The sequence below is a fragment of the Streptomyces sp. NPDC090798 genome (genome assembly GCF_044768965.1).
Taxonomy (GTDB): domain Bacteria; phylum Actinomycetota; class Actinomycetes; order Streptomycetales; family Streptomycetaceae; genus Streptomyces.
This window is the reverse complement of the sequence record NZ_JBIVXA010000003.1, coordinates 56,752-113,373: the sequence shown is the minus strand read 5'-3', so window position 1 is coordinate 113,373 and position 56,622 is coordinate 56,752. Positions and strand designations below refer to the sequence as shown.

General features: G+C 71.1%; 50 protein-coding genes (2 of these 50 cut by a window edge). 24 read left to right on the top strand and 26 right to left on the bottom strand.

The annotated features are described in order from the left end of the window. Positions 1–254, bottom strand: the 5' end (the start) of a protein-coding gene (locus ACIQTP_RS08065) for a nuclear transport factor 2 family protein (protein ID WP_403397471.1). Its footprint begins 394 nt before the window's first position; the window shows 254 of its 648 coding nt (coding positions 1–254); its start codon is at positions 252–254; its stop codon lies off the left edge, out of view. Between the two features lie 201 nt (positions 255–455). Here ACIQTP_RS08065 and hmgA point away from each other — a divergent pair, with 201 nt between their 5' ends. From hmgA to ACIQTP_RS08050, 3 genes are read left to right on the top strand one after another with little or no spacing between them, the layout of a single operon-like run. Next, entirely contained in the window at positions 456–1,796 is a 1,341-nt protein-coding gene (gene hmgA / locus ACIQTP_RS08060) for a homogentisate 1,2-dioxygenase (protein ID WP_403397469.1), read from the top strand. A gap of 28 nt (positions 1,797–1,824) precedes the next feature. Further along, positions 1,825–2,574 carry a GntR family transcriptional regulator gene (locus ACIQTP_RS08055; RefSeq protein WP_402044009.1) on the top strand — a complete coding sequence of 250 codons (750 nt, stop codon included), beginning with the start codon at positions 1,825–1,827 and terminating at the stop codon, positions 2,572–2,574. 41 nt (positions 2,575–2,615) lie between these two features. Continuing rightward, positions 2,616–3,806, top strand: coding sequence for a type ISP restriction/modification enzyme (locus ACIQTP_RS08050; protein ID WP_403398127.1), 1,191 nt, complete (start codon positions 2,616–2,618; stop codon positions 3,804–3,806). Here ACIQTP_RS08050 and ACIQTP_RS08045 read toward each other — a convergent pair. Continuing rightward, on the bottom strand, positions 3,803–4,531 hold the full coding sequence (locus ACIQTP_RS08045; protein WP_403397467.1) for a TetR/AcrR family transcriptional regulator: 729 nt from the start codon (positions 4,529–4,531) through the stop codon (positions 3,803–3,805). The genes ACIQTP_RS08050 and ACIQTP_RS08045 overlap by 4 nt on opposite strands. Positions 4,532–4,595: 64 nt before the next feature. Here ACIQTP_RS08045 and ACIQTP_RS08040 point away from each other — a divergent pair, with 64 nt between their 5' ends. Beyond that, a complete protein-coding gene (locus ACIQTP_RS08040; RefSeq protein WP_403397465.1) occupies positions 4,596–5,564 on the top strand; it encodes an ATP-binding cassette domain-containing protein in 969 nt (322 codons plus the stop codon). Next, positions 5,561–6,343: an ABC transporter permease gene (locus tag ACIQTP_RS08035; protein WP_403397463.1), complete on the top strand. Its 783-nt coding sequence runs from the start codon at positions 5,561–5,563 to the stop codon at positions 6,341–6,343. The genes ACIQTP_RS08040 and ACIQTP_RS08035 overlap by 4 nt, the downstream gene beginning before the upstream one ends. A 237-nt stretch (positions 6,344–6,580) precedes the next feature. Here ACIQTP_RS08035 and ACIQTP_RS08030 read toward each other — a convergent pair whose 3' ends face one another. The 3 genes from ACIQTP_RS08030 to ACIQTP_RS08020 form a co-directional block, all read right to left on the bottom strand. Further along, positions 6,581–6,850, bottom strand: coding sequence for a hypothetical protein (locus ACIQTP_RS08030; protein ID WP_054231078.1), 270 nt, complete (start codon positions 6,848–6,850; stop codon positions 6,581–6,583). Positions 6,851–6,965: 115 nt separating this feature from the next. Further along, complete coding sequence (locus tag ACIQTP_RS08025) at positions 6,966–7,790, bottom strand: anti-sigma factor domain-containing protein (RefSeq protein ID WP_403397461.1); 825 nt, start codon at positions 7,788–7,790, stop codon at positions 6,966–6,968. Positions 7,791–7,974: 184 nt separating this feature from the next. Next, the gene (locus ACIQTP_RS08020; protein ID WP_168490255.1) at positions 7,975–8,517 is read right to left on the bottom strand and encodes a sigma-70 family RNA polymerase sigma factor; all 543 of its coding nucleotides are present in this window, start codon (positions 8,515–8,517) and stop codon (positions 7,975–7,977) included. Between the two features lie 276 nt (positions 8,518–8,793). Here ACIQTP_RS08020 and ACIQTP_RS08015 point away from each other — a divergent pair, with 276 nt between their 5' ends. The 4 genes from ACIQTP_RS08015 (at position 8,794) to ACIQTP_RS08000 (ending at position 15,542) form a co-directional block, all read left to right on the top strand. Beyond that, entirely contained in the window at positions 8,794–10,317 is a 1,524-nt protein-coding gene (locus ACIQTP_RS08015) for a DUF4331 domain-containing protein (RefSeq protein WP_402044024.1), read from the top strand. A gap of 138 nt (positions 10,318–10,455) precedes the next feature. Continuing rightward, complete coding sequence (locus ACIQTP_RS08010; protein ID WP_403397458.1) at positions 10,456–12,054, top strand: tetratricopeptide repeat protein; 1,599 nt, start codon at positions 10,456–10,458, stop codon at positions 12,052–12,054. Further along, the gene (locus tag ACIQTP_RS08005; RefSeq protein ID WP_403397456.1) at positions 12,051–13,811 is read left to right on the top strand and encodes a sulfite exporter TauE/SafE family protein; all 1,761 of its coding nucleotides are present in this window, start codon (positions 12,051–12,053) and stop codon (positions 13,809–13,811) included. The genes ACIQTP_RS08010 and ACIQTP_RS08005 overlap by 4 nt, the downstream gene beginning before the upstream one ends. 84 nt (positions 13,812–13,895) lie before the next feature. Next, on the top strand, positions 13,896–15,542 hold the full coding sequence (locus tag ACIQTP_RS08000) for a serine/threonine-protein kinase (protein ID WP_403397454.1): 1,647 nt from the start codon (positions 13,896–13,898) through the stop codon (positions 15,540–15,542). A gap of 7 nt (positions 15,543–15,549) precedes the next feature. On the opposite strand, the gene ACIQTP_RS07995 is transcribed toward ACIQTP_RS08000, so the two are convergent. Continuing rightward, on the bottom strand, positions 15,550–16,356 hold the full coding sequence (locus ACIQTP_RS07995) for an SGNH/GDSL hydrolase family protein (RefSeq protein ID WP_402044036.1): 807 nt from the start codon (positions 16,354–16,356) through the stop codon (positions 15,550–15,552). 399 nt (positions 16,357–16,755) lie between these two features. Here ACIQTP_RS07995 and ACIQTP_RS07990 point away from each other — a divergent pair, with 399 nt between their 5' ends. The 5 genes from ACIQTP_RS07990 (at position 16,756) to ACIQTP_RS07970 (ending at position 24,128) form a co-directional block, all read left to right on the top strand. After that, positions 16,756–17,184 carry a hypothetical protein gene (locus tag ACIQTP_RS07990; RefSeq protein WP_403398125.1) on the top strand — a complete coding sequence of 143 codons (429 nt, stop codon included), beginning with the start codon at positions 16,756–16,758 and terminating at the stop codon, positions 17,182–17,184. 412 nt (positions 17,185–17,596) lie between these two features. Further along, positions 17,597–18,415 (top strand): glycosyltransferase family 2 protein, encoded by an 819-nt coding sequence (locus ACIQTP_RS07985; RefSeq protein ID WP_402044042.1) that lies wholly within the window; start codon positions 17,597–17,599, stop codon positions 18,413–18,415. Then, complete coding sequence (locus tag ACIQTP_RS07980) at positions 18,412–19,428, top strand: glycosyltransferase family 2 protein (protein ID WP_403397452.1); 1,017 nt, start codon at positions 18,412–18,414, stop codon at positions 19,426–19,428. The genes ACIQTP_RS07985 and ACIQTP_RS07980 overlap by 4 nt, the downstream gene beginning before the upstream one ends. A 43-nt stretch (positions 19,429–19,471) precedes the next feature. Continuing rightward, complete coding sequence (locus ACIQTP_RS07975; protein WP_403397450.1) at positions 19,472–20,272, top strand: polysaccharide deacetylase family protein; 801 nt, start codon at positions 19,472–19,474, stop codon at positions 20,270–20,272. Beyond that, positions 20,265–24,128: a lipopolysaccharide biosynthesis protein gene (locus ACIQTP_RS07970; RefSeq protein WP_403397447.1), complete on the top strand. Its 3,864-nt coding sequence runs from the start codon at positions 20,265–20,267 to the stop codon at positions 24,126–24,128. Before ACIQTP_RS07975 ends, ACIQTP_RS07970 begins: the two co-directional genes overlap by 8 nt. Before the next feature lie 50 nt (positions 24,129–24,178). Here ACIQTP_RS07970 and ACIQTP_RS07965 read toward each other — a convergent pair whose 3' ends face one another. After that, positions 24,179–25,600, bottom strand: a complete 1,422-nt coding sequence (locus ACIQTP_RS07965) for a xylan 1,4-beta-xylosidase (protein WP_403397445.1) — start codon at positions 25,598–25,600, stop codon at positions 24,179–24,181. Positions 25,601–25,758: 158 nt separating this feature from the next. Here ACIQTP_RS07965 and ACIQTP_RS07960 point away from each other — a divergent pair, with 158 nt between their 5' ends. Together ACIQTP_RS07960 and ACIQTP_RS07955 are read left to right on the top strand one after the other, a co-directional pair. After that, a complete protein-coding gene (locus ACIQTP_RS07960) occupies positions 25,759–26,853 on the top strand; it encodes a DUF5925 domain-containing protein (RefSeq protein WP_168490266.1) in 1,095 nt (364 codons plus the stop codon). A gap of 35 nt (positions 26,854–26,888) precedes the next feature. Beyond that, a complete protein-coding gene (locus tag ACIQTP_RS07955) occupies positions 26,889–27,653 on the top strand; it encodes a DUF72 domain-containing protein (RefSeq protein WP_403397443.1) in 765 nt (254 codons plus the stop codon). Here the strand turns inward: ACIQTP_RS07955 and ACIQTP_RS07950 are convergent. Continuing rightward, entirely contained in the window at positions 27,650–28,018 is a 369-nt protein-coding gene (locus tag ACIQTP_RS07950) for a GntR family transcriptional regulator (protein WP_403397441.1), read from the bottom strand. The two genes, ACIQTP_RS07955 and ACIQTP_RS07950, sit on opposite strands and share 4 nt — an antisense overlap. A gap of 71 nt (positions 28,019–28,089) precedes the next feature. On the opposite strand from ACIQTP_RS07950, the gene ACIQTP_RS07945 reads away from it, so the two are divergent. Together ACIQTP_RS07945 and ACIQTP_RS07940 are read left to right on the top strand one after the other, a co-directional pair. Then, positions 28,090–29,019, top strand: a complete 930-nt coding sequence (locus ACIQTP_RS07945) for a GNAT family N-acetyltransferase (protein WP_403397439.1) — start codon at positions 28,090–28,092, stop codon at positions 29,017–29,019. Further along, positions 29,000–29,500, top strand: coding sequence for a DUF402 domain-containing protein (locus ACIQTP_RS07940; protein ID WP_403397437.1), 501 nt, complete (start codon positions 29,000–29,002; stop codon positions 29,498–29,500). Before ACIQTP_RS07945 ends, ACIQTP_RS07940 begins: the two co-directional genes overlap by 20 nt. 75 nt (positions 29,501–29,575) lie before the next feature. Here ACIQTP_RS07940 and ACIQTP_RS07935 read toward each other — a convergent pair whose 3' ends face one another. Next, the gene (locus ACIQTP_RS07935; RefSeq protein WP_403397434.1) at positions 29,576–30,214 is read right to left on the bottom strand and encodes a class I SAM-dependent methyltransferase; all 639 of its coding nucleotides are present in this window, start codon (positions 30,212–30,214) and stop codon (positions 29,576–29,578) included. Positions 30,215–30,411: 197 nt separating this feature from the next. Between ACIQTP_RS07935 and ACIQTP_RS07930 the strand changes: the two genes are divergently transcribed. Next, complete coding sequence (locus ACIQTP_RS07930; protein ID WP_402044068.1) at positions 30,412–30,546, top strand: hypothetical protein; 135 nt, start codon at positions 30,412–30,414, stop codon at positions 30,544–30,546. Between the two features lie 52 nt (positions 30,547–30,598). Here ACIQTP_RS07930 and ACIQTP_RS07925 read toward each other — a convergent pair whose 3' ends face one another. Beyond that, a complete protein-coding gene (locus ACIQTP_RS07925; protein WP_403397432.1) occupies positions 30,599–31,060 on the bottom strand; it encodes a GNAT family N-acetyltransferase in 462 nt (153 codons plus the stop codon). 169 nt (positions 31,061–31,229) lie between these two features. Between ACIQTP_RS07925 and ACIQTP_RS07920 the strand changes: the two genes are divergently transcribed. Beyond that, positions 31,230–32,267: a lytic polysaccharide monooxygenase gene (locus tag ACIQTP_RS07920; protein ID WP_403397430.1), complete on the top strand. Its 1,038-nt coding sequence runs from the start codon at positions 31,230–31,232 to the stop codon at positions 32,265–32,267. A 122-nt stretch (positions 32,268–32,389) separates the two neighbouring features. Here the strand turns inward: ACIQTP_RS07920 and ACIQTP_RS07915 are convergent, their stop codons facing one another. Both ACIQTP_RS07915 and ACIQTP_RS07910 read right to left on the bottom strand, forming a co-directional pair. After that, on the bottom strand, positions 32,390–33,247 hold the full coding sequence (locus tag ACIQTP_RS07915; protein WP_403397428.1) for an esterase/lipase family protein: 858 nt from the start codon (positions 33,245–33,247) through the stop codon (positions 32,390–32,392). A 183-nt stretch (positions 33,248–33,430) separates the two neighbouring features. Beyond that, a complete protein-coding gene (locus tag ACIQTP_RS07910; protein WP_403397426.1) occupies positions 33,431–33,874 on the bottom strand; it encodes a MarR family winged helix-turn-helix transcriptional regulator in 444 nt (147 codons plus the stop codon). Positions 33,875–33,967: 93 nt separating this feature from the next. On the opposite strand from ACIQTP_RS07910, the gene ACIQTP_RS07905 reads away from it, so the two are divergent. Further along, a complete protein-coding gene (locus ACIQTP_RS07905; RefSeq protein WP_403397424.1) occupies positions 33,968–34,342 on the top strand; it encodes a cupin domain-containing protein in 375 nt (124 codons plus the stop codon). Positions 34,343–34,359: 17 nt separating this feature from the next. Here ACIQTP_RS07905 and ACIQTP_RS07900 read toward each other — a convergent pair whose 3' ends face one another. From ACIQTP_RS07900 to ACIQTP_RS07850, 11 genes are all read right to left on the bottom strand, one after another. After that, a complete protein-coding gene (locus ACIQTP_RS07900) occupies positions 34,360–35,334 on the bottom strand; it encodes a DNA polymerase thumb domain-containing protein (protein WP_403397422.1) in 975 nt (324 codons plus the stop codon). Beyond that, positions 35,331–38,915, bottom strand: coding sequence for a DNA polymerase III subunit alpha (locus tag ACIQTP_RS07895; RefSeq protein ID WP_403397420.1), 3,585 nt, complete (start codon positions 38,913–38,915; stop codon positions 35,331–35,333). The genes ACIQTP_RS07900 and ACIQTP_RS07895 overlap by 4 nt, the downstream gene beginning before the upstream one ends. A gap of 191 nt (positions 38,916–39,106) precedes the next feature. Then, positions 39,107–40,189 (bottom strand): S1 family peptidase, encoded by a 1,083-nt coding sequence (locus tag ACIQTP_RS07890; RefSeq protein ID WP_403397418.1) that lies wholly within the window; start codon positions 40,187–40,189, stop codon positions 39,107–39,109. A 246-nt stretch (positions 40,190–40,435) separates the two neighbouring features. After that, positions 40,436–41,353, bottom strand: a complete 918-nt coding sequence (locus ACIQTP_RS07885; protein ID WP_403398123.1) for a slipin family protein — start codon at positions 41,351–41,353, stop codon at positions 40,436–40,438. A 217-nt stretch (positions 41,354–41,570) separates the two neighbouring features. Next, positions 41,571–42,470: a S1 family peptidase gene (locus ACIQTP_RS07880; protein ID WP_403397416.1), complete on the bottom strand. Its 900-nt coding sequence runs from the start codon at positions 42,468–42,470 to the stop codon at positions 41,571–41,573. Positions 42,471–42,763: 293 nt separating this feature from the next. Next, positions 42,764–43,594, bottom strand: a complete 831-nt coding sequence (locus ACIQTP_RS07875; protein WP_403397414.1) for a DUF1684 domain-containing protein — start codon at positions 43,592–43,594, stop codon at positions 42,764–42,766. Between the two features lie 4 nt (positions 43,595–43,598). After that, positions 43,599–44,897 carry an NtaA/DmoA family FMN-dependent monooxygenase gene (locus ACIQTP_RS07870; RefSeq protein WP_403397411.1) on the bottom strand — a complete coding sequence of 433 codons (1,299 nt, stop codon included), beginning with the start codon at positions 44,895–44,897 and terminating at the stop codon, positions 43,599–43,601. Further along, entirely contained in the window at positions 44,894–45,973 is a 1,080-nt protein-coding gene (locus ACIQTP_RS07865) for an LLM class flavin-dependent oxidoreductase (RefSeq protein ID WP_403397409.1), read from the bottom strand. The genes ACIQTP_RS07870 and ACIQTP_RS07865 overlap by 4 nt, the downstream gene beginning before the upstream one ends. Positions 45,974–46,024: 51 nt before the next feature. Then, a complete protein-coding gene (locus tag ACIQTP_RS07860) occupies positions 46,025–46,786 on the bottom strand; it encodes an amino acid ABC transporter ATP-binding protein (RefSeq protein ID WP_403397407.1) in 762 nt (253 codons plus the stop codon). Positions 46,787–46,829: 43 nt separating this feature from the next. After that, positions 46,830–48,584: an FAD/NAD(P)-binding protein gene (locus tag ACIQTP_RS07855; protein WP_403397406.1), complete on the bottom strand. Its 1,755-nt coding sequence runs from the start codon at positions 48,582–48,584 to the stop codon at positions 46,830–46,832. Continuing rightward, a complete protein-coding gene (locus ACIQTP_RS07850) occupies positions 48,581–49,438 on the bottom strand; it encodes an amino acid ABC transporter permease (RefSeq protein WP_403397404.1) in 858 nt (285 codons plus the stop codon). Before ACIQTP_RS07850 ends, ACIQTP_RS07855 begins: the two co-directional genes overlap by 4 nt. Positions 49,439–49,878: 440 nt before the next feature. Between ACIQTP_RS07850 and ACIQTP_RS07845 the strand changes: the two genes are divergently transcribed. Next, the gene (locus ACIQTP_RS07845; protein ID WP_403397402.1) at positions 49,879–50,835 is read left to right on the top strand and encodes an ABC transporter substrate-binding protein; all 957 of its coding nucleotides are present in this window, start codon (positions 49,879–49,881) and stop codon (positions 50,833–50,835) included. A gap of 271 nt (positions 50,836–51,106) precedes the next feature. Here ACIQTP_RS07845 and ACIQTP_RS07840 read toward each other — a convergent pair whose 3' ends face one another. Next, positions 51,107–52,378: a DUF5685 family protein gene (locus tag ACIQTP_RS07840; RefSeq protein ID WP_403397400.1), complete on the bottom strand. Its 1,272-nt coding sequence runs from the start codon at positions 52,376–52,378 to the stop codon at positions 51,107–51,109. Positions 52,379–52,668: 290 nt separating this feature from the next. Here ACIQTP_RS07840 and ACIQTP_RS07835 point away from each other — a divergent pair, with 290 nt between their 5' ends. Continuing rightward, complete coding sequence (locus ACIQTP_RS07835) at positions 52,669–53,109, top strand: cell division protein SepF (RefSeq protein WP_402044119.1); 441 nt, start codon at positions 52,669–52,671, stop codon at positions 53,107–53,109. 39 nt (positions 53,110–53,148) lie between these two features. Here ACIQTP_RS07835 and ACIQTP_RS07830 read toward each other — a convergent pair whose 3' ends face one another. Both ACIQTP_RS07830 and ACIQTP_RS07825 read right to left on the bottom strand, forming a co-directional pair. After that, complete coding sequence (locus ACIQTP_RS07830; protein ID WP_403397398.1) at positions 53,149–54,339, bottom strand: acyl-CoA dehydrogenase family protein; 1,191 nt, start codon at positions 54,337–54,339, stop codon at positions 53,149–53,151. A gap of 286 nt (positions 54,340–54,625) precedes the next feature. Continuing rightward, complete coding sequence (locus tag ACIQTP_RS07825; RefSeq protein ID WP_403397396.1) at positions 54,626–56,239, bottom strand: MFS transporter; 1,614 nt, start codon at positions 56,237–56,239, stop codon at positions 54,626–54,628. Between the two features lie 258 nt (positions 56,240–56,497). Between ACIQTP_RS07825 and ACIQTP_RS07820 the strand changes: the two genes are divergently transcribed. After that, on the top strand, positions 56,498–56,622 hold the beginning of the coding sequence (locus ACIQTP_RS07820; RefSeq protein WP_403397394.1) for a glycosyltransferase family 39 protein. Its footprint extends 1,045 nt past the window's final position; 125 of the gene's 1,170 nt are visible here — the first part of the coding sequence; it begins with the start codon at positions 56,498–56,500; the stop codon falls past the right edge of the window.

The window sequence follows — 56,622 nt, the reverse complement described above, 5'->3', positions numbered from 1 at the left end:
CGGTGGACGGTCAGGCGGACGTCCCAGCCGTCGTCGGAGGCCGGTTGGACCTCGATGGCGACCTCGGGTGCGCTCTTCTTGTCGACCTCACGGTAATGCCGTCCTTCTTTGTCCGTATCATCCAGGATTTTGCCCACGGGCGAGGGCGACACCGCGTCCCTCCGCCCGTGTGCGGCGCCGGTGCCGCAGCCCGCCGATCCGCCGAGCAGGACGCAGACCGCGAGCGCGGCGAACAGTCCACGCTTCCACGACATGCCGGGGAGATTAGAACAACGCCCTGACAGGCGGATCCCCCTGAAGTCGGGTTCTTGGGCCGTGCCGCCGACCCTGGGGTGTACTCCGCACGGAGGTTCCGGCGCCTCGCGTTCGCCGGCCACGCACCTCGGCGTACCTCTTGCGCGCGAAAAAACTGAATCCTACGGTGAAGCATAGGAATCAGGCGCGAGGGAGCGATCATGAGCGGGGACGCGAGGAAGACGGCCGAGGGGCTGACCTACCTCACCGGATTCGGCAACGAACACAGTTCGGAGGCGCTCCCCGGGGCGCTGCCGCACGGCCGCAACGCGCCCCAGCGCGCGCCCCTCGGGCTGTACGCGGAGCAGCTGAGCGGTTCGGCGTTCACGGAGCCGAGGGCGCACAACCGGCGTTCGTGGCTGTACCGGATCCGTCCGTCGGCCGCGCACCCCGCGTTCACACGCACGGACAACGGGGCGCTGCGCTCGGCGCCCTTCACGGAGACCGAGCCCGACCCGAACCGGCTGCGCTGGAACCCGCTGCCGGAACCGGCTCGGGGCACCGACTTCCTCGCGGGCCTGTGGACGCTGGGCGGCAACGGCGACGCGACCCAGCGCACCGGCATGGCCGTGCACCTGTATCACGCCGACTCCTCGATGGACCGCGTCTTCAGTGACGCCGACGGGGAGCTGCTGATCGTGCCGGAGCGGGGCGGGCTGCTGCTGCGGACCGAGTTCGGGCTGCTGCGCGTGGAGCCGGGCGGGGTGGCGCTGATTCCCCGTGGGGTCCGCTTCCGGGTGGAGCTGCTGGACGCCGCGTCCGACGGCGGGCAGGGCCCGACGGCCCGCGGCTATGTGTGCGAGAACTACGGGGCGCCCTTCCAGCTGCCCGACCTCGGCCCGATCGGCGCCAACGGACTGGCCAACGCGCGGGACTTCCTCGCTCCCGTCGCCGCGTACGAGGATGTCGAGGGCCCGGTGGAGGTGGTCAACAAGTTCTGCGGAAACCTCTGGACGGCGACGTACGACCACTCTCCGCTGGATGTGGTCGCCTGGCACGGCAACCATGTGCCGTACGTCTACGACCTGCGCCGCTTCAATGTGATCGGCACGATCAGCTACGACCACCCGGATCCGTCGATCTTCACGGTGCTGACCTCGCCGAGCGACACCCCGGGCCTCGCCGGGGTCGACTTCGTGGTGTTCGCGCCGCGCTGGCTGGTGGGCGAGGACACCTTCCGGCCGCCGTACTTCCACCGGAACGTGATGAGCGAGTACATGGGGCTCATCGAGGGGGCGTACGACGCGAAGGCGGAGGGCTTTGTTCCGGGGGGCGGTTCGCTGCACAACATGATGTCGGCGCACGGGCCGGACCGGGAGACCTTCGACCGGGCCAGCGCCGCCGAACTGCGGCCGCAGAAGATCGACGACGGACTGGCGTTCATGTTCGAGACCCGGTGGCCGGTGACCGCCACGGCGCAGGCGGCGCACGCGGAGCATCTGCAGCGCGGGTACGACGACGTGTGGCAGGGCCTCCAGCGGCACTTCCGCCCGTTGCACTGAGCGTCGGCGACCGGTACGGATATCCCTCGTGACCTCCTTCGCCCCGGACTCGATCGTCCTGAACCGCAAACTCCCGCTCTGGTATCAGGTGTCGCAGTCCCTGCGCGCCTCGATACTCGGGCGCTCGCCCCAGGAGCCGCTGCGTCTGCCGACCGAGGAGCGGTTGGCGGGTCACTACGGGGTGAGTGTGCTCACCATGCGGCAGGCGCTCAAGGAGCTGGAGGACGAGGGGCTGATCACCCGCCATCGGCGGCGGGGCACGTTCATCGAGCCGAGCGCGCAACGGGGCGCTCCGGTGCGGCTGCTGGGCTCGGTGGACACGATCGTCGCGCAGCAGTCGGGCATGACGACCGAGCTGCTGGACCACGGGACCGTGCCGGTGCCGGCCGAACTCGCCGAGCACTTCCCGGATCTGGCCGAGGTGGGGACGTACCACCGGCTGCGCGGCGACGAGAAGACCGGTGAGCCGACGAACCACGCGCGCAACTACGTCCGTCCCGAACTGGCCGCCCGGATCGACCCGGAGGACCTGGTGCGCTGGCCCATGACCAAGGTGCTGCGGGACGTGGTGGGCGTGCGCATCAGCCGGATCACCGACACGGTGGAGGCGCGGCTCGCGGATCCGGAGACGGCCCGGCTGCTCCAGGTGCCGCTGCTCAGCCCGATCCTGCACTACACGGGCATCGTGCACGGCGAGGACGGCCGCGCCCTGGACGTGGCCCGCATCCACTACCGCGGTGACCGCTTCTCCTTCACGGTCACCCTCGACGCCCACTGACGATGGCGTACGAGACCGGCGCGCACCGCCCACGTCGTACGATGCCGGGCGTGACGCACGACGACGCTCCGCTGCTCGCGGACCTCATGCCGTGGTCCGTCGCACCGCCGAGGCTGGGCCGGGGGTGGCCGACGGCGCCCGACGCGGCGTCCCTGAAGGCGCGCTGGGACGCGCTGATGAAGGCCGAGGGACAGGGCCGCGAGGCGTTGTTCGGCCCGACGCGCTCGCGCACGACGCACTCGGCCGTCGGGCAGCTGCCCGGGCAGTCCAGCGGGACGGCCCGGCTGGAGCGCGAGTCGGGGCCCTGTCCGGAGCCGATACGCGTCCTGCACGGCCCGTTCGACGAACAGTGGCTGATCCCGGACCACCGGCTGATCGACGCGGCGCGCCCCGAGTTGTGGCGGGTGGCCGACGAGCGGCAGGTGTTCGTGGTGGAGCAGACGGCGGTGCCGGACTCGTCGGGGCCGGTGCTGCTGGTCGCGTCCGTGCTGCCGCTGAGCGCCGGTCGCGGCGGCCGTGTCCGCCCGCTCCACCGGCGCCCTGGGGGCCTCGAACCGAATCTGGCGCCGGGCTTGTTGGAGCACCTCGGCTCCTGCCTCGGCCACTGCCCCGACCCCGTCGACGTCCTCGCCTGGACGGTCGCGGTCGCGCGGTCGGGCCGGGACGGGTGTGCCGTCCCGCTCACCGCGGACCCGCGAGCGTGGGCGCACGGCGTCGGGCTGGGGCGCCGGATGCTGTGGCTGATGCGCCGCGACGGCGAGCGTCCCAAGCTCCCCGGTGGCCGCCGCCCCTATGTCCGCGCCCCGCTCCCGCCGCGCCCCCTCGACGTGCGCTACGACCGCGACGAGGAGGTCCTCCTCCTCGACGAGGGCCGAATCTCGCCCGTACCGCCGGAGGCCTGGGACTTCGAGGTGGGCGGAGTGCGCGTACTGGAGCAGTGGTTCGCGGCCAGGACCGAGCCGGCGGAACCGGCCGAGCCGGGCGCCCTGGAGGCGATCCGGCCCGTCGGCTGGCCACAGGCCTGGACGTCCGAGCTCCTGGAACTCGTCACGGTGCTGACACTGCTCGCGGAACTCCGCCCCCAGCTGGCCGAGTTGACGATCGACTCGCCGGTCACGCGGACCGAGCTGCGCGAGGCGGGTGTGCTGCCCGTTCCGGAGGCGGCGCATCGGCCCGCGTCCGTCCTCGACCACCACGAAGAGGGCCCCGAGGGCCAGTTCGCGCTGATCTAGGGCCTGTTGACCCAACCCTTCGGTTCGAACGCGTCCAGCACCCGCCCCAGCGCCCGCTCGAACACCGCCTCCAGGTCGATCGGGCCCGCGTCCTGCGTGAAGGCGGCCGCCATCCGCGGATACGCGCCGGTCGCGATCCGGCCGCCGAGGTAGGCGATCCGCATCGCCTGCTCCTGCTCCTCGGACCAGGGCAGGGAGCGGGCGCGTTCGGCGGTGGCCAGTTCGTTGCCGACGTACGTCGTCACCACGCCGTTGAGCATCGCGATCAGCTCCATCTTCGTGCCGTACGGCGCGTCCAGCGGGTCGAGGCAGACGAGACAGTGCTCCAGGTAGCGCAGGGCGTTGGGGCTGAAGCCGTAGACCGGGGACATCAGGCGCGGCAGCCACGGGTGGCGGTACATGAGGGCACGGGTCTGATGGGCGACCCGGAGCATGTCGGCGCGCCAGTCGCCCGTCGGCTCCCAGTGCTCGTGCTCACCGCTGATGGCGTCAACCATCAGCTCGTACAGGTCCTCCTTGCGCGGGACGTAGTTGTACAGCGACATCGTGCCGCAGCCCAGCTCGGTGGCCACGTGCCGCATCGAGACCGCGTCGAGCCCGTCCGCGTCCGCGATGCGCACCGCTGCGGCCGCGATGTCCGCCCGGCTGTAGGCCGCCCGCGGACCACGGCCCGCGCGCTCGGGGCGGGCCCAGATCACTTCGGGTACGGCACTGCGCCCTGTCATGTCGTCGATCACCTCGCCACCATCCTAGTTACGTACACCGTACGTAGTGCGCTATGGTCGCCCCATGACAACTACGTACGCCGTACTTAGTGAAGGTCTGAAGAAGAGCTTCGGAGCCAAGGGGGAGGTCGTCCACGCGGTGCGTGGGCTCGATCTCGCGGTGGCCGAGGGCACCGTCTGCGGGGTGCTGGGGCCGAACGGCGCGGGCAAGACCACGGTGGTGCGCCTGCTCACCACGCTGCTGCGGCCCGACGCGGGGTCCGCGCGGGTCGCCGGGCACGACCTCGTACGGGAGGCGGCCGCGGTGCGCGGCGCCATCGGGGTCACCGGGCAGTACGCCTCCGTCGACGGCGACCTCACCGGCCGGGAGAACCTGCGGCTGTTCGCACGGCTGCACCGGATGCGGGACGCTCCCACACGCGCCGGTGAACTCCTCGAACGCTTCGGGCTCGCCGAGGCCGCCGACCGGCCCGCGTCCACCTACTCGGGCGGTATGCGGCGCCGCCTCGACCTCGCGGCGAGCCTGATCCGCCGCCCCGAGGTGCTCTTCCTCGACGAACCCACCACCGGGCTCGACCCGGCCAGCCGCAACCAGATCTGGGAGGCCGTGCGCGCCCTGAAGGGCGAGGGCACGACCGTGGTGCTGACCACGCAGTACCTGGAGGAGGCCGACCGGCTCGCCGACGACATCGCGCTCGTGGACCACGGCAGGGTCGCGCACACCGGATCGCCCGCCGAGCTCAAGGCGCTCATCGGCTCGTACGCGGAGGTCGTCGTCGCCCACGCCGACGCGATGCCCGGCGCGGCGGCCGTCCTCGACCGGCTCACCGGCTCCGAACCGGCGTTCGCCCCGGAGCGGCACGCGGTCGGGGCGGCGACCACCGATCCGACCCTGACCCTGCCCCGGCTCGTCCGTGAACTCGACTCCGCGGGGGTGCCACTGCTCGACGCCAGCCTGCGCCCGCCGACGCTCGACGACGTCTTCCTGCGCCTCACCGGACGCCGCACCGACCGCAAGGAGCTTGTGACATGAGCACATTGGCGTACGACGGGACCGCGATGCTGGGGCGGCACCTGCGCCGGATCCGGCACAATCCCGGGCTGCTGATCCTCACCCAGTCCATGCCGATCACGATGCTGCTGTTCTTCGGCTACGTCTTCGGCAGCGCCCTCGCGACACCCGGACATGAGTACCGCGCCTTCCTGGTGCCTGGACTGATGGTGGCGACCGCCGCCAACGGGATCATGACCGGCATGTTCCAGGCCGCCCAGGACTCGCACCGGGGCGTGATGGACCGCTTCCGTACCCTGCCGATGAGCCGGGCCGCCGTGCCGCTCGGGCAGGCGCTCGCGGACCTCGTGGTCACCGCCGTGGGCACGGTGCCGCTGATGCTGGTCGGGCTGGCCGTGGGCTGGCGGATCGAGGGGTCGGCGCTCCGGGCGGTGGCCGGCGTCGGACTCCTGCTGCTCTTCCGGTTCGCGACGACATGGATCGGCATCGTGCTGGGGCTCGCCTCACGGAGCGAGGAGGCGGCCGGGCAGCTGGGCAGCGCGACGTTCATCCTGCCACTGCTGTCGAACGCGTACATCCCCACCGACAACCTGCCGGGCTGGCTGCGCACGGTGGCCGAGTGGAATCCGATCAGCGCGGTGACCACGGCACTGCGGGACCTCTTCGGGAACGCGCCGGTGCCGGACGAGGGGGCCTGGCCGGTGACCCATCCGGTGGCCGGGGCGCTGACCTGGTGCGCCGTCATCCTCGCCGTGTTCGGGCCGCTCGCCGTGCGCCGGTACGCGACCGGGGAGCGATGAATCCCAACGGGTGTTCCGACATCCGGGGTTGACGACCGCCGAGGGCCGGAGGGAGGGGGAGGCGGGAGACGCCGCGCGCCGCCGGGTGGGAACGAGGCGCACGAAAAGGTGAACGGAGGTGCACCCGCGCTCCGGGGCGGCGCTGCGTGCCGTGGGGACGACGGGCGGCGAGAACGCAGCGCTTGCGCCGGGGCGGTGTGATCGCCTGAGCGCGGGTTCGAGTACCGCGCGACCGTACTAGTGGCCGCCGAACAGCGAACGACGCAGCCGCTTCAGAGGGGCGAAGAGCGAGACCCGCCGTACGCGCGCGCCCCTCCCACTGCTGTCGTGCGCGGTGTCACGCGCGGTGAGCTCGCGCATCAGCGAGGTCGCCTCGGCCGTCTCGCGCTGCGGGACGGCAGGGCCGCCCAGCACCGCCAGATGGCGGTCGAGGCGCGAACTGGTCGCGCTGCTCCCGCAGGTGATCGCAGGGACACGTGCCCTGCTGCGCACTGTTATCTGTTCCATGTCTCTCCCCACCCGTACGAGTCCACCCGGCCCGGGCAGGCTAACCCTATCGCTCCCTCGTGGCACTCGTGTATCGCGGTGGCAGGATTCACCTTCCCCGTAAGGGTGTTGACGGTTACTCTCCGAATCCAACCGATTTCAGGGCGAGTTGCGCAACTGGCGAGGTGGTGGGCTGTGCCGAGCCCCCCTGCGGCTCGACGGTGACAGCGAGTGACGTGGCGTTGGGGTTCAGTCCGTCGGCTATCAAGGGCGTGTCGCCCTCGAAGAGCCCGAGGGAGCGCGGTTGCACGTTGGGGCGCATGAGCCACAACTGGTGCACGCGCCCCCCCGACGGGGTGCCGAGTCCGCTCAGGGTCACGACGGCGCGCCGCTCCGATGCGGAGGCGACCACTCCGATTCCGCGGCCCCGTGCGTCCCGGCCGCTCGTCGCCCGGGCGTCGGGGGCCGCCAGAACGTGGGCGATCTCACGTGCCTGGGCCCGCTCCTGGTCCAGCTTGTCCTGGGTCTGTGTCGCCTGGACGGCGAAGAGGGACGCCACGACGAGCGCCGCCGCGGCGGTGGCGGTGGAGAGCGGGGCGAGCAGCGACCGGAAGCGCGGGGCCCGGCCGCGCGCGGGCCCGTGCGCGGCGCGCCCACGGGGCACGCCGTTCGGCAACGCCTGCGACGGGTGGGCGGGGTGCGACGGGTCCGGCGCCTCCTGAGGAGTCGTCCGTACGGCGGTCAGGACCCGTTCACGCAGGGCGGCCGGGGCGGGTGCCGCGGTGGACCAGGCGAGCCGCACCGCGTCCTCGCCCAGCTCCCGCACCTCGGCCGCGCACCGGGGGCAGCCCTGCAGATGGCGCTCGAAGCGGCGGCGTTCGTCGGGTTCCAGCGCGTCGAGGGCGTAGGGAGCGGCGAGCGAGTGCAGATCGCGGCGCAGCAGACGGTCGAGGACGCTCATACGACGCCTCCCTGGGGGTGCGGGGCGCGGCTGGGCGGTTCCAGGGCGCGGATACGGGGGTGTCGGGAGCCAGGAAGAAGGCGCCGCGGGTGTGGCACACGGCCTTGGCGGGCGAACTCGGGTGCCGGCGCGGGGGCCTGATGGGCCGGCACGCCGTCCCCGTGGCGCGGTGTCCGACGCACGTTCATGCCACACCTCCCAGGCAGTGGCGCAGCCGTGTCAGTCCGTCGCGCATGCGTGTCTTGACCGTGCCGAGCGGCAGGGAGAGGCGTTCGGCGACTTCGCGGTAGGTGTAGCCGTCGTAGTAGGCGAGGGTGACGGACTGCCGTTGCAGGGTGGTCAGCCGCTCCAGGCAGCGGCGTACCCACTCGCGTTCGAGCCCGGCCTCCACCTCCTCGGCGACCTGGTCGAAGGCGGGATGATGGGCGCGCTGCCCCTCGCGCTGCTCGCGTTCGGTGGCCGCGCGGGCGCTGCGGACCCGGTCGACGGCCCGGCGGTGCGCGAGGGTGAGGATCCAGGACAGGGCGCTGCCCCGGCCGGGGTCGAACCGCGCGGCGGAGCGCCAGAGTTCGAGCAGCACCTCCTGGGACACCTCCTCCGACTGGGCCGCGTCCCGCACCACGCGGCGTACCAGTCCGAACACGGGCCCGGACACCTGCCCGTACAGCTCCTCGAATGCCTTCTGGTCGCCTCCGGCCACGAGCACCAGAAGTTCGTCCGCCTCCACTCGTTCCCCCCTCCCCGGCCGCGTGCGGCCTGTCCCTGCATCTACATGTTCGCAGCGCGAGCGCCTCCGGATGGGTTACGGATCACGGCAGTCAAAACGCGGGTCGGTTGCCAAAGAGTGATGGAGGGGTGCCTGAGAGCGCCGTGGAAAGAATCCGGCCCGTCGATGAAACGAGCCGCGAAACCCGCCGTAAGAACGTTTGGGATTCGACCAATCCACCCGGGCGACCGCTCCGAATGGCGTGCGTCAGGCAATTGGGATCTGAGGACGGACGGCATGACACCTATCTCCAGGAGTGGCTTGGGACGCAGGAGTCTCGCGACCCTCGTCTGCGGTGCGCTGGCTGCCGGGGGGCTCGTGGCCGCCGGCGTAGCCGCGCTGGACCCCGGGGCGGCCTCCGCCTCCAGCCACCGGGAGGCCCCGCTGATCTCGGGCACTCCCCAGTACGACAACACCGACCTGTACGCCTTCGTCAGCCCGGACAAGCCGGACACGACGACGGTCATCGCGAACTTCATACCCTTCGAGGAGCCGGCCGGCGGCCCGAACTTCTACACGTTCGCCGACGACGCGCAGTACGACATCCACATCGACAACAACGGTGACGCGCAGAGCGAGCTGGTGTACCGGTACACCTTCAAGACGCATCGCAAGAACGGCGACACGTTCCTCTACAACACGGGCGCGGTCAACAGCCTCGACGACCCGGACCTGAACATCACGCAGACCTACGACATCGATCTGCTGCGCCTGCACAACCAGAAGCTGGTCTCCAAGACGAAGGTCGCGGACGACATCCCGGTCGCGCCGTCGAACGTCGGCAAGGCGTCGATGCCCGACTACACGAAGCTGCGCAACCAGGCCGTGTACAAGCTCGCGGGCGACTCGACGACCTTCGCCGGCCAGGCGGACGACCCCTTCTTCGCCGATCTGCGGGTCTTCGACCTGCTGTACGGCGGCAACCTGTCCGAGGTCGGGCGGGACACGCTCAAGGGGTACAACGTCAACACGCTGGCCCTGCAGGTGCCCAACTACATGATCCAGGAGTCGTCGAAGCAGCCGATCGTGGGCATCTGGTCCACCGTCCAGCGCAAGGACGCGCGCGGCTACTACACGCAGGTCTCGCGCCTGGGCAGCCCGCTGGTCAACGAGGTCGTCAACCCGCAGAAGGACAAGGACAAGTTCAACGCGTCCTCGCCCTGGGACGACGCGCAGTTCCTGAAGAACGTGACCAACCCGGAGCTGCCCAAGCTCATCGAGGCGATCTACAAGATCAAGGCGCCCGCCGAGCCGCGCAACGACCTCGTCGACGTGTTCCTGAAGGGCGTGAAGGGGCTCAACCAGCCGCCCAAGGTGCGCCCGGCCGAGGAGCTGCGGCTCAACACGTCGATCAAGCCCAGCATGCACCCCAAGCGGCTCGGTGTGCTCGATGGCGACAACGCGGGCTTCCCGAACGGCCGTCGGCTCACCGACGACGTGATCGATGCCTCGCTGCGGGTCGTCGAGGGTGAACTCCTCGGCCAGAAGACCGGTCTGTCGGACTCGGTCGACAAGAACGACAAGAGCTTCGAGAAGTCGTTCCCCTACGTGGCCGAGCCCACCTCGGGTTCGCGCGGACCGCTGGCGAAGGGCGCCGGCAGCAGCGTCAAGAACCAGCTGGGTGACGCCCTTCAGCCGGGCTCCGGCAGCACGAACACCATGCTGATCGCGGGCTCCGCGGCGGCGGGCGTGGCCGGGGTCCTGCTGATCGGCGCCGGCGTCATGTGGTGGCGCCGCCGCATGTACAACCGGGCCTACTGACCCGCCCTGGCGACCGGGCCCGGTGACCGGGCCCGGTACACCGACTGGCGCGGCCCGCATCCACCATCCCCCACGGTGCGGTCCGCGCCGTCCCCACCCCACGACGACCGTTCACCCCAAGGACTTTGAGGAGAGGGCATGTCCCCGCGTACGAACGAGAGCGCGCCGGAGGGCGAGCCCGCCGAGGTGACGACGGCCGGCGAGCAGGGGCCCGGGCGGAGCGCCCCTTCAGGGGCGCGGGAAACCGCGGGACCGGCCGAGGCCGACCCGCGGCCTCCACACGACGCCCGCGAACCCAAAGCCGAACCCGACGCCGAAGCCGAAGCCGAAGAACACCTGCCCGTGGCCGACGAACACCTGCCCGTGGCCGACGAACGCGTCGCCGCCGTCCGGCGGGTGTCCGCCTCGACGCGCCGCTGGCGAGCGGCCCAACTGGGCCTCTGCGCCGCCTCGTTGGCCCTCGCCCTCACCGCCGGGGCCGTGATCGTCGGAGCCCTGCGGGACGGCTCGGGCACCGCGGTCGCCGCGACGACCGGCGCCGTGTCACCGGAGTTGCTGGCCGGCGGGGACCTCGACGCCAGCATCACCTCGCTGCAGGCCCATCTGCGCACCCAGCCCAAGGACTTCGACAGCTGGGCCACCCTCGGGCTCGCGTACGTCGAGCAGGCCCGCACCAAGGGCGACCCCTCCCGCTACCCCCAGGCGCAGCAGGCGCTGGACCGCTCCCTGAAGCTGCGCCCCGGCAACGAGTCGGCGCTCGCGGGCCGCGCCGCCCTCGCCGCGGCACGGCACGACTTCACCGGCGCCCTGACCTACGCGGACAAGGTGCTGAAGGAGAACCCGTACAGCGAGCGCGCCCTCTCCTCCCGTATCGACGCGCTCGTCGAACTCGGCCGCTACGCCGACGCCTCGAAGGCCGCCGACCTGGCCGACTCGCGCCGGCCGGGCGTCCCCGTCTTCACCCGGTACGCCTACGTCCACGAGCTGCGCGGCGATGTGAAGACCGCCCGCCGCGTCCTTCAGCAGGCGCTCGACACGGCGACGAGCCGGGGCGACGTCTCGTACGTGGCGGCGGCGCTCGGCCAACTCGCCTGGAACCAGGGCGACTACGACTCCGCACTGAAGTACTACGCCCAGGCCCTGTCCGCCGACGACAGCTATCTCCCCGCGCTCGAGGGCCGCGCCCGCGCCCAGGCCGCGAAGGGCGACCAGGCGGCGGCGATCAAGGGCATGGAACAAGTCGTGGAGCGCTATCCGCTCCCCCAACCACTCGTCGAACTAGGCGAGTTGTACGAGGCCCGCGGCCGGGCCGGTGACGCGCAGAAGGCCCGCGACCAGTACTCCCTGGTGACCGCCTGGGTCTCACTGGCCCACTCCTACGGTGTCAACGCCGACCTGGACACCGCCCTCGCCGCCGCCGACCACGGCGACCGGGGGGACGCGCTCAAGGCGGCCCGCGCCGAGTGGGCCCGGCGCCACACCGTGCACACGGCGGACGCGCTCGCCTGGGCGCTGCACGTCAACGGCCGCGACAAGGAGGCCCTGCCGTACGCCCGCCAGGCCACGGCCACCGGCTACCGCAACGCGTCCTTCCTCTACCACCGCGGCATGATCGAGCGGGCCACCGGTCACGGGAAGGAGGCCCGCGCCTCGCTGAAGTCGGCCCTCGACCTGAACGCGGGCTTCTCACCCCTGGGAGCCCGTGCGGCTCGCGAGGCTCTGGGGGAGGCCAAGTGAGGGCCCCTCGAACGCGCGGTCGGCGGCCGAAGTCCCCGCAAGGGAGGTCGCGTCGGCTGTTCGCCTCCTGCGCGGCCGTCCTCACCGCCGCCTGCGCCCTCGTCCTCGTCCCCACCGGGGCCGCGAGCGCGCATCCGCTCGGCAACTTCACCGTCAACCGTTACGACGGACTCGTCGCCGCCCCCGGGCAGCTGCGCGTCGACCATGTCGAGGACCTCGCCGAGATCCCGGCCACCCAGGCCAAGCCCGACCTGGAGAAGCTCGGTATGACGGGCTGGGCCCGGCAGCGCTGCGAGACGGCCGCGACCGGAAGCAAGGTCACCGTCGACGGACATCCGGCCGCGCTCTCCGTCGCCACGAGCCGAGCGAAGCTGCGCCCCGGACAGGCCGGGCTCAACACCCTGCGCGTGGAGTGCCGGTTGACGGCCGCGCTGCCCGAGCACGGCACGGTCTCCCTCGGCTTCCACAGCGCCGGGGCCGACCGGGGCCCCGGCTGGCGCGAGATCACCGCGCGCGGCGACCGGATGACGCTGACCGCCTCGGACGTACCGGCCAAGTCGGTGTCGCACGAACTGACCAGCTATCCCAAGGCACTGCTCTCCTCCCCCGCCGACACCGCGACCGCGTCCCTGCGGATACGCCCCGGCGGCCCCGCCCTCACCGAGGAGCGAACGGAGGCCCCCGGTGCCTCCGTACTGCCCCGGGGCGCCGACCGCTGGACCGAGGCGCTGAACAACCTGGTGGCCCGCCATCACCTCACCGTCGGCTTCGCCGCGCTGGCCCTGGTCATCTCCGTGTTCCTGGGCGCCATGCACGCGCTCGCCCCCGGTCACGGCAAGACCCTGATGGCGGCGACGGCCGCGGCGCGCGGCGGCAAGGCGGGGCTGCGTGACGTACTGCCGCTGGCCGCCTCCGTCACGGTCACCCACACCCTGGGCGTGGTCGCCCTCGGCCTCCTGGTGACGGCCGGTTCGGCCGCGGCGCCCTCCGTGATCGCGTGGCTGGGCATCGCCAGCGGCGTCCTGGTGACCTTCGCGGGCGCCACGCTCGTACGCCGGGCCTGGCGCAACCGGCCGCGACGACCCGGACTCGGGCACGACCACGGACACGCGCACGACCACGCCCATGACCACCACGCGCACAGCCACCCTGACGAGCACGAGCACGACCACGAGCACGCCGAAGAGCACGAACGCCCCCTGGTGCTCGCCCACTCCCACGCTTCGGCCGCGACGGCGGCGGACAGCAAGCCGCACACACACGGGCACGAGCGCGGACACTCCACCGACCACGCCCACGACCATGGCCACCACCACGACCACGCGCACCCCCACCCCCACGCGCACGACCACGCCGTCTCCCCCGCTCTCGAACACACCCACGGCGGCTTCACCCACACCCACGAGGTGGCCCCCACCCTCCGCGGCACGATCCTGCTCGGTTTCGCCGGCGGACTCGTGCCCAGCCCCTCCGCCGTGGTCGTCCTGGTGGGCGCGGCGGCGCTGGGACAGGCGTGGTTCGGCCTCCTTCTCGTCCTGGCGTACGGCGTCGGTCTCGCCCTGACGCTCACGGCGGCCGGGTTCGCCGTCGTCAAGCTGAGCGACGGGATGAACCGGGCGCTGGCGAAGCGTCCCCGGTGGGCCGGGGGACCGACCGCGGCCCTGATCCGCAGGACCGCCCCCCTGGGTTCGGCGTTGATCGTCATCGCCCTTGGGGCTGGATTGGTGTTCAAGGGGGCGGCATCCGCACTCGGCTGAGCTACTTTTGTGCAGAAATCACGCGAAGAGACATCGCGAAGAGGCATCACGCGGATGCACAGCGGATACGAATGGGGGACACCCGTGTCCGAAGAGCCGGGCAGTGAACGTGTGATCGCGGGCCGCTACCGCCTCCTCTCCCCCTTGGGCGAGGGCGGTATGGGGACCGTGTGGCGCGCCCGTGACGAGGTGCTGCACCGCGAGGTCGCCGTCAAGGAGGTCCGTGCGCCCGCCGGGATCGCGGCGCATGACGTGGAACGGATGTACGCCCGGCTGGAGCGCGAGGCGTGGGCCGCGGCCCGGGTCGCGAACCGCAATGTGGTGACGGTGTACGACGTGGCGACGCAGGACGGCCGCCCCTGGATCGTCATGGAACTCGTCCGCGGCATCGCCCTGTCGGATCTGCTGGACTCCGAGGGCCCGCAGTCGCCGCAGCGCGCCGCCGACATCGGCGCCGAGGTGCTCTCCGCCCTGCGGGCCGCGCACGAGGCCGGAGTGCTGCACCGTGATGTGAAACCGGCCAACGTGCTGCTGTCGAACGAGGGCCGGGTCGTCCTCACGGACTTCGGTATCGCGACGGTCGAGGGCAGTTCGGCGCTGACGATGACCGGCGAGGTCATCGGATCGCCCGAGTTCCTCGCCCCCGAGCGGGCGCTCGGTCGTACGCCCGGGCCCGAGTCCGACCTGTGGTCGCTCGGGGTCCTGTTGTACGCGACGGTCGAGGGCAACTCGCCCTTCCGTCACAACACCCCGCTGAGCACTCTGCGGGCCATCGTCGACGAGCCGCTGCCGCCACCACGCCGCGCGGGGCCGCTCGCGCCCGTGATCGAGGGTCTGCTGAGGAAGGACCCGGCCGAACGGCTGAGCGCCGCGCAGGCGGAGAGCGATCTGCGGCTTGTCGCCGCGGGCGGCTTCCCGGCCGCGGGACCGCCGTCCCCGACCGCCCAGTCGCCGACGGTCTCCTCGTTCTCCCAGCCCGCGCAGCAGCCGCCGGGGTTCGGGCCTCCCATGACGCCGTCCCGGACCTATCCGCAGGGACCGCAGTCGGGTAACACCCCGTATCCGCCGCCCGCCGACACCCCCACCTCCACGGAGCCGGTCCGCAACCGGCGTGCGGCCGCCGCCGTGATCGCGGGTGTGATCGCGCTCGCACTCGCGCTGGGCGGACTGACGTACGCCTTGGTGAACCGTGACAACGGCGGCGGAAGCAGCAGCGGGAGCGGCACCAAGAGCGGTTCCGGCGGCGGGAGTTCGCCGTCCGCGAGCAGGAGCGGGAGCAAGAGCGCCGCGCCCGGCGGCTCCACTCCGTCGGCCAGTCCGTCGAGCAGCGCTTCCGCGAGCTCGCCGCCGGCCCAGTCCGTGCAGGTGACGGTCGCGGGTGCGCACACCGACTATTCCGGTTCCTGTCCGCCGCCCCAGGCCCAGGCGCCGACCTTCACGGCGACCTTCACGGTGGGCCGTGTACCGGTGGACGTCGAGTACCGCTGGGTGTTGAAGACGGGTGAGGTGTCCGACCCGGGGTGGAAGACCCTGTCGTTCTCGTCGGACGGTGGCAGGACCAAACAGAAGTCGATCTTCTTGACGACGTACAACGCGAGCGGGATCTTCCAGAACGAGATCAGCGTGGAGGTCCGGGGACCCGTCCGGACGACGTCCAACTCGGTGCCGTTCTCGGTGACGTGTGTGACGGAGACCCCGTCGGACGAGGCCTCCGCTTCCACGTCTCCGTGAGGGGCGGTCAGGCGACCGAGGTGAAGACCGGCAGATAGCCGCCGGAGTGGCCGGCCGCGGTGGGGTGGTACGACTCGGTGATGTTCAGCAGGTTCAGGCTGTGCAGCCAGGCGCTGCCGGAGCAGAGCTCGTGACCGGTGAAGGTGCTCCTGACGTCGCCGAAGGTGAAGCCGTGGTCGGCGGCGCGCTTGGCGATGGCGCTGTCCAGGTAGTCGGCGGCGTCGTTGATCGCGGCGCGCTTGGTGTCGGAGAGGCCGAGGCAGGTCGCGCCCAGTTTGTAGAACCTGGGGTAGCCGAGGACGACCACGTGTGCGGCGGGCGCCTTCGAGCTGATCGCGGAGTAGACGGAGTCGAGTTGGCCGGGGAGCGTGGAGTCGACGTATGCCTTGGCGGTGGCGATGCGGGACAGGCAGCCGCTGTCGGACTGGAGCACGCACGTCGTCATGACGTCCGCGAAGCCCGCGTCGTTGCCGCCGATGCTGAGAGAGACGAGGCCGGTGGAGGAGCTGAGCGGGCCCAGTTGGTTCGCCAGGACATCACCCGTACGGGCGCCCGAGCAGGCCGTGAAGTCGAACGACGAGGGTGAATGGGCGGCGGCCCAGAGATAGGGGTACGCCTTCGTGCTGCGCAAGCAGTCGCCGCTGGAGCTGATGTAGCTGCCCGCGCCGACACCGGACGAATAGGAGTCGCCGAGGGCCACATAGCCGGTGGCCGCGGCGGTTCCGGACGCCTGCGCCGTCGCTGCCCCGGTGAGGGCGAAGCCGACGGCGAGGAGGAGTGAGGTCACGTATGCCGTAATTCGGGAACGTCTCATGGAACCTCCCTTTAGCAGGATCTCTGCCACAACTGTCGTAGCAGCTACGCGTGTTGACAGGAAGTGTCCATGCCAAGACTTTTCGCCCGCCGACGGCCGTCGCCTGTCGTGATGACGGGGTGTCAATTCCCCCGAGCCACACCATGGATGGCCGCGCCACAGCAGTGCGTCGATACGGATCGCACCGGAGACCGCCCCGCCACGCCTCAACCCGCCCGCCCCGCAACGCGATTGCCCGGACGCGGCCGGCGTCTCCGGGGAACACGCGGTGAACACGCGCGCCGCATGTTCGAAGTCGACCAAGAAGCCCCCATGAGCGCCCACCGCGCCTTGACGGCCCCCAGCCCGCTGCGCGACATTGAAGCCCGGCATCCGGCGCTTCAGGGGGCAAAGTCGCCCATGCAGACCATAGGCATCAAGTCACCTTCATCAGACAGCGACAAGCGGACGGGGCGGGGTCCGGGGAGGGACCTGGTCCCGCTGCTCGCGGGCATGGCGGTGGCTGTCGCGGGGGTCGGCGCGGTCCTCGCGCTCGCCGACGTGGACTCTTCCCTGCGTGGCCCGCTCACGCTCTTCTTCCTGCTCGCCGCACCAGGAGCCGCCATCGGGGCCGCGCTGCGCGGGCTGGATCCCTTCGCCCGCACGGTGGTGTCCGTCGCGGGAGCGATCGCCGTCGACCTCCTCGTCGCCCAGGGCATGCTGGCGGTGCACCGGTGGTCGGTCCGTGGCGGAATCGTGGCCGTGACGGCGATCAGCGCTGTCGTTCTCCTGCTGGTGGTGGTACGGCGACTGCGCAAACGGATGGGGAAAATCCGTTCGAGTCGTTAGGTAACGGCCAAACCAACAAAAACGTGAGTCGTCGTTCCAGGCCTTGCCATATGGACGCAATCGTCAATACCGTCATACATCTCACCCGCATCGGACCATCACGCACATGCGATCTAGGGGAGGGCTCAAGATCGCGCAGAGGGTCCGGCGCGGGGCGCGGTAGGGGGGTGCCGTGCTCGGTGACCACACTTGTGCCGAGTCGTGCCGCGCGACCGGTTTCCGCATCCGGAATTCCGTCCTCGGGCTTCCGTCTTCGGACTTCCGCCTTCGGAATCGGCCAGCTTTGCCAGCTCACCCGGCATGCACGGAGATCCATTTCGTCATGCCGTAAGTGAGAACCCCCCTTTCGAACCGGACTAAAAGCCGGACCGCCCAGGGGCGGGCGGTCCGCCGGACGAGAGGGACCAGACTCATGAGCTCAGTCCTGCGCCCAGCCGTATCGGGCGAAGATCCGTTAATGGCCGGCAAATACCGGCCCATCTCCTCTCACCTGGCCATAGCGCCACCGGTGAGTGTCGTGATCCCCGCCATGAATGAGGCGGAGAATCTCCCGTACGTCTTCAAGACCCTTCCCGCCTGGATACACGAAGTGGTTCTTGTCGACGGCAATTCCACCGACAACACCGTCGAGGTGGCCCGTGAACTGTGGCCCGACGTCAAGGTCGTCAAGCAGCGGGGAAAGGGCAAGGGCGACGCCCTGATCACCGGATTCGAGGCGTGCACCGGCGACATCATCGTGATGGTCGACGCGGACGGCTCGGCCGACGGCCACGAGATCGTGTCGTATGTGTCCGCGCTGGTGTCCGGGGCGGACTTCGCCAAGGGCTCGCGGTTCGCCAACGGCGGCGGCACCTCCGACATGACACCGATCCGCAAACTGGGCAACCGAGTGCTGTGCGCGGCCGTCAACGCCAAGTTCGGCGCCCGCTACACCGACCTCTGCTACGGCTACAACGCGTTCTGGCGGCACTGCCTGGACCAGATCGAACTCGACTGCACCGGCTTCGAGGTCGAGACCCTGATGAACATCCGGGTGGTCAAGGCCGGGCTCAAGGTGCAGGAGATACCCAGCCACGAGTACCTCCGCATCCACGGCACGAGCAATCTGCGGGCCGTGCGGGACGGGTTCCGGGTGCTCAAGGTGATCATGGGTGAGCGTTCCAACCGGCGCGCTCTGCGCCGCAGGCCGCACGCCGCCCAGCTCGACTCGGGCCAGGGAGAGGTGTCTTGAGCAGTCCCGACATCTCTGTGGTGATCTGCGTCTACACCGAGGACCGCTGGGAGGACATCCTCGCGGCGGTCTCCTCGGTGCGGGCGCAGTCGCAGCCCGCCCTGGAGACGCTCCTCGTCGTGGACCACAACGCCACGCTGCTCGACCGGCTGAGCAGGCAGTACAAGGAGACCGACGCGGTACGGGTGCTCGCCAACGCGGGCCCGCGCGGCCTGTCCGCGGGCCGCAACACCGGGATCTCCGTCGCGCACGGCGAGATCATCGCGTTCCTCGACGACGACGCCGTGGCCGAGCGCGACTGGCTGCGCCACTTCGCCTCGGGGTACGCCGACCCACGGGTCATGGCCGTCGGCGGCCGTACGATGCCGATCTGGGCGTCGGGTCGCCGGCCCGCCTGGTTCCCCGAGGAGTTCGACTGGGTGGTGGGCTGCACGTACAAGGGGCTGCCGCCGGGCCGGGTCCAGGTCCGCAACGTCCTGGGCGGAAACGCTTCTTTCCGTCGTACGGCGTTCGAGGCGGCGGGCGGCTTCGCGACCGGCATCGGCCGCGACGGCGACAAGCGTCCGCTGGGCTGCGAGGAGACGGAGCTGTGCATCCGCCTCACGCGCGCCCGCCCGGACGCGATCCTGCTGATCGACGACCGCGCGGTCATCCACCACCGGGTACCGGAACCACGCGAGCACTTCGCGTACTTCCGCGCCCGCGCCTACGCCGAGGGCCTCTCCAAGGCCCTGGTCGCCCGGAGCGTCGGCGCCGGCAAGGGCCTCGAGTCGGAACGCCGCTACACGACGCGCGTCCTGCCCGCCGGGGTGGCCCGCGGACTGCGCGACGCCCTGCTCGCCCGCCCGGGCGGCGCGGGCCGCGCGGGCGCCATCGTGGCCGGTGTCCTGACGGCGGCCGGGGGGTACGTACTCGGCAGCGTCCGGGCCCGCAAGGGCGGCGCCACGTTCACCGTGGCCGAGATCGAGAACGGGATCGGGAGCGGTCCGGGACGCGAGGGGGCGGCGGCATGAGCACAGGAGGAACCCCGCGGGTCGCGGGAGGTGTGGCGGCCCCATGAACGACACCCCCGTACCCGTCCTCATGTACCACTCCATCGCCGCCGCGCCCAATGACGCGACGCGTGAGCTGTCCGTGGGGCCCGAGGCGTTCGCCGAGCAGATGGCGCTGCTCGGGGACCAGGGGTTCACCCCGGTCGACACGGCGGCGCTGGCGGCGAGTTGGCGGTCCGGCGGACCACTGCCGGAGCGCCCCGTGCTGATCACCTTCGACGACGGTTACGACGGCGTGCACCGGCACGGGCTGCCCGTGCTGGCCAAGCACGGCTTCGCCGCCACGCTGTTCGTCTCGACCGGGTGGATCAAGGGCGCGTACGACACCGGAGGCGGCCTCGACGCCATGCTGAGCTGGGCTCAGGTGCGCGAACTCGCCACCGAGCAGGTCGAGATCGGCGGACACAGCCACACGCATCCGCAGCTGGACCAGCTCTCCGACGACGCGCTCCGGTTCGAGGTGCTGCGCTGCAAGGAGATCATCGCCGACGAGCTGGGCACCCGCCCGGCCTCGTTCGCGTACCCCTACGGCTACTCCAGCCGCCGGGTGCGCCAGGTGGTGCGGGAGACGGGCTTCGCCCAGTCACTCGCCGTCGGCAACGGCCTGGCGCGCCGCCGCCAGGGCCCGTACGCCCTGCAACGCGTGACGGTGCGCCGCAACACCGGTATCGAGGAGTTCGAGCGGCTCGTCGAGGGCCGCGCGATCGCCCGCAATTTCATCCGGGACCGCGCCCTCACCAAGGGGTACGCCATGGTCCGCAGAGCACGACAGGTCCGCCGGAAGGCCATCCGTTCCCGTGTCTGACACGACGACCACAGCCCAGGCTTCATCGCCCATCGCCGAGGCGCCCGAGCAACGGACCGGGCGCCGCCTCCGCCTGCCCGGCCGGGGCCGAAAGGACGGCGGCGGAGGCAACCAACTCTTCCGCAACGCCTACGCCCTGATGCTCAACACCGGGATCTCCGCGGTGCTCGGGCTCGGCTACTGGCTGATCGCCGCCCGCTACTACTCCGACGACGCGGTCGGCCAGGGCTCCGCCGCGATCGCCGCGATGAAGCTCCTCGCGGGCCTGACCGCGGTGACCCTGACCGGCGCCCTGGCCCGCTTCATCCCCGTCGCGGGCCACGCCACCGGACGCCTCATCTTCCGTACGTACGCGGGAAGTTCGGTGGTCGTGGCGCTGGCCGCCGTGGTCTTCCTGCTGACGCTGAACGCATGGGGACCCTCGTACCGCTTCCTGCACGGCTCGATCAACGGCCTCGGCTTCATCCTGGCGGTCGTCGCCTGGTCGCTGCTGACCCTGCAGGACGGCGTGCTGACCGGGCTGCGCAGCGCGCTCTGGGTGCCGGTGGGCAACACCGTGTTCTCCGCGGTGAAGCTGGCACTGCTGGTCGGACTCGCCGCCGCGATCCCGACGACCGGCGTCTTCGTCTCCTGGGTCGCCGCGATCGCCCTGTCGGTGGTGCCGCTCGGCCTGCTGGTGTTCCGACGGCTGGTCCCCCGGCACATCAAGGCGACTGAGGAGCGCGCGAACCCGCCCACGCTCAAGGAGGTCGGACGCTTCCTCGCCGGCGACTACACCGGCTCGCTCTTCTCGCTCGCCGTGGTCTATCTCGTCCCGGTGATCGTCGCCTCGCAGGTCAGCTCCTCCGACAACGCGTACTTCTACATCACCACGACGATCGGCGGCACGGTCAACCTGCTCGCCATCAACATGGGCGCCTCGCTGACCGTCGAGGGCTCGCACGACCCCGCGCGGCTCGCCGCGAACACCCGGGCCGCGCTCAGGCGCATGGCGCGGCTCATGCTGCCGGTGTGCGGACTGCTGTTCGTCGGGGCGCCGTTCATCCTGCACGTCTTCGGCGACGGCTACGCGCACGCGGCGACCCCGCTGCTGCGCTGGTTCGCGGTCGGCGCGCTGCTGCGGGTCGTCATGGAGACGTACTTCGCGGTGCTGCGCGCCCAGAGCCGCACCTCCGGACTCGCCTATCTGCAGGGCCTGCTGTGCGTCCTGGTCCTCGGCCTGACGGTGATCCTGCTGCCCCGGATGGGCCTGACCGGGGCGGGCGTCGCGGAGATCTCCAGCCTCACGGTGATCGTGTCGATCGCCGCGCCCAAGCTGTTCAAGATCGTACGGACCGCGCCGCCCGCCGAACTCCCGGCGGGCGCGGCGCCGGACGGGGACCTCGCCGACCTCGGGGCACGCGACGTGGCCGCGGCCCAGCCGCGCGGGGCGAAGCGGGGGCCCGCCTGGGCCCCGGACTCCGACACCCTCGCCCTCGGCGTGCACGTCGACTTCGACCACCAGGAACGCCGCCCGGACGTCCGCCCGGGCCCCGGCACCCCGCCCACGGGCACACCCAAGGCACACCCGGACCACCGCCCGACCTGGGCGCTCAAGCCGCAACTGCCCTCAGTGGGGCTGCCGGTGGAGGCGCGGGCGCCGGGCTCGGAGGCTTCCCTGGGCCCGGCGGAGGCCCCGGAAGTCGACGCTCCCTTCGAGACGGACGGTGCGGACGGCGACCCGACGGGGGCGCTGGGCGGGACATCAAGCGGCTCCGCCGCGTGGGTGCGACCGGCCACCACCGACCCGCAGCCGGCGGACGACACAACCCCACCCCCGCCCACCCTCCGCGACCGCCTACGACACCCTTCAAAACCCGGCGTGCTCCTCGGCTTCCTGCTGATCTGCGCACTGCTCCTCTACTGGGTCCCGGCACTGGCTCTCGACGACGCCTCCCTCGACAAGATGGGCGGCCTCGGCCTCATCTCCGTCCTGCCGCTGCCCACCCTGATCGGCGCGGCCCTCCTGATCACGGTCTTCGCCTCGCTGCTCTGGATGAACCGCGAGCACAAGGGCCTGCTGCTCATCACCCTGCTCGCCACCGTGATCTCCCTGCACGCGCTCCCCGCGGTCATCGAGACCGAGCCCCGGTTCGCCACCGCCTGGCAGCACCTCGGCTTCCTCGACTACATCGACCGCACCGGATCCGCGGTGCCCGACCTGGACGCCCGCTGGAGCTGGCCGGGCTTCTTCGCGGGGGCCGCGTTCGTCGCCAAGGCCTGCGGTGTCGGCGACCTCACCGAGGTGATCCGCTGGTGGCCGCTGACCATGCAGCTGCTCTACCTGGCCCCGATGTTCCTGCTCGTGCGTTCGATGCGGGCGAGCTGGCGCGCCAAGTGGACCGGCGTCTGGATCTTCGTGCTGAGCGGCTGGGTGGGCCAGGACTACTTCTCCCCGCAGGGCTTCACCTACCTCCTCTACCTCGTCTTCGTGGCGATCCTCCTCGTGTGGTTCCGGGCGCCGCGTGTGCTGTGGGCGAAGGCGCGCCCGGGTGAGGCGGAGGTCGAGCCGGCCGACCGGCGCCAGCGGGCCGTGCTCCTCATGGTGCTGATCGGCCTGTTCGCGGCGAGCGTCCCGGCGCACCAGCTCACCCCGTTCGTGATGCTCGGCGTGCTCGCGGTCCTCGTCCTCGTGGGCCGCTGCGAACTGCGCGGGCTGCCGATCCTGTTCGCCGTCCTGGTCTCCGTCTGGATCGGCTTCATGGCCGAGCCGTACTGGTCGGGGCACTTCAACGACCTGTTCGGCGGGGTCGGCGGCGTCGGCAGCAATGTGTCGACCTCCGTCTCCGGCCGTATCCAGGGCGGCAGTTCGACGCACAAACTCGTCCTCTACGCGCGCGTGCTGCTCGCCGGCGGTGTGATGGCCTTCGCCTGCTGGGGCTGGTGGCGGCGGCGCGACCACAAGTACCGCGAGCGGTCGCTGATCGTCCTGACCTTCGTCCCGTTCCTGGGCTTCGGCATGCAGTCGTACGGCGGCGAGATGGCCCTGCGGGTCTTCATGTTCGCCCTGCCGGGGGCGGCGCTGCTGGCCGGCCTCGCCCTCTTCCCGCGCACCGGCGTCACCGCGAAGGAACGGGAGAAGGACCGGGTGAGTCTCGCCCCGCTGGTCGCGCTCATGGCGGGTCTGCTGCTCATGGGCGGCTTCCTGGTGGCCCGTTGGGGCAACGAGTCCTTCGAACGGATCCGGCCGGGCGAGGTCACGGCCATGAACTACGTGTACGCGCACGACAAGCCGACCGTACGGCTGCTGTGGCTGAGCAACGACACGGTCAACAACGTGACACCCGCGATGCCGTGGGGCACCCGGGACATGGAGAAGGTGCAGTACGTGCCGACGCTGGCGCCGAGCGACCCGGTGCTGGTGTCCGGGCTGGTCAAGTCGCTCAAGGACGCCGGCCCGAACTCGTACCTCATGATCAACCGCAGCCAGGTGGTCTACCTCCAGATGGACGTGGGCTACTCGGCGACCTGGGAGTCCCGGCTCATCCGCAACCTCGACGACCGGCAGGACCTGAAGAAGGTCCTCGTCAACGACGACGTGACGATGTACACGCTGCGCAAGCAGCCCGCGGGCAAGGTGCTCGAGCCCGCTCCGGGGCCGATCGGTCCGCTGATCACCTGGACGCCGTGGTCGGTCGTCGGCGCGCTGGCGGCCGTGGCGCTCATCATCATGCTGGCGGCGCGGGAGGTCGTACGGGTCGCGGTGCGGCCCAGTGTGCGGCAGCTGCGGTGGCTGCAGAGCAGCTTCTGGTTCTCGCTGCCGCTGCTGGCGGTGCTGCTGGCCTCGCTCGTCCAGCGGTTCCTGACCATGAAGTAGCACGAGGCTGGGCCAGGCGGAGTGGCTCACCCGGACCCGGGATCACGGGTTCAGCGGGTGAGCCACTTCACTTCGTAGGCCTTCATGTCGAACCGCTTGCCGTCCACCTGCGCGCTGATGGACCGGTTCTGGGTGTTCACGACGAGGACGGCCTTGTCGGTGGCGAGGACGCGGGTGTTGGGCACGTCGTCGGGGGCCACGGACACCGTCGCGTACGTGGTGCCGGGGGCGAACGCCCGGCTGAAGCGGGAGACGAGGTCCAGCATGGGCAGGGCCGCGCCGCCGCCGGCACGGTCGGTCGGCGTCCACAGGCAGCCCGCGCAGTCGGTGCCCTTCTCCTTCTCCGGGTTCCAGTAGAAGCCGGAGCCGGCGCCGCCGCGGGCCATCGCGATCAGGCCGGCGGCCTGGACGGCGACGCGGTGGGCCTCGGACCAGCCCGTGCGCTCGTCGTTGCCGTCGGCGGGCTCCACGTAGTACTCGGCCCACCACAGCGGCAGGCCGTGGGTCCGCTCGCGCACCCACCGGCTGACGGCGGTGAGCTTGTCGGTGGCCGCGAACTCGTTCGGGAGCAGGTCGTCGTCCTTGGTGTAGCTGGAGCCGTCGACGACGACGAAGTCGGCGCCCGCCTTGTTCTTGTTCCAGTAGTCGAAGGCGTCGAGGACCCGCTGGTCCATGGTGCCCCAGGTGCCCTTCAGGGTCGTCGACGCGTTCTCCGCCTGGCGCGGGTCGACGCTGTCCATGACGAGGTAGGGCCCGCCGACCAGGATGTCCTTGTCGACCTTCTTCAGCGCCTTGTAGACGAGGTTGTAGAGCTCGGTGTAGCCCTCGTAGTCCCAGCGGCCCTTGCCGTCGTTCCAGAAACCCTTGAACTCGTTCCAGACGATGAAGTGACGGACGTCCGGATAGCGCCTGGCGACGGTCGCGGCGAGCGCGGCGAAGTCCGCGTAGTGGGAGCGGTCCGGGGCGGTCTCCAGCGCGGCCTGGCTCCAGTTCGTGTTGTTCGCGCCGGCCTTGCCGCCCTTCATCCAGTCCGGGGAGCAGCACAGGGTGACGACCGGGGTCCCGCCGGACTTCCGCATGAAGTCGATACGGCGGTCCATCTCCGAGAAGTCGTAGCGCCCCTTGGAGGGTTCGGGGTTGCCCGCCCCCCAGCCCATGATGTGCTGGATCTGCGGCAGCGGCTGCTTCTGCAGCAGCCCCTCGACGCGCTGGGAGGCCGTGTCACTGCCCTGGTCGGCGCTGTACTGGGTGTGGGTGAAGCCCCAGCCCACCTCGGGTTGCGGGGTTTCGGGCGGGGTGACGGGGGTGCCGTGCACCTTGTCGCCGTCGCGGGTGGTGCCCGCGGTGCTCGCGCCGCCTCCGGGCAGGGTGTTGAGCAAGGTCACCACCAGGGCCAGAGCGGCCACTCCCACGCCGAGCAGCGCGGTGAGCCGCCACCGCCGTACCCCCGAATTCCACACATGACGTCCCATCAAGGGCAACAGTAACGGCGGGGATCGGCCGTGGGACAGGTCTTGTACGACCACAGCCGTGTAACAGGACGGAGGGGACACTGACCGACACAGCCGACACACAGGACGCACCGCGGAAACCGGGTGCACGGGGCGCCCGCGTGACGGATCATGGCGGCATGTCTGCCAACCCACACGACGCACTGCCGATCCGGCTCAACGTCGACGACAGCGACTCGCCGTCGGACGTCGTCGACGCGCTGTTCCTCGGCCGCTTCGCGACGGGCGAGCAGCCGCACTCGCACGCGGCGAACATCGACCGCGTACGGTCCGGGGCGACGCTCCTCCCGCCGGGCGCCCGCGTGCTGCGCTCGGCCCGCGACGACGACCGCAGCGCCACGCTCGCCGAGGGCGACGGCTGGACACTGCTGGTGTCCCGCTGGAACCGTGGCGCCGACGTCACGGTCACCGCGACCAGCACCGAACTGGCCGCCAAGATCCTCGACCAGGCGACGGACGGCGCGGCGGACGAACCCGAACCCCAGCCGGAGAACGTGACGATGGGGTTCTGGTACGTCTCCCCGCGCCGCGGCCCGCACCGCACCACCCGGCAGATCTCCGCGGGTACGTGGGAGGAGGTGCGGCCGAACTACACCGGGCCGGTGGCGGACGCCATGGACCGGCTGATGAAGACGACGCCCGAGGACATCGCGGGCCGGCTGTTGCTGCTGCACGGCCCGCCCGGCACGGGCAAGACCTCGGCCCTGCGCACCCTGGCGCGTTCCTGGCGCGACTGGTGCCAGGTGGACTGCGTCCTCGACCCGGAGCGGCTCTTCTCCGACGTCGGCTATCTGATGGACATCGCGATCGGCGAGGAGGACGGCACGGGCAAGGGGCGCTGGCGGCTGCTCCTGCTGGAGGACTGCGACGAGCTGATCCGCGGCGAGGCCAAGCACACCGCGGGCCAGGCGCTCTCGCGGCTGCTCAACCTCACCGACGGGCTCCTCGGCCAGGGCCGCAACGTGCTCGTGGGCGTCACGACCAACGAGGACCTCGAGCGCCTCCACCCCGCCGTGGTCCGCCCCGGCCGCTGCCTCGCCCGGATCGAGGTCGGCGCGCTGACGCGCCCGGAGGCGGTGAGCTGGCTGGGCACGGAGGAGGGCGTCGGCCGTGACGGCGCGACCCTGGCCGAGCTGTACGCGCTGCGCCGGGGCACGACGCCGACGTCGGTGCCGGACCAGCGGGAGGGCGCGGACGCGGGGCTGTATCTGTAGCTGCCCGGCACTGCGTGCGGTGCTTTGATGGTCGTATGACCCTGTTCGTCGGCACGTCGGGGTGGCAGTACAAGGACTGGCGCGGCGTCCTGTACCCGGACGGGGTGCCGATGCGGCTGTGGCTGGAGGAGTACGCGGCACGGTTCGCCACGGTCGAGATCAACAACGCGTTCTACCGGCTGCCGTCGCGGGAGACCTTCGAAAGCTGGCGGGAGCGCACCCCGCCGGATTTCGTCGTCGCCCTCAAGGCGAGCCGCTATCTGACGCACATCAAACGGCTGCGCGATCCGGCGGAGCCGGTCGGCCGGCTGCTGGGCCACGCCGCCGGGCTCGGCGACCGCCTGGGCCCGGTCCTGCTCCAGCTCCCGCCCACGCTGCACGCCGACCCCGCCCTTCTCGACGAGTGCCTGGCCCGCTTCCCCGCCGGCGTCCGGGTCGCGGTCGAACCGCGCCACGACTCCTGGTGGACACCGGAGGTGCGCAAGGTGCTGGAGTCACGGGGCGCCGCCCTCTGCTGGGCCGATGTGCGGGCCCGCCCCGTGACACCCCTGTGGCGGACCACCGACTGGGGCTACGTCCGCTTCCACGAGGGCCGCGCCCGGCCGTGGCCACGCTACGGCCGTCAGTCCCTGACGACCTGGGTACGGCGCGTGACGGACGCCTGGTCCGACGACCACGACGTGTACGCGTACTTCAACAACGACCCGAACGCGGCGGCGATCCACGACTCGGTGACCTTCGCCCACGCGGCACGGTCGACGGGCCTGACGGTGACCCGCACGCCGGACGACAGGGCCTAGTCCCCGTAGGCCGCCCGCAGGGCATCCCGTACGGCGTCCAGCGCGGCGGGCTCCGAGAGGCCGAGGCGGTGCACGCGCTCGGCATACGCCTGTGCGGCCGACGCCGCTTCACGCTCCGCCGCCGAGCCCGCGGCGGCGACGAACGTCCCGTTGCGGCCGCGTGTCTCGATCACCCCGTCCGACTCCAGCGCCCGGTAGGCCTTGGCGACCGTGTTGGCGGCGAGACCGAGCTCCTCGGCCAGCCCCCGCACGGTGGGCAGCTTGTAGCCGACCGGCAGCGCGCCGGACCGCGCCTGCTCGGAGACCTGGGCACGCACCTGTTCGTACGGCGCGGCCCCCTCATCGATGTGGATCTTCAACGTCACGGAGCGATTGTCCCGTACGGGAAGGAAAATGAGAGGCACTCGAACACACCTCGCGCGTAGCGTTCGACTCCATGACTGTGATCATCAGCGAGGTCCGCCCGGACGACCGGCGGCACACCGAGGGCTTCGCCCTCGTCCGCAACCGCGCCCTCCCCTTCGTGCTGTACACCCCCGACTCCATCGCGTACGACGTCACGCACGCGCACCCCGACGCCCACTACCGCCCGCTGCTCGCGGAGCAGGACGGCGAACCGGTCGGCACGGCCCAGGTCGGCATCGCGCACGACAGCGCGGAGCCGAATCAGGGCTACCTCAACGTGTACGTCGACCCCGGTCGTACCCGCCGGGGCGCGGGCTCGCTCCTGGTGCGCACCGCCGAGGAGCACCTGGCGGCCCTGGGCGCGACCAAGCTCTTCGCCTGGGTCCTGGACGAGCCGGGCAACCGCGCGTTCGCCGAGAAGCACGGCTACCACGCGAGCCGCTCCGCCCACTTCCTGCGCCTCGACCTGGCGGGCGGTACCCTGCCGCCGCTCCAGGACCCGCCGCCGGGCGTCGAGCTGCGCAAGGGCTCGGACTTCGCCGACGACCCGCGTCCCCTGTTCGCCCTGGACGCGGAGACGATGGCGGACGAACCCGGTGACATCCCGCACGAGTTCACGGACTACCAGGCCTGGCTCCAGGAGACCTGGCACCACCCCCTGTTCAGCGCCGGACTGACCACGGTCGCGCTGGTCGACGGCCGTCCGGCGGCGTTCAGCGCGGCCCGCACGGACGGCGGCACCCGCTACGGCACCGTGATGACGGGCACCGCCGCCGCGTTCCGCGGTCGCGGCCTCGCCAAGCTCGCCAAGAACGACTCGCTGCACCGTGCCCGCGCCGCCGGATGCACGGAGGCGTTCACGGGCAACGACAGCGGCAACGGACCGATGATCGCGATCAACAAGTGGTTCGGCTACGAGATCTGCGGGACGGAGGTGCGGTATGTCCGCGAACTCGCCTGACGCGCCCCGCACCGTGGAGGTCGTCCTCGTCAAGTCCGGCCGCACGAAGATCCGTTATCCCGCCGAGCTGCTCGCCGACGACGGCACCCGCGTCACCGTGCGCGCGCCGTGGGCGGGCGAGGGCGTCCGCGACTTCGGCTTCGTACGGTTCGAGCCGGGCGATGTCTTCACCGAGTACTACTGGCGGGACCGCTGGTACGCGGTCAAGGAGGTCCGGGACGCCGAGGGCGTACGGAAGGGCTGGTACTGCGACATCACCCGCCCGGCCACCCTCTCCGGCGGCGAACTGGTCGTCGAGGACCTCGACCTGGACCTGTGGCGCTCCGCGGACGGCACGGACGTACTGCGCCTGGACGAGGACGAGTTCGCGGCGAGCGGCCTCGCGACGACCGATCCGCGGGCCGCGACCGCCGTGCTCAACGCCCTCGACGCGCTCGAACTCCTGGCCCGCGAGGGCGACTTCGAGGCGCTGCTCGGCTAGGCCCTGTCCGGCAGGACAGGGCCTGGGGCTGGTACCCGGCAGATACCCGCTCGGCGACCGTCGAGTACCCGGTGGTCAGACGTGGGCCACCACCGCGTACCGCTCGTCCGCCACCTCGCGCCCCCACAGCATCGCGTCGTCGGACAGCCGCTCCACTCGGAGGTCCGAGGTCAGGGGCTCCAGCAGGGCGGCCAAGCGGTCGGCGGGTATGCCGGCCGGGCTCAGCGTCCCCCACACCCCCTCGACCAGGACGAGCCGCCCTCCGGGGCGCAGCAGCCCACGCCAGTGCCGCAGGACGCGCCCGGGGTCGGGCAGCGCCCACAGGACGTGCCGGACGAGCACGACGACGAACCGCTGCTCGCCGACGGGCGGTGCCGTCGCGTCACCGAGGAGGAACACCGCGTCACGTCCGGCGAGCTTGGCGCGGGCCAGGTCGACCATGCGCGGCGCGCGGTCGATCCCGGTGACGTGGTGGCCCCGCTCGGCCGCGAGGAGCGCCAGGCTGCCGGTGCCGCAGCCGAGGTCGAGCACGTCGGACGGGGTCTCGGGCAGCCAGGCGCGCAGCCGCTGGGCCCAGGCCTCCCGCACGGCGGCGTCGCGCAGCCCGTGGTCCGGCTCGTCGTCGAAGCTGTCGGCCTCGGCGTCCCAGTCCACCCGGTCCTCGTCGGCCACCGCCTCCGCACCCCCGCCCGCGCCGCCGAGCTCCGGCCTCACCTCGCTCGGACACGGTTTGACACCACTCTGACCTGGATTCATTTCGCTGTAACCCGCCATGTGCCCCAGGGTGACACCCGCCACTGACAGTCGAATCGTGACAGCCGCCACAGACAGATCCGGACTGATGAGCAACTCTCCCGGAAAGGGTCTACCTCCGCACAACCGCGGATCCCGGTAGGCACAAGGAGGCAGCCATGCGCCGTGTGACCGTGCAGAAGCCCCTGAGGAAGTCGGAGTCCCGCCGAGTGCGGGACGCGGCCGACGAGCGTCCGGCCGAGCGCCCGGAGGTCCGCAAGGACATCCACCGCACGTGGTGGCCGGACGAGTGAGCGGCCCGGGCCGCGCGCCCCGGCGCTGAGACCCGCCCAGGCACGGAAACCGTCAGCCGAGCCGCTTGCGGTAGTGGATCCGGTCGTACCGGCCGTCCACGCGGCGCTCCACGACCTCGTACCCGTACTTCGGGTAGATCTTCTGGTTCTCCCACATCATCGCGTTCGTGTAGAGCCTGACCTCGGACAGCCCGAGCGCACGCGCGTGTGCGTCCACGAACGCCAGCAGCCGTCGCCCGACGCCCTCGCCATGGGCGTCGGGGTGGACGGCGATGCTGTCGAGGAAGAGATGGTCCTCGCGCGCCTCGATCACCACGAGGCCCCTCACGGGCTCTCCCGTGACGAACACCCGCCCCGCGGCCACGTTCGCCGCGTGGTCCGCCTCCATGGGCTTCGGCACCACCCCGATGCGCTCGATGTAGTGGTGGTACGCGGCGTCGGTCACCGCCTTCACCGCCGCCACGTCGGCGGCGACGGCCGGGCGGATCTCCGGTTCGTTCGGGGCATCTGTCATGGCCGAGACGGTACCTACCTGAGCGCAGGCTCAGCACTCCCTTAAGCCGACCATAAGGATCTCCCGCACCCGCCTCCAACAGGCGATTTCGCGGTTTCTTCGGGCTAGCTTGCTGATCACCCCCCACGGGTCCGCCGTTCACCCGAAGGACCGTTCCGAGGAGCCCCCCATGCCCGCTCGCCGCAACGCCGTCGCGGTCGCCGTCGGTGTCGCCCCGGTCGCCCTGACCGCGCTCGCCGCGGCGCCCGCCGCCGCGCACGGCACGATGGGCGACCCGGTCAGCCGGGTCTTCCAGTGCTACGCGGAGAATCCCGAGAGCCCGAGGTCCGGCGCCTGCAAGGCGGCCCTCGCGGCCGGCGGCCCCCAGGCGCTGTACGACTGGAACGGCATCCGGATCGGCGACGCGAACGGCGGACACCAGCGGCTCATCCCCGATGGGAAGCTGTGCAGCGCGGGCAACGACGAGTTCAAGGGCCTGGACCTGGCCCGCACCGACTGGCCGACGACGAGCGTGAGCGGCGGCGCGTACACCTTCGAGTACCGGGTGACGGCCCCGCACAAGGGCACCTTCGAGGTCTACATCACCAAGGCGGGTTACGACCCGTCCAAGCCGTTGGCCTGGGCCGACCTGGACCTGGCGCACCCGGTCGCCACGAAGACCGACCCGGCCGCGACGAACGGCTACTACACCTTCTCCGGCACGCTGCCGCAGCGCTCGGGCAGGCAGCTCCTCTACGCGATCTGGCAGCGCTCGGACAGCCCGGAGGCGTTCTACTCCTGCTCGGACGTCACCTTCGGCGGCGGGGGTTCCGGCAACGCCGGTTCCGGCGGCGGCAGTACGGGAAGCAGTGCCGCCCCCGCATCGACGACCCTCGCGCCGACCGCCCCGGCACCCACCGCTTCCGCGCCCTCCGAGCGGCAGATAGCCGATGGTGCCGACAAGTCGACGGTGCGGCACGACCACCACGACGGCACGGCCGCTCCGGCGGCCGGCACGAACCCCTCCGACGCCGCTCCCGGCGGCTCCGACGCCCGGCCCGAGGCCGCGGGTGTCTCGGAGCGGCACCTCGCCGAGACCGGCGGTGACTCCTCCAGCCCCTATCTCGCGATCGGCGGGGCGAGCGCGCTGGCGCTGGGCGCGGCGGCGCTGTTCTCCTCGGTCCGCCGCCGCGCGACGAGCGACGTCCGGCGCGGTCGCGGTCGCTAGTGCCGCGGCAGGCAACGTTTGCCCGTCGCGACGGGGCGAACGTTGCCTGTTGCGGCACTAGGTCCCGGTGTACTCCGGGGCCTGTCCGGCGGCTCAGGTCGGACAGGCCCCGGCCGGGGCGGTCAGCTGAACACGGAGGCGCAGTTCGTGGGGGTGGCGTGTGCCGGGTCGAGGGCGTTGGCCGCCTCGTGGAAGGCGATCCGGTCGAGGAGGCCGATCGCGGCGTGCTCGGAGAGGTCGACCGGGCACAGGTCCTGCAGCAGCACGTTGTGCACGTCGGATCCGGTGAGGAACTGCGAGCGGTACGGCGTGACCACCTCGTCGTACTTGGTGGCGATCACCGTGTAGTGCACGCCCGGGACGGTGTCGCCGTCGGCGTTGAGCTTGGTCAGGAAGGCGGAGCCGACGATCTGGTCGGCGAGCGCGGGCGTGGCCGCGGACAGCAGGTCCTCGGCGCCCGGGAAGTACGGCAGCAGGTTGGTGAAGCCGTCGAGGGTGGTGCCGTGGTTGTCGGGCGCGATACCGACGAAGGTGTTCACCTTGGCGGCTCCGCCGAGGAACTTGAGGTAGTAGCGGGGCATCAGGCCGCCCTGCGAGTGGCCGACGAGATCGGCCTTGGCCGCGCCGGTCGCGGCGAGCACCTTGTCGACGAATACCTGAAGCTGTCCGGCCGACTTGTCGATGGGCCCGAGGGCGTTGAAGAGGGGGACGCCGGGCAGTTGCCCGTAGTCGAGGGAGAAGACGCAGTACCCGCGGTCCACCAGGTAGGGCGCGAAGGCCAGCCAGTTGTCGACCGAGTTGGCGAAGGTGCCGTGTACGAGGACGATGGGGCGGGGATGGGCGGCGGAGGGCTTGCAGGAGTAGTCGTTCCAGCCACTGCTCGGCGCGGCGGCGTGGGCGGTGGCGGCGGGGACCACGGCGACCACGGCGGTCAGCAGCAGTGCGGTGAGGGGTCTGAGCAGGCGCTTCCAGGGCAGCATCGGGTGATCTCCTTGCGGCTCAAGGGAGTTGCGGCGACGTACGCCCTGTGATCCGGATCACGAGGATGCTGTTCACTCGTCAAGTTACGGGCGAGTAGCTCAGGTGTGAAGTTACGCGTCAGTAAAAAACTTCCGGCGACAAACAGCGTCCGTCTCGGTCATCAGCCAATACCTGACGAACCGTCACCAGGCGGGCCTGATAGGACCATAGGGCGCGATGCGCGCCAAGTGGTCGCGCAACACGCGCACTTCACCCTCACCGAGCAGTTCGACCCAGGCCCCCACGGCATCGGCGGCCGCCTCCTCCGCCGCTCGGGTGCAGGCCCAGCCGCGTTCGGTCAGCACGACGAGCCGGGCGCGCGCGTCGCCGGGATATGGGCGCCGCTCGGCGTATCCCTTGCGCACGAGCTCGTCGACGAGCTGGCTTGCGGCCTGTTTGGTCATCCCCAGGTGGGTCGCGAGGTCGGTGACCGTCGCACCGTCCGGGGCGAGCCGGGTGAACGCGAAGCCGTACGCGGGCCGCCCCTCGAAGCCGCGGGCCTCGACGCCGTCGTTGATGCGCCGCGTCAGGTCGCCCGCGGCGGCGAGCAGGGCGGCGGTCAGGGCCATGGCCTCGGAGTTCTCCACGGGTGCATTGAAACACCCTTGACGGATTGGTCAAGTAGCTTGACCATGAGTCCATATAGTCAAGCTACTTGACCACTTGCTCAGGAGGCAGCCATGCCCGTCATCCACCCGTCCGATGCCGTCGTCCACGAGATGCACGGCGCCCGCTTCGTCTCGCACGCCGGCCCCCGCGCCGGCAGCAAGGAACTGTGCGCCTGGCGGGGCGAGATCCCCGCCGGCACCAAGGCGCCCCTGCACACCGTCAGCCGCGAGGAGATCCTCCACATCCTCGAGGGCGAGCTGGTGATCACACTCGACGGACGCACCGAGCGGGTCACCGCGGGCGACACGCTGATCATCAACCCCGGGGCGGCCTTCGGCGTCGAGAACCCGACCGACCGGACCGTGATCACCTGGGTCACCACGCCCATCGGCCTGACGGCGGAGCTGTCCGACGGCACCCGCATCGCCCCTCCGTGGGCCAACTGACACAGGCCTGAGAGGAGTTACGCCGCCAGCGTGCCCGGCATCACCGCCTGCGGGCCGAACTTCGCTCGCGCGCGGTCGGCGGCCTCCTCGATGCGGCGGACCTTCTCGTCCACCGGGTCGAAGGTGAGCTGGTGGGAGGCCTGCTCGGCGAGGGTGAGGCCCTCGGCTCGCAGGCCGATCGCGCGGACCCGGGCGCGCTGGAGGCCGAGTGCCTCGTACAGGCCGTACGCGGTGGCGGTGAGCGCCGAGGAGTGGGCGGTGGGTTCCTTGAGGGTGCGACTGCGGGTGGTCGAGGAGCGGTCGGCGTAGCGGACGGTGAGAGTCAGGGTGCGGCAGACCTTCTCCAGGGCGCGCAGCCGGGTACCCAGTTCCTCCGTGGCGGAGAGCAGCGCGCGGCGGTGCAGGGACGGGTCCAACTCGTCGCGGGAGAAGGGGCGTTCGGTGGCAAGAGAGCGCGAGGCGGCGTTCGGGACGACCCGGCCGCGGTCGATGCCGGACGCCTTCTCGTGCAGTTCGCGGCCGGTCCGGGCACTGGTCAGGCGCTGGAGCGTGGACAGGGGCGCGGCGGCGACCTTGCCGATGGTGTCGAGGCCGTACTCGCACAGGGTGCGGGCGGTGGCGCCGCCGACCCCGGGCAGCGCGGCGACGGGCCGCTCGGCGAGGAACTCCGCGACGGCGTCCGGCTCCCCGGGCACCACCCGGGTCACCCCGGGCGCGGCCTCCCGAAGCGCCATCCGCGCGAGCATCGGCCCGGGTCCGGCGCCGATCGCGCAGTCGACCCCGTACCGGGCGAGTGCCCGCACCCGGATCAGCGAGGCGAACTCCACGGCGGTCCGCCCGAAATACCGTTCGGCGCCCCGCAGATCGACCAGCGCGCGGTCGGGCGGCAACGCCTCGATGACGGGCGTGAACTCCTCCAACAACCCGAGGAGCCCCGGCAGGGCGGCCTCGTACATCGGAGGCAGCTGGAAACGTACGCAGAGGATGGTCATCCCGCACTCCCCGGACTCTGGTGCCACAACTTCTTTCCCCCCGCGGGCCCTTCGCCCGCGGGACGCAGATCGGCCCAGGGGTGCATCTCGTACCCCGTGGGCATCCGGATCTTCCGGCTCTCCTTCGCGCCCTCCCCCTCCGGCAGGGGCTCCGGTACCGGCTCCGCCAGCCGCGCCGCCACCACGTCGAGGCCGCCCTCGGCGCGCAGCTCGACCAGTTCGGCGAGGTTCCAGGCCGCCGCGCCCACCACGCTGAGGCTGCGCGGGCCCCGGCGCTGCACCACTCCGCGCACCAGCAGCAACCAGGAGTGGAAGACGGTGTGGGCGCAGGCGTCGTGCGAGTCGTCGAAGAAGGCGAGGTCGACCAGGCCGGTGCCGTCGTCCAGGGTGGTGAAGATGACGCGTTTGCCGGAGCGGATCGGCGGGGTCTGGGTGGCCGCCTTGGCGCCCGCGACCAGGACCGTCTCTCCGTGCCGCGCCTCCCGCAGCCGGCGTGCCGTCACCACGCCCAGCTCTTCCAGGAACTCCCGGTGGTCGTCCATCAGATTGCGCGAGGCGTCCATCGACAACACGCCCAGTTCGGCACTGAGCCGCTCCGCCGAGGAGAGGTCGGGCAGCCCGGCGGAGGCGGTCTTCCGCCCACCTGCCAGCGGGAGTTGGCCGCCGCCCGCACCCCGGGACCCCCGGTGCAGTTCGGTCAGGTGCAGTTGCAGATCACGCCGGTTGGCGCCGAACGCGTCCAGCGCGCCGACCTGCGCGAGCCGCTGTGCGAGCGGCCTGCTCGGCCGGCCTCGCTCCCAGAAGTCGAGCAGGGAGGCGTACGGCTGTCCGTCCGCGATCCGCGCCGCCTCGGCCTCGCTGATGCCGTGCACGTCGGAGAGGGCGAGGCGGACACCCCAGCGGCCGACAGAGCCAGCCGATTCAGACACCAGTTCGATACGATGGGCGACCGCCGACCGGTTCACGTCCAACGGCAGGACCGGCACCCCCCGCCGCCGCGCGTCCGCCAGCAGCAGCCGCTTCGGATACATCCCGGGGTCGTGCGTGAGCAGCCCGGCGTAGAAAGCGGCCGGGTGATGGGCCTTCAGCCACGCCGACTGGTACGTCGGTACGGCGAAGGCGACCGCGTGCGCCTTGCAGAAGCCGTACGACCCGAAGGCCTCGACGATCTCCCAGGTCCGCGCGATGGTCTCGGCGTCATACCCCTTGGCCGCCGCGTTCTGCGCGAACCAGAACCGGATCCGCCCCTGCGACTCGGGGTCGGACAGCCCGCGCCGCACCCGGTCCGCCTCGTCACGTCCGCAGCCGGTCATGATGTCGACGATGTCGATGATCTGCTCATGGAAGACCACGACGCCGTACGTCTCCTTCAGCGGTCCCTCCAGGTCCGGGTGCGGGTAGCGGATCGGCGCCCGCCCGTGCCGCGCCTCGATGAACGGCCGCACCATGTCGGCGGCGACCGGTCCCGGCCGGAAGAGCGAGATGTCGACGACGAGGTCGTGGAAGGTCGCGGGCTGCAGCCGTCCGACCAGGTCGCGCTGTCCGGGCGACTCGATCTGGAAGCAGCCCAACGTCTCGGCGGACTGGATGAGCCGATAGGTCGCCGGGTCGCCCGGCGCCACCGCGTCGATGTCCGGCCGGTCCCCCGTGGCCCGCTGCACCTCGGCCACCGCGTGCGCCATCGCGGACTGCATCCGCACGCCCAGCACATCGAGCTTGAGCAGCCCGAGGTCCTCGACGTCCTCCTTGTCGAACTGCGACATGGGGAAACCCTCGCCACTGGTCGGCACGACCGGCGTACGGGCGAGCAGGGAGGCGTCGGAGAGGAGCACCCCGCAGGGGTGCATGGCGATGCCGCGCGGGAGGGCGTCGAGGGACTCGACCAGCTCCCACAGCCGACCGAACTTCTCGCCTTCCCGCTGAACCTCCCTCGCCAGCTCCCGCAGTTCGGGCAGCTCGTCCATCGCCGTGCGGGCGTCGCGGGCGCGGATGTGCGGGAAGGACTTGGCGATCCGGTCGATGTCGGCCGGGTCCATGGAGAGCGCGGCGCCCACATCGCGGACGGCGTGCCGGACCCGGTAGGTCTCGGGCATCGAGACGGTCGCGACCCGCTCGGTGCCGAACCGGTCGATGATCGCGCGGTAGACCTCCAGCCGGCGCGCGGACTCCACGTCGATGTCGATGTCGGGCAGCACCGAGCGGCGCTTGGACAGGAAGCGCTCCATCAGCAGCCCGTGCTCGACCGGGTCGGCGTGCGCGATGCCGAGGAGGTGGTTGACAAGGGAGCCGGCGCCGGAACCGCGCGCGGCGACCCGGATGCCCATCTTCCGTACGTCGTCCACGACCTGGGCGACCGTCAGGAAGTAGGAGGCGAAGTCGTGGTGGGCGATGATGTCCAGCTCGCGGTGCATCCGTTCCCAGTAGTCCCGCCTGCGGTCGTAGCCGCGCAGCACCATGCCCGCCGCCGCCCGGGAGGCCAGGACGCGCTGGGCGGTGCGCCGGCCCGCGCCGACGAGATGCGGCTCGGGGAAGTGGACGGTGCCGATGCCGAGGTCGTCCTCGGGATCGACGAGGCACTCGGCGGCGGTGGCCTGGGTCTGTTCGAGCAGACGGTACGCGGTGTCACGGCGGTAGCCCGCGGCCTCGACGATCCGTTCGGCGGCGCCCAGCATGGCGGCCTCGCCCTTGAGCCAGGCCTCGCCGGAGTCCAGCTCGCGCCGGGGGTCGACGGGGACGAGGCGACGGGCGGCGTCCAGGACGTCGGCGACCGGACCGAGGCCCGGGTCGGCGTACCGGACGGCGTTGCTGAGCACGGGGCGCACCCGCTGTTCGGCGGCGAAGCCGACGGTGCGGGCGGCGAGCCGCAGGGACCCCGGCCCGGTGCCCGCACGGCCGTGCCAGACGGCTTCGAGGCGCAGGGCGTCGCCGTAGATCTCCCGCCAGGGCACGAGCAGCTTCGCGGCGCGGTCGGGGCGCCCCGCGGCGAGTGCGCGGCCGACATCGGAGGCGGGGCCGAGCAGTACGGTCAGGCCTTCGGCGTGGTTGTCCGGCCGGAGCAGCAGGGGCTGCCGCCCCGGGCCGCTGTCGGGACCGCCGCCCGCATGCGCCGCCGTGACGATTCTGCAGAGGTCGGCCCAGCCGGCCGCGCCGTCCCGGGCGAGGAAGGTCACCCGGGGAGTCGACTCGTCGATGAAGGCACCGCCACGGACCGGGGCGCGGCGCCGCTCCCCTCGTACGGGCTCCCCGTTCCCTCGCGCGAGCTCCCCGGCCGCTCGGGCAAAAGCCCCGCCCGTCGGCGCGGAGGCCCCGGCCGCCCTGGCGAGGGCCCCCGCCGTCCGCGCGGAAGCTCTCGCCTCTCGGGCGGGAGCCTCGACCGCGAGATCAGCCCCGAACAGGGGACGGACACCCGCCTTGGCGCAGGCCTTGGCGAACCGGACCGCGCCCGCGAGGCTGTCCCGGTCGGTGAGCGCGAGGGCGTCCATGCCTCGCTCCGAGGCACGCTCGGCCAGCCGCTCCGGGTGCGAGGCCCCGTACCGCAGGGAGAACCCGGAGACGGTGTGCAGATGCGTGAACCCCGGCACACGCACCTCCCGTACCCGTCCGTATCCGTTCGTGTTCGAGGGCCCTCTCACCAGACTCTCGAACATTCGTTCCCAATGACCTCACCCCCACCATAGACCAATTTCCGAACAAGTGTGCGACATCCGTTCGAGCCCGTCCCACCTGCGCAAACACCGGTCCACCCGGCCCTGAGCAGGCAGGACGGATCGCGTCAGCCGATCTGGGCGCCGAAGGCCGACAGCGCCTCGGTGACCGGCTGGAAGAAGGTCTCGCCGCCCGAGGTGCAGTCGCCGCTGCCGCCCGAGGTGAGGCCGATGGCCGTGGAACCCGAGAAGAGCGAGCCGCCGCTGTCACCGGGCTCGGCGCAGACGTCGGTCTGGATGAGTCCGTCGACGATGTCGCCGTTGCCGTAGTTCACGGTGGCGTCCAGGCCGGTGACCGTGCCGCTGTGCACCTGGGTCGTCGAACCGCTGCGCGTCACCGACTGCCCGACGGTCGCCGCACCCGCCTGGGTGATGGGCTGCGCGGAGCCGTTGTAGAGATCGACCTCGCTCGGGTGGTCGACGGTCGAGGTGTACTTGACCAGACCGAAGTCGTTGCCGGGGAAGCTGGACTGCTCGTTCGTGCCGATCTCCTTGCCACTGGAGTCCGACCAGGTGGAGATCGCCCGGGTGCAGTGCCCGGCGGTGATGAAGTACGGCTGGCCGCCCTTGACCACGTTGAAGCCGAGCGAGCAGCGCCCGCCGGAGCCGGTGATCGCGTCGCCGCCCGCGATGAAGGTCTTGAACTCCCCCTTCGTGCGCTGGAGTTCGGCCTTGGCACCGAGACCGTCGACGACCTTGGTCAGCCGGGCGAGGGTCGCGCCCCCGACCGTGCGGTCGGCGGTGACGACGACCTTGTTGGTCCCCGGGTCGGTCGCCCAGGACGTGCCGGGGATGGTCGCGTCCTTCTTGAGGGTGCTACGGGCGCTCGTCAGTTCGGCGAGGGAGTTCTCGACGATTCTGGCCTGGGCGCCGGCCGCCTCGACGACGCGCGCCGCGGCCTGGTCGAGCACGTTGACGACGAGGTGCCCGGCCTTCGCGTCGTAATACGTTCCCGCCGCGTCGGGACCCAGGTCCTTGCCGAGCGTCGAGGCGAGCTTTCCGGCCGCCGTGATCGAGAGCGGCCGGGGCGCCGCGCTCTTCCGCGTCTCGCTCGCGTTCGCAGTCTGGAAGGTGACTCCCGCGGCGACCAGGGCGGCGACACTCGCGCCTGCCACGGCTGCGCGCCGCCCGGATATACGTCGGTGCTTCACTTCGCGTCCTCCTGTGGGGGGCGGCCCGGGAGGTCGTGGGGACCTCCGGGGCCGGAAGGTATGCGGAATCGAAAGGCGTACGGGCGCCCACTATTCCGAGACCCACAGGTGGCTCACAAGGTCGACTTCAGGACGCGCGCACAGCAACGGGTGTACGCCCCCGGCACCTTGACCCTGTGTGATCGCACCCTGTGCGTTCGCAGTGCAAACACCGAGCGCGAGTGACGTATGTGCAGCCCGTGAGGTCTAGTCCTGTCTGGTTTTCGACTCTTCAGGGTCTGATCCCAACGGGGGTGTGAGGGAAGACGGTTGCTCCTGCACCGGTTGCTCCACCGGTTGCTCCACCGATTCCCGCACCGACTGCCCGGTCGACGGCCGCGCCGGCTCGGGCGCCGGGGCGGCCGGCTGCTGCGCCCGTTCCAGGAACCGCAGCAGTTCCACCGGGAAGGGGAGGACGAGGGTGGAGTTCTTCTCGGCGGCGACCGCCACCACGGTCTGCAGCAGCCGCAGTTGGAGCGCGGCGGGCTGTTCGGACATCACCCCGGCGGCCTCCGCCAGCTTCTTCGACGCCTGGAGCTCGGCGTCCGCGTTGATGACCCGCGCGCGCCGTTCACGGTCGGCCTCGGCCTGCCGGGCCATCGACCGCTTCATCGTCTCCGGCAGCGACACGTCCTTGATCTCGACCCGGTCGATCTGCACACCCCAGCCCATGGCAGGGCTGTCGATCATCAGCTCCAGGCCCTGGTTGAGCTTCTCCCGGTTGGAGAGCAGATCATCCAGGTCGCTCTTGCCGATGATCGAGCGCAGCGAGGTCTGCGCCATCTGCGAGACCGCGAACTGGTAGTCCTCGACCTGGATGACCGCGTCGGCCGCGTCGACCACCTTGAAGTAGACGACCGCGTCGACCCGCACCGTGACGTTGTCCCGCGTGATGCCCTCCTGCGCGGGCACCGGCATCGTCACGATCTGCATGTTGACCTTACGCAGTTTGTCGACGAAGGGCACCACCATGGTGAACCCGGGCCCGCGCACGTCCGAGCGCAGCCGGCCGAGGCGCAACACCACACCGCGTTCGTACTGTTTGACGACACGGGCCCCGGCCATCGCGTAGACGATCCCCACGGATGCGACGGAGACTCCCGCCGCCACCAGTTCCTCGACCATCACGGCCCCCCAGGGTCCGAAGTGGGCGCATCGGGCAAGTACCGCATCAGGCGCGTACCCGGCGTGTACTTCGACGGTAACTCCGTCACCCGAGCAAGGGCGAGCCCCCGCACGACAGTTGCGTGCGGGGGCTCGCCTGCTGCTGGCTGCAGGTCCGGAATGGGGGTCCCCCGCTCGAGCGCAGCCGAGAGCGGGGGGTGTTACGGGGGACCGTCGGTCAGCCGACGCTCACGCCGTAGTAGCTCAGCGCCTCGGTGACCGGCTGGAAGAAGGTCGTACCGCCGGAGGTGCAGTCACCACTGCCGCCGGAGGTCAGACCGTAGGCGACGGAACCACCGTAGAGCGGGCCGCCGCTGTCGCCGCCCTCGGCGCAGACCGTGGTCTGGATCATCTGGTAGACCACGTCGCCGCTGCCGTAGTTGACCGTGGCGTTCAGCGCGGTGACCCGGCCGCTGTGTGTGCCGGTGGTCGAGCCGCGACGGTAGACGGTCGTGCCCACGCTGGGCGTGGCGGCGCTGCTGATGGTCTGGCTGCCGACCGCGCTCGGGTGGGCGATCGAGGTGTTGGTGTAGCGCACCAGCGCGAAGTCGTTGGTCGGGAAACTGTAGCTGACGTTCGTGCCCAGCGTGGTGGTGTGACCCGAGTTGGAGTACCACGTGGAGGCGACCTGACCGCAGTGGCCGGCGGTCAGGAAGTAGTAGGTGCTCCCGCTGTGCACGTTGAAGCCGAGCGAGCAGCGGTAGGAACCGCCGTAGATGGCGTCGCCGCCGGTGATCAGCTTCCTGAACTTGCCCGGGGTGTGCTTGATCGTGATGGCCGCGGCGTTGCCGCCCGCGTCCTTCTTGATCTTCGCGATCTCGGCCTTGGAGACCGTGCTGTCGACGGTGACGACGACGCGGTTCGTCTTGGCGTCGACCGCCCAGGCGGTTCCCGCGATGTCGGACTTGAGTACCGACTTGTTCACCGTGCTCAGCTGGGTGGCGCTGAACGTCTGGACGTCGGATGCGTTCGCGGTGGGGACGGAGAACGCTGCGGCGGCCAGGAGTCCGGTGGTCACGGCGATCAGCCGGGTCCGTCTCGCTATACCGCTGCGGGGGGTGGTGCGCTTGATCCTCACTTGTCGTTCCTCCCGAGGGAAGTAGGGGGCCCGCGTGGGGTCGGGGCCCGTGAGGCGCAGCCGGGAGCCGCCTGACCGGATTCCGGACAAGCCGTGCTCCTGACAAGCGCTGTGGGGGAGTATTCGGCCGCACGGCCGACCGGCGCAAGGGCGCCTTTCGGCCGTGCAGCGTTCAACTTACGTACCACCAGCGGTAGTTGATCTTCCCAGACTCGGGTGTGCGGATTGCGTGTGGATCGTCGGGCACTCGAAGCGCCTGGAGGGCTCGGAGGAGTGATCGGTGGAGTGAACCGTCAGAGCAGCGTGCGCTCCCCCGCCGGGACGGCCACGCCCAGGGTGTTCCCGGGCGGCGGGAAGGGGCAGATGAAGTGGTCGGCGAACGCGCACGGCGGGAGCACGGCCCGGTTGAAGTCCACCGTCGTACGCCCCTCGGCGTCGGGTGCCGCGGGGCGCAGGAACCGGAAGCGGTAGCTGGTGTCCCCGCTGGTGGTGTCGGCGAACACGGCCCACAGCGAGCCGTCGCTCTCCACCGACACCTGAAGCGTGAGGTCCTCGCCGTCCAGGGTGAAGGCGAGGATGCCGCCGAGCCCCAGACCGCGGGCGACCCCGTCCGCGTTCTCCACGCGTACGGTGCGGCTCTCGCCGTACGGTGTGAAGTGCCCCGGCACCGACCAGCGCGGGTCGTACGGCGTCGCCTCGACACCCTTGAAGGCCGTGCGCCCTTCGGAGGCGGGATCGAAATCGCGTACGCCCCAGATCCCTTCACGCACCAGAACGACGAAACGGCGCTCGCCCAGCCCGACCCGGGCCTCGGCCGCCGACCCGAGGTCGGCGTCGAGCCGGACCTCGCCGGTGAAGGGCTTTCCGTCCAGGCTCAGACCGTCCTCGGGGGCGGCCGTCAGCAGGACCCCGTCCTCCTGGTCGGTCCACAGCCCGGGGATGTCCGGAAGTCGCCCGTCCGGATAGTCCTCCAGCCAGTGCGTGCCGGTGAGCGCCAACGGGCCGTAGGGGGCGGACACCGTCTCGACGCGGCGCTCGTGCCACCGCTCCCAGCCCTCGGATGCGCCGTCGAACACGTCTGCGGATGTCCCGTCAGATGCGTCTGCGGATGCGTCTTTCGTCATGTGATCAACCCTTCCATACGGGTTCCGGCAACCCGAGGTGTGAGCGCAGCGTCGTGCCCGTGTATTCCGTGCGGAAGGCGTCCCGCTCCTGGAGCAGCGGGACCACCCGGTCCACGAACTCCTCCAGTCCGCCCGGGGTCAGCTGGGGGACGAGGATGAAGCCGTCGGCGGCGTCGGCCGTCACGAACTCGTCGAGTTCGGCGGCGACCGCCTCCGGCGTGCCGATGAAGGACTGCCGCCCGGACGCCTCGATCACGGTCTGCCGGATGGACAGCCCCTTCGCCCGCGACAGCGCCCGCCACTTCTCCGCCACCGCGAGGGGGTCGGCGACGCGCGCCCGTCCCCGCGCGAGGGCCGGCTCCGGCTCCGGGTCGATGTCGGGCAGGGGCCCGTCGGGGTCGTACGCGGAGAGGTCGACGCCCCAGATCCGCTCCAGGGCGAGGAGCGCGTTCTGCGGGGAGACCTGCCGGCGGCGGATCTCGGCGGCCCGCTCCCGCGCGTCCGCCGCGGTGTCACCGAGCACGACGGTGACACCGGGCATGATCTTCAGGTCCTCGGGCGACCGCCCGTACGTCGCGAGCCGCCCCTTCACATCGGCGTAGAACTCCCGGCCGGCTTCCAGCGTCCCGTGCCGGGTGAAGACCACGTCCGCCGTGGACGCGGCGAACTCCCGGCCCTCGTCCGAGTCCCCGGCCTGGATGACGACGGGCTGTCCCTGCGGTGAGCGCGGCAGCCCGAACTCCCCCGCGATGTCGAAGTGCCGCCCCTGGTGCGCGAAGGGGCGCGCCACGCCTTCCGGCGTCCAGGAGTCCCACAGCTCTCGTGCCGTGGCGAGGAATTCGGCGGCGCGCGCATACCGGTCGGCGCGGTCGAGGAAGCCGCCGCGGCGGAAGTTCTCCCCGGTGAAGGCGTCGGAGGAGGTGACCACGTTCCAGGCGGCCCGGCCCCCGCTGAGGTGGTCGAGCGTGGCCAGTCTGCGGGCGAGTTCGTAGGGCTCGTTGAAGGTCGCGTTGACCGTGGCGGCGAGCCCGAGCCGTTCGGTGACGGCGGCGAGCGCGTTGAGGACGGTGATCGACTCCGGTCGCCCCACGACGTCCAGGTCGTGGATGCGTCCCTGGTGTTCGCGCAGCCGAAGCCCCTCGGCGAGGAAGAAGAAGTCGAACAGGCCGCGTTCGGCGGTGCGGGCGAGATGTTCGAAGGAGGCGAAGTCGATCTGGGACTTCGAGCGCGGGTCGGTCCAGACGGTGGTGCTGTTGACGCCCGGGAAGTGCGCCGCCAGACGCATGCGCTTGCGTACGGTCATGACGCTCCCCCTGTCACGGCGTACTGGTTGGCTGGCCGGGCCAGTCCCAGGTGCTCCCTGAGCGTGCTGCCCGGATAGAAGGTGCGGAACAGACCGCGGTGCTGGAGCAGCGCCACCGTTCCGTTGACGAGCCGCTCCAGGTCACGGCGCGGCTCGACCGGGGTGAGGTGGAAGCCGTCGACGGCCTCGGACGCGTGCCAGGCGGCGATGAGCTCGGCCAGGTCGACCGGGCCGCCCCGGTACAGCGGCCCCTGCGCGGTCTGCCGGGGACCGCCACCGCCATGGCCCGGCTCGGCCGCGCGCTCCCCGTCGCCGAGGTCGACGACGAGCGAGCCGAGGACCCGCAGGGTGTCGGGGTTACGGCCGAACTCGGCAGCGGCGTCCCGGAGTTCGGTCCGTACGGCCCGGGCCTGCGCGGGTCCCACGACCCGGACGAGCGCCACGTCGGCGTACCGGGCGGCGACCCGCCGGGCGGGCCCCTCGGTGGCGTCGACGACCCGGACGGGATGGCCCTGCGGGGGCCGCGGCACGATCGAGGGGCCCTTCACGAAGAAGGTGGCGCCCTGGAAGTCGACGTGGTGCAGCTTGTCCCGGTCGATGAAACGGCCGGTGGCCTCGTCACGTATCTCGGCGTCGTCCTCCCAGCTGTCCCAGAGCCGGGCGGCCACCTCGGCGATCTCGCCGGCCTCCCGCCACAACGCGTCGGTGGGTGCGGCGTGCCTGCGGCCGAAGAGACGGGCCTCGCCCTCGGTGGTCGACACGTCGAGCTGCCAGCCGGCCCGGCCGCGGCTGACCCAGTCGAGGGTCGCCACGGCCGCCTGGACGTGGAAGGGCTCGGTGTGGGTGGTGGTCACGGTCGGCACCAGACCGATCCGGCGGGTGGCGGGCGCGACACGGGAGAGCACGGCGAGCGCGTCGGGCCCGGGGCGCGCGAAGGTGTCGCCGAGCGTCACGAAGTCGAGCCCGCCACGCTCCGCGAGCTGCGCCGGCCCGACGTACGAGGCGGCGTCGAAGGCCGCCTGTTGTTCGAGGGCGGCGGCCAGGTGCAGCAGCCCCCGGCCGTGCGGTGCGGTCATATCGGGTGAAACCTTTCTCCGGTAATCCGATCAGAGCCCCCTGGAGAGGGATCAAAGAACCTTGGACAGGAACGACCGCGTCCGTTCGTGCCGCGGCCGGTCGAGCACGTCGGCGGGGGCGCCCTGTTCGACGATCCGCCCGTCGTCCATGAAGACGACGGTGTCGGCGACCTCCCGGGCGAACCCGATCTCGTGCGTGACGACGATCATCGTGGTGCCCTGGTGGGCCAGGTCCTTGATGACGTCGAGGACTTCGCCGACCAGCTCGGGGTCGAGCGCCGAGGTCGGCTCGTCGAAGAGCAGCAGCTTCGGCTCCAGGGCGAGCGCGCGGGCGATGGCGACGCGTTGCTGCTGGCCGCCGGAGAGCCGCTTCGGGTAGGCGTCGGCCTTGTCGGCGAGCCCCACCCGGTCGAGCAGCGCCCGCGCCGCCTCGACGGCGTCCTTGCGCGGGCGCTTGAGCGCGGAGACCGGGGCCTCGACGACGTTGTCCAGCACGGTGAGGTGCGGGAAGAGGTTGAAGTTCTGGAAGACGAACCCGATCCGGGTGCGCTGCCTCAGGATCTCGCGCTCGCGCAGCTCGTACAGCTTGTCGCCGGAGCGTCGGTAGCCGACCAGCGAGCCGTCGACGCTGATCCGGCCCCGGTCCACCTTCTCCAGGTGGTTGATGGTGCGCAGCAGCGTGGACTTGCCGGAGCCGGACGGGCCGAGGATCACGGTGACGTCGCCGCTGCGCACCGTGAGGTCGATGCCCTTGAGCACTTCCAGTGGCCCGAAGCTCTTGTGCACGGACCTGATGTCGACCATGACGGTCATCGTGTGAATCCCTTGTAATGGCAGTGGAGTTGACGGTCGGGGGTTACGCGGCGGCCCGACACACGAGGTCGCGCAGGAACGCCAGCGCGGCCCGCGCGGTGGCGTCGTTCTGCCGGAACGCGGGCCCGCCGGTGCGCGGCCGGGTGAAGGCGCCAGGAGTCCGTACGTCGGTGTAGGGCCCCAGCGCGAAGCGCCGGGGATGCGGCCGGCCCGCCCGGTCGAGGATCCGTCCGTCGGAGCGGTCCACCCGCAGCAGCCCCTCCGGGGTCTCGACGGCCCCGTCGGCGTGCAGTTCACGCAGCAGCGGGTCGAGGGCGCGCCCGACGGTGGGCTCGGGCAGCCGCGCCTCGACGAGCGCCCGCGCCTCGACCGTCGCGCCCGGCACGGTCGCGCTCGACGCCCGGAACACCCCGTCCTCGGCGGTGACGGCCATGTCCGCGCCCACGAACCGCACGACGCCGGCCCGGGACAGCGCGAGCATCTGCCGCAGCCGGGGGCCGGGGGGCCCGGAGGCGAGGTAGCTGAAGAAGCCGTGCCACCAGGGCCCGACGTCACCGAGCCGGATCAACTGCCCGTAGACGGAGAGCAGTCCGAGGAAGACGGCCAGGTCAGGACTGTTTCCGGGATCATGACGGCGACTCAGATCCTCCTCGATGTATCCGCGCAGCCCCTCCTGGAACTCCTCGTGCGAGGCGTACCGCACCCCGTCCAGCGGACGGTCGAGCGCCGCGAGATCGAGCCGGTCGGCGGGGTCGGACACGGCGGACGCCACGAGAGCCTCGCGCTCCGCCGCCTCACCCGCCGCGTACTTCTCCTCGAAGTCGGTCCAGGCGATACTCGTCCGCTCGGGGTGCACGCTGAACAGCCGGTGGTAGTGCGCGAACCCCAGCTCCTTCTCGATCAACGGCCACACATCGCGCCGGAAGTCGAACCCGTCCGGTCGTGCGAGCAGCCCGTCGACCTCGGCGGGCCCGAAGAAGCGGGGCAGCGGCGGCCGTTCACCGGTCCAGTCGTAACCGATCTTCGAGTGGTACGGCACTCCGCGCCGCGACCCGACGTACAGCACCGGCTCCTGCCCCGAGGGCACGTACGTGTCACCGTCGTACCGCCCGCCCCGCCCCTCCGTGAGCAGCACCATCAGGTCGACGAAGGCGAGCCCGAAGCCGCGCACGAGGACGGGGTCGCCGGGCGCGAGCGAGGACAGGTCGCTGTCGGCCGTGAAGTCGGGCGGCAGATGGACCAGGTCGTGGGCATGGGCGTACGTCGCCAACTCGCGCTGCTCCTGGTCGAGTTCGGCGTCGAGGTGACCGAGTGCGAGAACGACGAGGTCGGCGAGGAGAGGACGCGGACGGTCCTCCAGCCACACCTGCTGGCGCCCCTCGCGCGGGCCGCTGACGCGCAGGGCCCTGCACGGGTGATGGTGGACGGTGACGTCCGGCGGCAGGGCGGCCACGGCTTGCTCGTGCACCCAGCTCAGGTAAGCCCCTTGCAGCTGGCGGTCGGCGAAGGTGCGGCCGTCGACGGCCGCCCATTCGTGCAGCGTGGGACCGGGGCGCACGGGCCCGTCCATGTTCACCGTCTCGTCGGTGAACATGGTGACGTCCTCGGCGTGCGAGTTCATCCACAGCAGCGGCGACTGCGCCTCGCGCCAGATGCGTCCGGCGCCCGGCGGATGAGGGTCGACGAGATGGATGTCGAGGCCCGAACCGGCGTACAGCTCAGGCGCGTTGGCGGCGATGCGCTCGATGAGACCGGTCCCCCGCGGCCCGGCCCCGACGATCACGAGAGTGGGCTTCATCGGGCGCGCTCCGAACCGCGCGCGTAGTACTTCTCGACGTAGTACTGGCCGACGCTGAGCACCGAGGTGACGACGGTGTACCAGATGGTGGCGACCGTCAGCAGCGGGATGACCTGGTAGGTGCGGTGGTAGACCAGCTGCACCGAGAAGAGCAGGTCCTGCACGGCGATGACGCTGACGATCGAGGTGCCCTTGAGGGTGCCGATCAGCATGTTCCCGGCGGGCGGCACGATGGAGCGCATCGCCTGCGGCAGCACGATCCGCCACCAGCGGCGCCACCGGCTCAGCCCGAGCGCCTGCGCGGCCTCGATCTGTCCGCGGTCGACGGAGAGGATGCCGCCCCGGACGACCTCGGCGGCGTACGCGGCCTCGTGCAGGGTGAGCCCGATGATCGCGACCGCGATCGGGGTGAACAGATTGACCGTCTTCACACCGAGGAGCTGCGGATACAGTGCCCCGATGTTGAACCACAGCAGCAGCTGCACCAGGATCGGAATCGACCGGAACAGCCACACATAGCTCCAACTGACGCTGCGCAGCACGGGGTTGGCGGACAGTCGGGCCGCCGCGAGCAGCGCCCCCAGTACGAAGCCGAGCACCATCACCACAGCCGTCAGCCACAGCGTGAGCCACAGGCCGCGCAGTACGGAGTCCGAGGTGAAGTAGTCGCCGACCACACCCCACTGGAACGCCTTGTTGCGGACGACGGAGGTGACGGCGAGCCCGAGCAGGACGAGCACGGCGACGGCGGCCGTCCACTGACCGAGACGACGCTGCGGAACGATCCGCAGGGAGTCGGCCTGCTCCGGTATGTCCGGCGCGGCGGACGTTTTGGCGAGGGTGTCGGAAGACATGCGGAAGACTCCGTGACGTAGGTCGAACACGGTTGCCTTCACACGGAGCGCCTCGCGGCGCCGTACGGCCGAGCCCCTCAGCAGGGCCGTCCACCGAGAGTACGGGCCCGTTTCCCCCCGCTGTCAAGGCTGTCCATACTGTGAGCGGTACGTCTCAAGTCAGTTGACGCACAACCGGATGCCTGTTCCACTTGGCCCATGCATCCACAGCAGTGGCTGGTCAAGCGCTCCCACATCGACTTCGGTCGAGTGTGGTCCTCTTCCTGTTGAGCTGACCCACTGCGCGCCCTGATCACTTGATCCCTTGATCCCTTGATCAGTCCGATCGCTCGATCCCTTGGTCAAGCGGGCGCCTTTCGCGTTCTCCCTCCCTTTCGCCTTCACACGCGCACCCCTCCCCTCGGGTTCTGCTCACTCTTGCTCTCAGGAGACCGCACACCATGCGTACGTCCACGCGTACCCGTTATCGGCATTTTGCTCCCTTTGTCATCATCACCTCGACAGCCCTGCTCCTCACGGCATGCGGCTCCGGGTCGCACGACACGACCGGCACCGCGGCGAACGCGGCGGCGGCCAAGGCCGACAAGATCCCCACCACGGACGTCGTCTCCGACATCACGAAGGACGAGGCCGCGGCCAAGCTGCTCCCGTCCGGCGTCACCAGCCTCACCGTGGCGGTCGCCGTCGGCGGTACGCCGCCCGGCACGACGTACCTGGGCGACGGCAAGACGCTGACGGGCCAGGACGTCGACTTCGCGGACGCCGTGGCCAAGGTGCTCGGCATCGGGCTCAAGACGGAACAGGCCAGCTTCGAGGCGATCCTGCCGGCCCTGGACAGCGGCAAGTACGACTTCGGCGCCAGCAACTTCGGCGTGACCGACGAACGGCGCAAGACGATCGACTTCGTCACCTACATCAACGACGGCCAGGGCTTCGCCACTCGAAAGGACAGCAAGCTCGCCAAGATCACCGACCTCAAGCAGCTGTGCGGCCTGAACGTCGCGACCGGCGCGGGCACCACCTTCGAGGCGACGCTGGAGGAGAACAAGAAGGTCTGCACCGACGCCGGCAAGAAGGCGTACAAGGTGCAGACCTACAGCGAGCAGGGCGCGATCTGGTCCTCACTCCAGCAGGGCCGCAGCGACATCGTGATGAGCACCATCAACGGCCTGCGCTACGCCGTCGCCCAACAGCAGGGCGTCAAGTTCCTCAACGAGTTCCACCGCCTCGACGTCGGCTTCGCCTTCAAGAAGGACACCAAGCTCGCCCCCGCCTTCCAGGCCGCGGTCAACCACCTGATCGCGAACGGAACCTACGAGAAGATCCTGAAGAAGTGGGGCACGACGGCTTCGGCTATAGCAAAGTCGGAGATCTCCCCGCCAGAGCTGAAGAACTGAGGGACCCGAGCATTCCCCGCGCCCAGCGCAGGAGCGCCCCCAAGGGGCGCGGGGAACTGCGCGCCCAGCCACGGCCGACCCGCTGCCTGCAGCCGGTCAGCACCCCGGTCGAACCGGGGTGATCTCCAGGCGGGCGTTGTCGGCGGTGACACACGCCCGGTCGCCGCCTTCGGTGTGACGTCCACTGAAGTGCCTTATGAGGAGGACGAGTCACTGGCAGGGGGAAAAAGTTTGGCGGCGTGATCGCCCACGCCGCCGTGTACGCGGTTCGTCACAATCCGCAGTCGCAGCACGAGCAGCATTCACAGCACTCGCAGATCTCACAGGCCTCGCAGCAACTGCAGTCACAGTCGCAGTTGCCGAGGCAGCCCTCGCGCTTCTTTCGCGACCACGGTCCCTCGAATTCGTCGGCACAGCACACCTTGCAGGTGCAGCACACGCCGATCGCGGCCGCGCACCCGGCCCAGAAGCCCCGCTTGCCGGGCCCGGGCGGCGGGAAGGAGGGACCGCCGGCGGAGGGGTTGCCGCCGCCGGCGTAAGGATTCTGCCCGTCGTACAAACCCGGCGGGCTCTGCGGGTTGTACGGCCCACCGTGCTGCGGCGGCCCGAAGGCACCCCGCGCACCGTCCGCGTGGGCCTGATGGCCGCATCCCGAGGTCCCGAACGCGCGGTCCACCGACCGCCCCAGCTCGTGCGCGAGCAGGAGATGGGCCAGCTTGCCGTCCGTGAACTCCACCTCGCGCAGCGCGAGCCGTATCCCGTGCAGAGCGTCATCGGCGAGCCGGCGCGCCTCCACGAGCGGGGTGCCGGTGGCCGTGAGCGGGTTCCACGCTCCCGACGCGGCGTCAGTCTCCTGGTCCTCCACGGCGTCCAGCAGATGCGCGAGCCTCCCGAAGAGCCGGCCGGCCTCGGCGAGCGGCTCGGCGTTGCCCGGCCGCCCGGCCAGGACAGCCGTGTGCGCGAAGGCGGCGGCGGTCGCGGTCTCGGTGGGCTCGGTGACGACTCGCAGCGGCGTCCCGGGGCCGGCGAGCGCCTCGATGCCGACCTGCCGGTCGACGGCGTCGACGAGTACGGCGGTGTCGAAGCCCACGTCGGATCCGGTACGGGCCCCGGCGCGCCCCCAGCTCACGGCGACCCGGCGGGCGGCGAGCGCCACCGGCCTGCGCGCCAACAGCCCGTCCTTGTCCGCCACGTGGTCGCGCACCTTGGCCGAGGCCAGCACCAGCGAGACGGCGGCGGCGAGGCGGGCTCCCTCACCCTGCGCGACGGACGCGGTCCGCATCCCGCGCAACGGGCACGGCCCCGCCGTACGCCGCCACCCTCCCCCAGGCTCGGCTCCGCTCGCCCGGGGGGACCCCCCTGTGCGCTCGACCTGAGCCTCCGTCAAAACCGATATCAGCAGACCGTCGTAATTGGTGACAACCCGAGCGAACTGTCCGTGGTCGGTGCGCAACGCGAGACAGAGTCCGCACAGATGCGCCATCCACTGTGTCTTGAGCCCCTCACCGAGGCGGTGGCTGCAGGGCCTCACGATTCCGAACACGACACTCCCCCGTGCCTCGTACGACGTTGAGCTGCGGCATCGTACCGACCCCCTCGTTCACCCGTACGCCCTACCCGTCACCCGAACGCCGTCGAGAATCATATTTCACTCACAGTCAGCAGCCGTACACGGCAAGACCCTTGGGACACGCGGGCTCTCGACGAATTCGCTGTGCACCAGTACCGTCACGAAACCCCCGCGCGGCGTCTATCCACTTGGCGCGACATCCGCATCATGGACGACCATGGGGATGCGGAAAGCAAGAAAGACCGCTGTGAGAGGAGGCGTCCATGGGATCGGTGCGCAAGGCGAGTGCCTGGCTTGGCCTCGTCGACGACAACGATGACGAGCGTTACTACGACGACGACAACTACGCCGAAGGACAGGACTCCGGCGATGCCTGGGTCACGGACCCGCGCGTGAAGGTCGCGTCCGAGACGGCGGAAGAGACTGGCCGCCGGATCGGCACGGTCACCCCGGACAGCTTCCGGGACGCACGCGGCATTGGCGAACTCTTCCGGGACGGCGTCCCGGTCATCATCAACCTCACGGCCATGGAGCCCGCCGACGCCAAGCGCGTGGTGGACTTCGCGGCCGGCTTGACCTTCGGCCTGCGCGGCACCATCGAGCGGGTCGCCACCCGGGTCTTCCTGCTGACCCCTGCCAACACCGAGATCGTCAGCGGTGAGGCCCCGGGGCGCCAGGCGGACGGCTTCTTCAACCAGAGCTGAGGCAGGGCCGCTCACCGGCCCTGCTCTCCGGTGCTCGACTCACCGAAAGGCGTCGAGTCCGGTGAGCGCCTTGCCCAGCACGAGTTGATGCATCTCGACGGTGCCCTCGTAGGTGAGCACCGATTCGAGGTTGGTCGCGTGCCGCATCACGGGGTATTCGAGCGAGATCCCGTTGGCGCCGAGGATGGTACGGGCGGTCCGGCAGATCTCGATCGCCTCCCGTACGTTGTTGAGCTTGCCGAAGCTGACCTGCTCGGGACGGAGCCGTCCCGCGTCCATGCGCCGCCCCAGGTGGTGGGCGAGCAGAATCCCCTTGTGCAGTTCCACGGCCATGTCGGCGAGCTTGGCCTGGGTGAGCTGGAAGCCGCCGATGGGCCGCCCGAACTGCTCGCGCGTCTTCGCGTACTCGACGGCGGCCTCGAAACTGGCCCGCGCGGCGCCCATCGAGCCCCACACGATGCCGTACCGCGCGTGCGACAGACAGCTGAGCGGGCCCTTGAGCCCGGTCACGTCCGGCAGTACGGCGTCGGCGGGCAGCCGTACGTCGTCGAGTACGAGCTCGCTGGTGATGCTCGCCCGCAGGGACCACTTGTGCTTGATCTCGGGAGCGGAGAACCCGGGGGCGTCGGTGGGCACGACGAACCCCCGGATCCCGTCCTCACTCTGCGCCCAGACGACCGCGACCCCGGCCACGGACCCGTTCGTGATCCACATCTTCCGCCCGTTGAGGACCCAGTCGCCGCCGTCACGCTTCGCGTACGTCCGCATGGCGCCCGGGTCGGACCCGTGGTCGGGCTCGGTCAGCCCGAAGCACCCGATGACCTCACCGGCGGCCATGCCCGGCAGCCACCGCTGCTTCTGCTCCTCGCTCCCGAACCGGTGAATGGCGTACATGGCGAGGGAGCCCTGTACGGAGACGAGGGACCGGATGCCCGAGTCGGCGGCCTCCAGCTCCAGACAGGCGAGCCCGTACTGCACGGCGGTCGCCCCCGCGCATCCGTACCCCTCCAACGACATCCCGAGCGCCCCGATCCCGCCCAGCTCGCGCGCCAGCTCCCGGATCCCGGGCAGCTCGCCCTTCTCGTACCACTCGGCGACGTACGGCAGCACCCGGTCCGCGGCCCATGTCCGTACGGTGTCCCGGATCGCCAGGTCCTCCGGGTCCAGGAGGTCGTCGAGGCCGAGGGGGTCGGTGGGATCGAAGGGCGGGAGCTTCGGGGACGCGGACATGGGGGCAGCCTCCGGCACGCTAAAACTAGCACCGCTAGTTACGGTCTCGCCCCGACGGTACGACCCAGCGTCCCGCACGTCCAGTACCTCTCCCACCCACGCACCCCCGTTTCCAGCACGCTGACAAGTACGGCTCCCGGTTCCATCGGGGGCTCGGGTGGCTGTTCCCCGCCGCGACGGTGCTCAGCCGCCGACAGCGGGCAACCCCCACAGGAGACCCGCACGGGAGACCCGCACGTGTCGACGTACCTGGAAACGGGTGGTGCGTGGGCGGGAGAACCTTCGGCTACGCCGAGACGCGGGACTCCGCAACTCCCCGGGGCGCCGGAATCTCCGCCGAGCCCGCCGCGGGCACCCCGCACTCCATGACCCGAGGCAACCGCAACGCCATCCCCGCCCCCAGCAACAACAACCCCGCACTGACGAGCAACGACACATGCAGCCCGTGCACGAAGGAGTCCCGAGCCGCATGGCGCAGAGCCGCACCACGCACCCCGCCGAGCCGCGCGGCGACGTCGTACGCCTCCCCCAACGAATGCCCCGCCGCAGCGGAGTCCCCCGCCGAGACCCCCGGTACGGACGACAGTCCGGGCGCGTACGCCGCGTTCATCACACTCCCCAGAAGCGCGATCCCGATCCCCGCCCCCAGCTGGTAGGAGGTCTCGCCGATCGCCGCCGCCCCACCCGCCTGCGCCGGCGGCGCCTCACTCAGCATCGACTCGTACGCCCCGAAGAGCGTCGTCTCCAGCCCGAACCCGAGCAGCACGAACCCGAGCAGCAGCAGCCCCGTGTTGTCGTCCCCGCCCATCGCGGTGAGCGTGACAACCGCCACCGCCGTGAGGCAGAACCCGAAACAGACCATCGCGCGCGGCCCGAACCGCCGCAGCAGCCGCGCCCCCGCGAGCCCCGCGGCCATCGCCGCGAAGGTGAGTGGCAGCAGCCGCAGCCCGGTCTGCAGGGGCGAGAGCCCGAGGACCAGTTGCAGGTACTGCGCGGCGATCAGCTCAAGGCCGACCAGCGCGAGCATGGCGAGGACGATGCAGCCCACGGACGTACTGAACGCGGGCCGCGAGAACATCCGCAGGTCCACCAGCGGATGCGCACGCCGTCGCTGGCGCCGTACGAAGGCGAACATCAGCGCGCCGCCCACGACCAGCGGCGCCAGCGTGAACGGACCGAACGGCGCTTCTCCGCCGCCGAGCCGCTTGACTCCGAGCACGATCCCGAAGAGCCCGGCGGCGGCCATCAGGGCCCCCACCACGTCCCAGGGACCGTCGCGGTCGCCGTAGGACTCGGGCAGCAGCAGCCGTCCGATCGGCAGGCTGATCAGCATCAGCGGGATGTTGACGAGGAAGACCGATCCCCACCAGAAGTGTTCGAGGAGGAAACCGCCGAGCAGCGGCCCGACCGCCGCGCCCACCGCGGCGACCGCGCTCCAGATGCCGATCGCGAGCGCCCGCTCGCGCCGGTCGGGAAAGACCTGGCGCAGGATCGACAGGGTCGCGGGCATGATCATCGCTCCGCCGACGCCGAGCAGGGCGCGCGCGCCGATGAGGACCTGGGCGTTGCCGGCGAGCGCGGCGATCCCGGAGGCGACGCCGAAGAGTCCGTATCCGAGGAGGAGCACACGTCTGCGGCCCACCCGGTCACCCAGCGTGCCGAAGAGGATCAGCAGCGCGGCACAGACGAGCGGGTAGACGTCGACGATCCAGAGGAGTTCTATCGCGCCGGGCTTGAGGTCCTCGGTGACGGCGGGCACCGCGACGTGCAGCACGGTGGCATCGAGGGCCACGAGGAGCAGGCTGGCGCACAGCACCACGAGGACGACCCAGCGGTTGGCACCGGCCCCGGCTCCGGCCTCCCGACGGCGACGCGCGGCGGCCGTGGTCGTCCCGGACATGTACGTACCTCCCAGATGTTCCCTCGCGTTCGGCGATCCGCTGGGTGGGGACTCCCTGCGGCTGCGGTCCGGGAGGAGCGGGGTCCCGGACGCACGCATCAAAGGCGAGTGAGCGGCCAGCGTACGCGAGTTCCTGTCTCATACACGTGGCAGACCTCTCACGTTCTCCTTACCGAGCATGTGGCGTGCGCCACGCTCCCCTGGGGCATCACGCCCCGGACGGCCGCCCGGTTCCGCCCGCCGTCGATAATCGAGCCCGTGACCGATCTTGAGACGCCCCTCGCGACGCCGCCCGGCGCGAGCGCACCGCGCCGGGCCGCGCCCGCCCTCCTCGGGTACGCCGCGGTACGGGCCCTGGGCGTCCTCACGCTCACCCTGTGGAG

Coding starts and splice junctions, on each gene's coding strand:
- hmgA (WP_403397469.1), top strand. CDS start 456: ATGAGCGGGGACGCGAGGAAGACGGCCGAGGGGCTGACCTACCTCACC.
- ACIQTP_RS08050 (WP_403398127.1), top strand. CDS start 2,616: ATGCCGGGCGTGACGCACGACGACGCTCCGCTGCTCGCGGACCTCATG.
- ACIQTP_RS08045 (WP_403397467.1), bottom strand. CDS start 4,531: ATGACAGGGCGCAGTGCCGTACCCGAAGTGATCTGGGCCCGCCCCGAG.
- ACIQTP_RS08040 (WP_403397465.1), top strand. CDS start 4,596: ATGACAACTACGTACGCCGTACTTAGTGAAGGTCTGAAGAAGAGCTTC.
- ACIQTP_RS08035 (WP_403397463.1), top strand. CDS start 5,561: ATGAGCACATTGGCGTACGACGGGACCGCGATGCTGGGGCGGCACCTG.
- ACIQTP_RS08030 (WP_054231078.1), bottom strand. CDS start 6,850: ATGGAACAGATAACAGTGCGCAGCAGGGCACGTGTCCCTGCGATCACC.
- ACIQTP_RS08025 (WP_403397461.1), bottom strand. CDS start 7,790: ATGAGCGTCCTCGACCGTCTGCTGCGCCGCGATCTGCACTCGCTCGCC.
- ACIQTP_RS08015 (WP_402044024.1), top strand. CDS start 8,794: ATGACACCTATCTCCAGGAGTGGCTTGGGACGCAGGAGTCTCGCGACC.
- ACIQTP_RS08010 (WP_403397458.1), top strand. CDS start 10,456: ATGTCCCCGCGTACGAACGAGAGCGCGCCGGAGGGCGAGCCCGCCGAG.
- ACIQTP_RS07995 (WP_402044036.1), bottom strand. CDS start 16,356: ATGAGACGTTCCCGAATTACGGCATACGTGACCTCACTCCTCCTCGCC.
- ACIQTP_RS07990 (WP_403398125.1), top strand. CDS start 16,756: ATGCAGACCATAGGCATCAAGTCACCTTCATCAGACAGCGACAAGCGG.
- ACIQTP_RS07985 (WP_402044042.1), top strand. CDS start 17,597: ATGAGCTCAGTCCTGCGCCCAGCCGTATCGGGCGAAGATCCGTTAATG.
- ACIQTP_RS07975 (WP_403397450.1), top strand. CDS start 19,472: ATGAACGACACCCCCGTACCCGTCCTCATGTACCACTCCATCGCCGCC.
- ACIQTP_RS07965 (WP_403397445.1), bottom strand. CDS start 25,600: ATGGGACGTCATGTGTGGAATTCGGGGGTACGGCGGTGGCGGCTCACC.
- ACIQTP_RS07960 (WP_168490266.1), top strand. CDS start 25,759: ATGTCTGCCAACCCACACGACGCACTGCCGATCCGGCTCAACGTCGAC.
- ACIQTP_RS07955 (WP_403397443.1), top strand. CDS start 26,889: ATGACCCTGTTCGTCGGCACGTCGGGGTGGCAGTACAAGGACTGGCGC.
- ACIQTP_RS07945 (WP_403397439.1), top strand. CDS start 28,090: ATGACTGTGATCATCAGCGAGGTCCGCCCGGACGACCGGCGGCACACC.
- ACIQTP_RS07940 (WP_403397437.1), top strand. CDS start 29,000: ATGTCCGCGAACTCGCCTGACGCGCCCCGCACCGTGGAGGTCGTCCTC.
- ACIQTP_RS07930 (WP_402044068.1), top strand. CDS start 30,412: ATGCGCCGTGTGACCGTGCAGAAGCCCCTGAGGAAGTCGGAGTCCCGC.
- ACIQTP_RS07925 (WP_403397432.1), bottom strand. CDS start 31,060: ATGACAGATGCCCCGAACGAACCGGAGATCCGCCCGGCCGTCGCCGCC.
- ACIQTP_RS07920 (WP_403397430.1), top strand. CDS start 31,230: ATGCCCGCTCGCCGCAACGCCGTCGCGGTCGCCGTCGGTGTCGCCCCG.
- ACIQTP_RS07915 (WP_403397428.1), bottom strand. CDS start 33,247: ATGCTGCCCTGGAAGCGCCTGCTCAGACCCCTCACCGCACTGCTGCTG.
- ACIQTP_RS07905 (WP_403397424.1), top strand. CDS start 33,968: ATGCCCGTCATCCACCCGTCCGATGCCGTCGTCCACGAGATGCACGGC.
- ACIQTP_RS07900 (WP_403397422.1), bottom strand. CDS start 35,334: ATGACCATCCTCTGCGTACGTTTCCAGCTGCCTCCGATGTACGAGGCC.
- ACIQTP_RS07885 (WP_403398123.1), bottom strand. CDS start 41,353: ATGGTCGAGGAACTGGTGGCGGCGGGAGTCTCCGTCGCATCCGTGGGG.
- ACIQTP_RS07875 (WP_403397414.1), bottom strand. CDS start 43,594: ATGACGAAAGACGCATCCGCAGACGCATCTGACGGGACATCCGCAGAC.
- ACIQTP_RS07870 (WP_403397411.1), bottom strand. CDS start 44,897: ATGACCGTACGCAAGCGCATGCGTCTGGCGGCGCACTTCCCGGGCGTC.
- ACIQTP_RS07865 (WP_403397409.1), bottom strand. CDS start 45,973: ATGACCGCACCGCACGGCCGGGGGCTGCTGCACCTGGCCGCCGCCCTC.
- ACIQTP_RS07860 (WP_403397407.1), bottom strand. CDS start 46,786: ATGACCGTCATGGTCGACATCAGGTCCGTGCACAAGAGCTTCGGGCCA.
- ACIQTP_RS07855 (WP_403397406.1), bottom strand. CDS start 48,584: ATGAAGCCCACTCTCGTGATCGTCGGGGCCGGGCCGCGGGGGACCGGT.
- ACIQTP_RS07850 (WP_403397404.1), bottom strand. CDS start 49,438: ATGTCTTCCGACACCCTCGCCAAAACGTCCGCCGCGCCGGACATACCG.
- ACIQTP_RS07845 (WP_403397402.1), top strand. CDS start 49,879: ATGCGTACGTCCACGCGTACCCGTTATCGGCATTTTGCTCCCTTTGTC.
- ACIQTP_RS07835 (WP_402044119.1), top strand. CDS start 52,669: ATGGGATCGGTGCGCAAGGCGAGTGCCTGGCTTGGCCTCGTCGACGAC.
- ACIQTP_RS07830 (WP_403397398.1), bottom strand. CDS start 54,339: ATGTCCGCGTCCCCGAAGCTCCCGCCCTTCGATCCCACCGACCCCCTC.
- ACIQTP_RS07825 (WP_403397396.1), bottom strand. CDS start 56,239: ATGTCCGGGACGACCACGGCCGCCGCGCGTCGCCGTCGGGAGGCCGGA.